41 protein-coding genes (2 of these 41 only partly in view) are annotated in these 57,671 nt (G+C 33.7%); 18 read left to right on the top strand and 23 right to left on the bottom strand.

Annotated elements, in window-relative coordinates:
- Positions 1-422: the start of a formate C-acetyltransferase gene (pflB, locus tag SAMSHR1132_RS00975; RefSeq protein ID WP_000894657.1), read on the bottom strand. The gene continues 1,828 nt to the left of window position 1, outside the view; the window shows 422 of its 2,250 coding nt (coding positions 1-422); its start codon is at positions 420-422; its stop codon lies off the left edge, out of view.
- A gap of 589 nt (positions 423-1,011) precedes the next feature.
- Here pflB and SAMSHR1132_RS00970 point away from each other — a divergent pair.
- Genes SAMSHR1132_RS00970 through SAMSHR1132_RS00960 form a run of 3 tightly spaced genes read left to right on the top strand, consistent with a single transcriptional unit; the run spans position 1,012 to position 4,284 of the window.
- Positions 1,012-1,980, top strand: coding sequence for an extracellular solute-binding protein (locus SAMSHR1132_RS00970; protein ID WP_000768411.1), 969 nt, complete (start codon positions 1,012-1,014; stop codon positions 1,978-1,980).
- Positions 1,977-3,533 carry a sensor histidine kinase gene (locus SAMSHR1132_RS00965; RefSeq protein WP_000127974.1) on the top strand — a complete coding sequence of 519 codons (1,557 nt, stop codon included), beginning with the start codon at positions 1,977-1,979 and terminating at the stop codon, positions 3,531-3,533. Before SAMSHR1132_RS00970 ends, SAMSHR1132_RS00965 begins: the two co-directional genes overlap by 4 nt.
- Positions 3,526-4,284 carry a response regulator transcription factor gene (locus SAMSHR1132_RS00960; protein WP_000477529.1) on the top strand — a complete coding sequence of 253 codons (759 nt, stop codon included), beginning with the start codon at positions 3,526-3,528 and terminating at the stop codon, positions 4,282-4,284. The genes SAMSHR1132_RS00965 and SAMSHR1132_RS00960 overlap by 8 nt, the downstream gene beginning before the upstream one ends.
- A gap of 266 nt (positions 4,285-4,550) precedes the next feature.
- Here SAMSHR1132_RS00960 and uhpT read toward each other — a convergent pair whose 3' ends face one another.
- Positions 4,551-5,930, bottom strand: a complete 1,380-nt coding sequence (uhpT, locus tag SAMSHR1132_RS00955) for a hexose-6-phosphate:phosphate antiporter (RefSeq protein WP_001008728.1) — start codon at positions 5,928-5,930, stop codon at positions 4,551-4,553.
- A gap of 233 nt (positions 5,931-6,163) precedes the next feature.
- Between uhpT and SAMSHR1132_RS00950 the strand changes: the two genes are divergently transcribed.
- Entirely contained in the window at positions 6,164-6,658 is a 495-nt protein-coding gene (locus SAMSHR1132_RS00950) for an isoprenylcysteine carboxyl methyltransferase family protein (protein ID WP_000603752.1), read from the top strand.
- Between the two features lie 310 nt (positions 6,659-6,968).
- Here the strand turns inward: SAMSHR1132_RS00950 and SAMSHR1132_RS00945 are convergent, their stop codons facing one another.
- The 8 genes from SAMSHR1132_RS00945 to SAMSHR1132_RS00910 all read right to left on the bottom strand — a co-directional run bounded on the left by SAMSHR1132_RS00945 (position 6,969) and on the right by SAMSHR1132_RS00910 (position 15,649).
- Positions 6,969-7,937 (bottom strand): sugar phosphate isomerase/epimerase family protein, encoded by a 969-nt coding sequence (locus SAMSHR1132_RS00945; protein ID WP_000690423.1) that lies wholly within the window; start codon positions 7,935-7,937, stop codon positions 6,969-6,971.
- Positions 7,938-7,991: 54 nt separating this feature from the next.
- Entirely contained in the window at positions 7,992-9,032 is a 1,041-nt protein-coding gene (locus SAMSHR1132_RS00940; protein WP_000163955.1) for a Gfo/Idh/MocA family protein, read from the bottom strand.
- A 24-nt stretch (positions 9,033-9,056) separates the two neighbouring features.
- Positions 9,057-10,133 carry a Gfo/Idh/MocA family protein gene (locus tag SAMSHR1132_RS00935; RefSeq protein WP_000153456.1) on the bottom strand — a complete coding sequence of 359 codons (1,077 nt, stop codon included), beginning with the start codon at positions 10,131-10,133 and terminating at the stop codon, positions 9,057-9,059.
- A 73-nt stretch (positions 10,134-10,206) separates the two neighbouring features.
- A complete protein-coding gene (locus tag SAMSHR1132_RS00930) occupies positions 10,207-11,046 on the bottom strand; it encodes a sugar ABC transporter permease (RefSeq protein WP_001085165.1) in 840 nt (279 codons plus the stop codon).
- Between the two features lies 1 nt (position 11,047).
- Positions 11,048-12,316, bottom strand: coding sequence for a sugar ABC transporter permease (locus tag SAMSHR1132_RS00925; protein WP_000166900.1), 1,269 nt, complete (start codon positions 12,314-12,316; stop codon positions 11,048-11,050).
- Positions 12,317-12,318: 2 nt separating this feature from the next.
- Positions 12,319-13,590 (bottom strand): maltodextrin ABC transporter substrate-binding protein, encoded by a 1,272-nt coding sequence (locus tag SAMSHR1132_RS00920; protein WP_000033027.1) that lies wholly within the window; start codon positions 13,588-13,590, stop codon positions 12,319-12,321.
- A 12-nt stretch (positions 13,591-13,602) separates the two neighbouring features.
- Positions 13,603-14,700 carry an ABC transporter ATP-binding protein gene (locus SAMSHR1132_RS00915; RefSeq protein WP_000818918.1) on the bottom strand — a complete coding sequence of 366 codons (1,098 nt, stop codon included), beginning with the start codon at positions 14,698-14,700 and terminating at the stop codon, positions 13,603-13,605.
- 370 nt (positions 14,701-15,070) lie between these two features.
- Positions 15,071-15,649: a M23 family metallopeptidase gene (locus tag SAMSHR1132_RS00910; RefSeq protein ID WP_000166924.1), complete on the bottom strand. Its 579-nt coding sequence runs from the start codon at positions 15,647-15,649 to the stop codon at positions 15,071-15,073.
- 205 nt (positions 15,650-15,854) lie between these two features.
- Between SAMSHR1132_RS00910 and SAMSHR1132_RS00905 the strand changes: the two genes are divergently transcribed.
- Together SAMSHR1132_RS00905 and SAMSHR1132_RS00900 are read left to right on the top strand one after the other, a co-directional pair.
- A complete protein-coding gene (locus tag SAMSHR1132_RS00905; RefSeq protein ID WP_000048981.1) occupies positions 15,855-16,481 on the top strand; it encodes an FMN-dependent NADH-azoreductase in 627 nt (208 codons plus the stop codon).
- A 188-nt stretch (positions 16,482-16,669) separates the two neighbouring features.
- The gene (locus SAMSHR1132_RS00900) at positions 16,670-17,443 is read left to right on the top strand and encodes a tandem-type lipoprotein (RefSeq protein WP_000848131.1); all 774 of its coding nucleotides are present in this window, start codon (positions 16,670-16,672) and stop codon (positions 17,441-17,443) included.
- A gap of 317 nt (positions 17,444-17,760) precedes the next feature.
- On the opposite strand, the gene ggt is transcribed toward SAMSHR1132_RS00900, so the two are convergent.
- Genes ggt through SAMSHR1132_RS00880 form a run of 4 tightly spaced genes read right to left on the bottom strand, consistent with a single transcriptional unit; the run spans position 17,761 to position 24,243 of the window.
- A complete protein-coding gene (ggt, locus tag SAMSHR1132_RS00895; protein ID WP_000236396.1) occupies positions 17,761-19,767 on the bottom strand; it encodes a gamma-glutamyltransferase in 2,007 nt (668 codons plus the stop codon).
- Positions 19,768-19,803: 36 nt separating this feature from the next.
- Positions 19,804-21,579 carry an ABC transporter substrate-binding protein gene (locus tag SAMSHR1132_RS00890; protein ID WP_014373759.1) on the bottom strand — a complete coding sequence of 592 codons (1,776 nt, stop codon included), beginning with the start codon at positions 21,577-21,579 and terminating at the stop codon, positions 19,804-19,806.
- Between the two features lie 16 nt (positions 21,580-21,595).
- Entirely contained in the window at positions 21,596-22,759 is a 1,164-nt protein-coding gene (locus SAMSHR1132_RS00885) for an ABC transporter permease (RefSeq protein ID WP_000241590.1), read from the bottom strand.
- Positions 22,760-22,764: 5 nt separating this feature from the next.
- The gene (locus tag SAMSHR1132_RS00880) at positions 22,765-24,243 is read right to left on the bottom strand and encodes an ABC transporter permease (protein ID WP_096001297.1); all 1,479 of its coding nucleotides are present in this window, start codon (positions 24,241-24,243) and stop codon (positions 22,765-22,767) included.
- Here SAMSHR1132_RS00880 and SAMSHR1132_RS00875 point away from each other — a divergent pair.
- Positions 24,200-25,774, top strand: coding sequence for an ABC transporter ATP-binding protein (locus SAMSHR1132_RS00875; RefSeq protein ID WP_000067464.1), 1,575 nt, complete (start codon positions 24,200-24,202; stop codon positions 25,772-25,774). The two genes, SAMSHR1132_RS00880 and SAMSHR1132_RS00875, sit on opposite strands and share 44 nt — an antisense overlap.
- 228 nt (positions 25,775-26,002) lie before the next feature.
- Here SAMSHR1132_RS00875 and SAMSHR1132_RS00870 read toward each other — a convergent pair whose 3' ends face one another.
- On the bottom strand, positions 26,003-28,792 hold the full coding sequence (locus SAMSHR1132_RS00870; protein ID WP_000951140.1) for a type I restriction endonuclease subunit R: 2,790 nt from the start codon (positions 28,790-28,792) through the stop codon (positions 26,003-26,005).
- A 215-nt stretch (positions 28,793-29,007) separates the two neighbouring features.
- Between SAMSHR1132_RS00870 and SAMSHR1132_RS00865 the strand changes: the two genes are divergently transcribed.
- On the top strand, positions 29,008-29,289 hold the full coding sequence (locus tag SAMSHR1132_RS00865; RefSeq protein ID WP_000242463.1) for a hypothetical protein: 282 nt from the start codon (positions 29,008-29,010) through the stop codon (positions 29,287-29,289).
- A gap of 343 nt (positions 29,290-29,632) precedes the next feature.
- Here the strand turns inward: SAMSHR1132_RS00865 and rpiRb are convergent, their stop codons facing one another.
- From rpiRb to mupG, 4 genes are read right to left on the bottom strand one after another with little or no spacing between them, the layout of a single operon-like run.
- Complete coding sequence (gene rpiRb / locus SAMSHR1132_RS00860) at positions 29,633-30,508, bottom strand: pentose phosphate pathway transcriptional regulator RpiRB (protein WP_000181835.1); 876 nt, start codon at positions 30,506-30,508, stop codon at positions 29,633-29,635.
- 2 nt (positions 30,509-30,510) lie between these two features.
- The gene (locus tag SAMSHR1132_RS00855) at positions 30,511-31,965 is read right to left on the bottom strand and encodes a PTS transporter subunit EIIC (protein ID WP_000159748.1); all 1,455 of its coding nucleotides are present in this window, start codon (positions 31,963-31,965) and stop codon (positions 30,511-30,513) included.
- Between the two features lie 11 nt (positions 31,966-31,976).
- The gene (murQ, locus tag SAMSHR1132_RS00850) at positions 31,977-32,873 is read right to left on the bottom strand and encodes an N-acetylmuramic acid 6-phosphate etherase (RefSeq protein ID WP_000432005.1); all 897 of its coding nucleotides are present in this window, start codon (positions 32,871-32,873) and stop codon (positions 31,977-31,979) included.
- Complete coding sequence (gene mupG / locus SAMSHR1132_RS00845; RefSeq protein ID WP_000145579.1) at positions 32,863-33,927, bottom strand: 6-phospho-N-acetylmuramidase; 1,065 nt, start codon at positions 33,925-33,927, stop codon at positions 32,863-32,865. Before mupG ends, murQ begins: the two co-directional genes overlap by 11 nt.
- A 565-nt stretch (positions 33,928-34,492) precedes the next feature.
- On the opposite strand from mupG, the gene ptsG reads away from it, so the two are divergent.
- The 4 genes from ptsG to brnQ1 all read left to right on the top strand — a co-directional run bounded on the left by ptsG (position 34,493) and on the right by brnQ1 (position 40,737).
- A complete protein-coding gene (gene ptsG / locus SAMSHR1132_RS00840) occupies positions 34,493-36,538 on the top strand; it encodes a glucose-specific PTS transporter subunit IIBC (RefSeq protein WP_001227550.1) in 2,046 nt (681 codons plus the stop codon).
- Positions 36,539-36,817: 279 nt separating this feature from the next.
- Entirely contained in the window at positions 36,818-38,458 is a 1,641-nt protein-coding gene (locus SAMSHR1132_RS00835; RefSeq protein WP_000813556.1) for an alpha-keto acid decarboxylase family protein, read from the top strand.
- Positions 38,459-38,526: 68 nt separating this feature from the next.
- Entirely contained in the window at positions 38,527-39,084 is a 558-nt protein-coding gene (locus SAMSHR1132_RS00830) for an isochorismatase family protein (RefSeq protein ID WP_000606892.1), read from the top strand.
- Positions 39,085-39,381: 297 nt separating this feature from the next.
- On the top strand, positions 39,382-40,737 hold the full coding sequence (brnQ1, locus tag SAMSHR1132_RS00825) for a branched-chain amino acid transport system II carrier protein BrnQ1 (RefSeq protein WP_000728166.1): 1,356 nt from the start codon (positions 39,382-39,384) through the stop codon (positions 40,735-40,737).
- Positions 40,738-40,845: 108 nt separating this feature from the next.
- Here the strand turns inward: brnQ1 and SAMSHR1132_RS00820 are convergent, their stop codons facing one another.
- Positions 40,846-41,460: a TetR/AcrR family transcriptional regulator gene (locus SAMSHR1132_RS00820; RefSeq protein WP_000182493.1), complete on the bottom strand. Its 615-nt coding sequence runs from the start codon at positions 41,458-41,460 to the stop codon at positions 40,846-40,848.
- Between the two features lie 182 nt (positions 41,461-41,642).
- On the opposite strand from SAMSHR1132_RS00820, the gene SAMSHR1132_RS00815 reads away from it, so the two are divergent.
- The 6 genes from SAMSHR1132_RS00815 to SAMSHR1132_RS00790 all read left to right on the top strand — a co-directional run bounded on the left by SAMSHR1132_RS00815 (position 41,643) and on the right by SAMSHR1132_RS00790 (position 48,015).
- Positions 41,643-42,620, top strand: a complete 978-nt coding sequence (locus SAMSHR1132_RS00815; protein ID WP_000182696.1) for an amidohydrolase family protein — start codon at positions 41,643-41,645, stop codon at positions 42,618-42,620.
- A 344-nt stretch (positions 42,621-42,964) separates the two neighbouring features.
- Entirely contained in the window at positions 42,965-44,149 is a 1,185-nt protein-coding gene (gene rocD, locus SAMSHR1132_RS00810; RefSeq protein ID WP_001084426.1) for an ornithine--oxo-acid transaminase, read from the top strand.
- Positions 44,150-44,184: 35 nt separating this feature from the next.
- Positions 44,185-45,216 (top strand): N-acetyl-gamma-glutamyl-phosphate reductase, encoded by a 1,032-nt coding sequence (gene argC / locus SAMSHR1132_RS00805; RefSeq protein WP_000598502.1) that lies wholly within the window; start codon positions 44,185-44,187, stop codon positions 45,214-45,216.
- 11 nt (positions 45,217-45,227) lie between these two features.
- On the top strand, positions 45,228-46,469 hold the full coding sequence (gene argJ, locus SAMSHR1132_RS00800; protein ID WP_000813125.1) for a bifunctional glutamate N-acetyltransferase/amino-acid acetyltransferase ArgJ: 1,242 nt from the start codon (positions 45,228-45,230) through the stop codon (positions 46,467-46,469).
- A 17-nt stretch (positions 46,470-46,486) separates the two neighbouring features.
- The gene (gene argB, locus SAMSHR1132_RS00795; protein WP_042355849.1) at positions 46,487-47,245 is read left to right on the top strand and encodes an acetylglutamate kinase; all 759 of its coding nucleotides are present in this window, start codon (positions 46,487-46,489) and stop codon (positions 47,243-47,245) included.
- Between the two features lie 290 nt (positions 47,246-47,535).
- Positions 47,536-48,015, top strand: a complete 480-nt coding sequence (locus SAMSHR1132_RS00790) for a YagU family protein (protein WP_096001335.1) — start codon at positions 47,536-47,538, stop codon at positions 48,013-48,015.
- Between the two features lie 263 nt (positions 48,016-48,278).
- On the opposite strand, the gene ausB is transcribed toward SAMSHR1132_RS00790, so the two are convergent.
- The 3 genes from ausB to SAMSHR1132_RS00775 form a co-directional block, all read right to left on the bottom strand.
- The gene (gene ausB, locus SAMSHR1132_RS00785; RefSeq protein ID WP_000215717.1) at positions 48,279-48,923 is read right to left on the bottom strand and encodes an aureusimine biosynthesis 4'-phosphopantetheinyl transferase AusB; all 645 of its coding nucleotides are present in this window, start codon (positions 48,921-48,923) and stop codon (positions 48,279-48,281) included.
- A 12-nt stretch (positions 48,924-48,935) separates the two neighbouring features.
- Positions 48,936-56,297, bottom strand: coding sequence for an aureusimine non-ribosomal peptide synthetase AusA (ausA, locus tag SAMSHR1132_RS00780; RefSeq protein WP_000605287.1), 7,362 nt, complete (start codon positions 56,295-56,297; stop codon positions 48,936-48,938).
- 450 nt (positions 56,298-56,747) lie between these two features.
- On the bottom strand, positions 56,748-57,671 hold the 3' portion of the coding sequence (locus SAMSHR1132_RS00775; protein WP_000826864.1) for an MDR family MFS transporter. 327 nt of this gene lie beyond the right edge of the window; 924 of the gene's 1,251 nt are visible here — the last part of the coding sequence; the start codon falls outside the window, past its right edge; it ends in the stop codon at positions 56,748-56,750.

Here is a 57,671-nt window from a genome sequence, read left to right as displayed (position 1 = left end):
TAATCTGTAAAGATTTTTTCAGTTTCTTCGTCTAATTCGTAACCGTAAGCTTCACAAGCTGCTTTCGCCATACGAATACCACCGAATGGTTGCATTGAACGTTTGAATGGTTTTTCAGTTTGTACACCTACAATTGTTTCTAAATCTTTGTCTAAATAACCAGCATCATGAGATGTAATTGTTGAAGCTACTTTTGTATCCATATCCCACATGCCGCCACGTTCACGTTCTTCTTTCGATAACTGCATTACTTGATCCCAAAGTTTAGAAGTTGCTTCTGTTGGTCCTGCTAAAAATGAATCATTACCTTCATAAAGTGTGTAGTTTAATTGAATAAACTCTCTTACATCTACGTGTCTGTTCCATCTTCCATTTTTAAATCCTTGCCAAGCTGTTGCATGATTTTTATTTGTTTCTAACATACTAAACGCCTCCATCTGTATAATGTTGTGAATTTGAAATGCTATGTTAACGTTTTCATAGTCATTGTAGCATGTTTGTTGTGATTTTTTTCACATAAATTATGTACAAATTTCATCAAATGTATGTCAAAACATAGAAACTGTACTATTTTGTGTAACAGTATCATGCTATTTCCATTCTGTTACACAACAGTTATAATGTTCACGATTTTCATTGATTTAAAAGTTTATATTAGCGTATATTTTTGTTGTTAAAAAATGATTGTTAAAAAGCGTTAAATCAATACTTAGAAAGGTTTACTTTTATATATGAAGGGACAGAATTAAATATCTTTTTCTACTTAAAAATCTCGCTCAGTATCATCAAATATCTCGTCATTTTTTATATAACAGCTTCAAATAAAATATAACAGTTTAGTTTTACAGCCTCGACAAGTCGCCTTGACAAACTAAAATCATCTGCTATTCACAACATTTGCAACGAATTAACAAGTCATATTTAAAAATTTTCTAAATATTTAACATTACTTATGCATCATTTATTGCTAAAATTATTGTATTAAAATATACATAGAATTGATGGGATATCATGAAATTAAAAATTTATACCTTACTATTATTTCTCATTTTTTTAGCAGCATGTTCAAATACACATCATTCAGAAACAGAAAAGAACGTATTAACCGTATACTCCCCGTATCCAGCAAATTTAATTCGTCCGATTTTAAATGATTTTGAAAAACAAGAACGCGTCAAAATAGAAATTAAACGAGGATCTACACAAGTATTACTTTCGAATTTACATAAAGAGAAACTTTCTGAACGTGGTGATGTCTTTATGGGGGGTGTATTATCAGAAACGATTGATCATCCAGAGGATTTTGTACCCTATCAAGATCGTTCTGTCACACAACAACTAGATGATTATCGATCAAACAATAAATATGTAACCAGTTTTCTGTTAATGCCTACAGTTATTGTGGTGAACAAAGACTTACAAGGTGATATTGCCATTCGAGGTTATAAAGATTTGTTGCAATCTGTGCTTAAAGGACGTATCGCATATTCTAATCCAAATACAACAACGACGGGTTATCAACATATGCGTGCCATTTATAGTATGAATCATCAAGTGAGTGATGTGCATCAATTTCAAAATCATGCGATGCAACTCTCACAGACTTCTAAAGTTATTGAGGAGGTAGCAAAAGGTAAATATTATGCAGGGCTTAGCTATGAACAGGATGCACGCACATGGAAAAACAAAGGCTATCCAATATCTATCATTTATCCAACTGAAGGTACGATGTTAAATGTAGACGGCATTGCATTAGTTAAGAACGCACATCCTCACCCTAAACGTAAGAAGTTAGTACAATATTTGACCAGTCGATCTGTACAACAACGTTTAGTCGCTGAGTTTGATGCTAAATCAATTCGAAAAGATGTCACTGAACAAAATGACCGATCTATTGCTAGTCTGAAGAATATACCTTTAATACCGAAGTCTAAATTACCGAACATTCCGCACCATAAGTTTTTGGAGATGATTGAATGACAGCATATAAACCATACAGGCACCAATTAAGAAGATCGCTATTTGCGTCTACCATTTTCCCAGTATTTTTAGTAATTATTATTGGATTGGTAAGCTTCTACGCAATATATATTTGGATCGAACATCGAACAATTCATCAACATACTGATGAAAGCCAAGCAGAATTACAACGTACCGAGAGGCATATACGGACGTTCATTAAACAACACCACCAATCGTTTAATAACCTTGATTTAACAAATAATCATGATGTTACTGTTGCAAAACGCGAATTATTAAAATTAATACATGAACAGCCTGCTACACTTTATTATGAATTATCTGGACCGAAGCAATTTATAACTAACAATTATGAACATTTAAATACAAAACAAATGTATTTATTTTCAGAAAACCAGCTTAAGTTCAAAAATGCTCCATATACACTCAAGCTATATATGGCAAATACGCCACGATTAAGTGAAATTAAAAAAGATAGCCGGCAATTTGCACTAATTGTTGATCAATATGACAACATTCTATACGCCAATGATGATCGTTTTACTATTGGTGAAAAATACAAGTCATCACAGTTCGGCTTTATGAATGAGTCTGTAAAATTAAATACTGCAGATCATCGACTCATTATTTACAAAGATATACATGAAACAATTGAAGATGGTATTACGTTATTAATTGTCATGATTATCGTTCTTTTTTTACTTGTCATTTTCGGATTTGTGAGTGCAGATAATATGGCTAAACGACAAACGAAAGATATTGAAACCATTATTCAAAAGATTTACTACGCTAAAAATCGACATTTAGGTGCTTATACACCATTAAATAATAATAGCGAACTAGAAGAAATCAATAATTATATTTATGATTTATTTGAATCCAACGAACAATTGATTCACTCAATAGAACATACCGAACGTCGATTAAGGGATATACAATTAAAAGAGATTGAACGTCAATTTCAACCTCATTTTTTATTCAACACGATGCAAACAATACAATATTTAATTACATTGTCGCCTAAACTAGCACAATCGGTCGTACAACAATTATCGCAAATGTTGCGTTATTCACTACGTACAAACTCACATACCGTCAAATTAGACGAAGAATTAAAATACATTGAACAGTATGTCGCAATACAAAATATTCGTTTCGATGACATGATAAAACTTCATATTGAAAGTTCTGAAGATGCACGACACCAAACAATTGGGAAAATGATGATTCAACCTCTCGTAGAAAATGCGATTAAACATGGCAGAGATACAGAAACATTAAATATCATGATTAGACTTTCATTAAGACCTCATGCTTTGTATATTTTAGTTTGTGATAATGGTATCGGTATGACACCGTCTCGATTAAAACATGTGCGTCAATCACTAAATGATGATGTATTTGATACTGAACATCTAGGTTTAAATCATTTACATAATAAGGCGATGATTCAATATGGGGCAATTGCTCGGCTTCATATTTTTTCAAAACCAAATCAAGGCACATTAATTTGTTATAAAATACCAATTTTAAGGGGGAATGTAGATGTTTAAAGTTGTAATTTGTGATGATGAACGTATTATACGAGAAGGTTTAAAACAAATGATTCCTTGGGGAAACTATCATTTCAATACAATATACACTGCTAAAGATGGTATAGAGGCACTGTCACTCATTCGTCAACATCAACCTGAATTAGTTATCACTGATATTCGTATGCCTCGAAAAAATGGCGTCGATTTACTCAATGATATTGCACATTTAAATTGCAATATTATCATATTATCGAGTTATGATGATTTCGAATATATGAAAGCTGGTATTCAACACCATGTTTTAGATTATTTATTGAAGCCCGTAGATCACGCTCAATTAGAAGGTATTTTAGAGAAGCTTGTTCGAACTTTATTAGAGCAACAGTCACATTATGGACGTAGCTTAGCTCCTTGCCACGACGCTTTCCAACCATTATTAAAAGTGGAATATGATGATTATTATGTTAATCAGATTATCGATCGAATTAAACAATCTTATCAAACGAAAGTATCTGTGTCAGATTTAATTCAACATATTGACGTTAGTGAATCGTATGCAATGCGAACATTTAAAGATCATGTCGGAATTACTATTGTCGATTATTTAAATCGCTATCGTATTTTACAATCACTACAACTCCTAGATCGTCATTATAAACATTATGAAATTGCAGATAAAGTTGGCTTTTCAGAATATAAAATGTTCAGCTATCATTTTAAAAAATATCTACAAATGTCGCCGAGTGATTACAGTAAACAAACAAAATAGCAATACCATAATTATTTGTAAAACAAATACTCCCTACTATATCGACACCGCTATATGTCTATATTGTAGGGAGTAAATTCATTGAGTCACCCTAAGTCGGGCAAATAAGGATACTTCATAACAGGGAATTATGATCTGCCCCGAGACATAGAGATGATATATTTGCAAGGGTAGAAGCATATCTTTCATCTCTTCACGCACATGTCTTCGGGGCAGGTATTGCCAAAATGATAGTGATCAATTGGCAAACCTTTGAATTATTTAAATTAAATTTTTAAACTTCTAATTTTCTTTTCTTCATAATATGCAACGACACCTAATAAAATCATACCTAGGAATAACGCTACATAGAAAACGATAAACACATCTGTCCAACCACTTAGCGTATAGCCAAATACATTCAAACCGTTACGTGTTGGGTCAGCAATAGCAGCTAATCCAACTTTAGCCATTGAGTCACCGAATAAATAAGCGAATGAACCTGTCATACCGTTAGCCACACTAATGGCATTTTTAGGAACAAAACCAGTCAATGATACACCGATTAATAATTGTGGACCGAATATTAAAGCACCTAATGCAAACAATGAAATATTTACCATTGTTACACTTGTCGCATTTGTATAGAACAAGACAACGAATGTAATCATGAACATACATCCAATAGCTACAATTGCGCGTCGTCCTTTTAACAAGTCGGATACATAACCCCATAATAAACTAGCAACTAAAGCACCGATTTCAAAGTAGAAAATTGTGTTAACTGCGTCACCTTTATTAAAGTGTAAATGCTCTGACACATACAATGGCGCCCAGTTATCAATACCGATACGTACGATATATACAAAGACGTTCGAGATACATAAAATCCATATAACTGGATTTCCCAGGATATATTTTTTAAAGATTTCCCATTTCGTCATACCTTGAGAATCAATATTTTCCTTATCTACCGGTTCTTCCCAAATTTCTTCAGCACGATTCCAACCTAATTCTTCTGGATCGTCTTTTCCGATAAATAACGTTGCGATACCAATAAGTAATGCAATCACTGATGGGAAAATGAACATACCTATCACATTCCCATGGAAGAATACGTTAGCACCCCAAAGTGCGACACCACCTGCAATGGCACCACCAATGTTGTGTGATGTATTCCAGAACCCTAAATAACGGCCACGTTTCGTTCGAGGTGCCCATCTTGAAATCGTTGAATAACTTGCAGGTCCACCAACCGATTGAAATACACCATTAAGTCCCCAAAGAACAATTAATAATCCCATAACTGAACCAAAGTAACTTAATACAAATCCCATAATTAAAACTGTAATAGCAGATAAAATAAGTAAGAAAGAAATAATACGTTTTGTGTTACGTCCATCGACAAAATAACCAAGCAACGTTTTCCCTAAACCGTACGTGATACTAAATGCTAATCCGATATAACCAAGTTCCAATGTAGATAATCCGATTTCTTCTTTTAAAAACGGTTGTGCCGCTTTAAAGTTGTTTCGAATTAAGTACATAGCCATATACACAAAGAATACAACGAAGAAAGCTTGCATAAAGTTTCTAAGCCATAATTTACGTTGCACTGATAATGGAATGCCTTTATTTGGAACCTTATGGATATCAAAAAAGTTCATCTCTGTCACCTCTATCAATTTCGTTATGCCAAATATAGCACGATGTTGTAAGCGCTTAATATCCTTAAAATTATTAAATCATCCCAAAAACTGAACATAAACTAGTATTGAAGAACATATTTATGTACTAAAATTAATAAATAGTTAATAGTATTTGACAAACTTTATCTATAAAATACTTTATGTTGTCAAAACCAACGCTTATACATATAAACATAATGACGGAGGACATCATGATCTTATCTATATTACTTATCTTTTTCTGTATCCGATTGATCAGCTTAAAGATTTCAATTAATCATTCAAAACAATTAAAAGCAGATGGCGCTGTTGAATACGGCGTTAAAAACTCAAAGCTATTAGCCATTACACACGTATTAATTTATGTTTGTGCAGGTATAGAAGTTCTTATTAATAAAGATACTTTTAGCTTAGCAAACGGCATCGGATTAGTTATTTTAATCTTTGCTTACATCATGTTATTTATGGTAATTAAAACACTTGGTGGAATCTGGACATTAAAATTATTCATTTTACCAAATCACCCTATTATTAAATCAGGATTATACAAAATTACGAAACACCCAAATTATTTCTTAAACATAATCCCTGAATTAATCGGTGTTTTATTATTAACACACGCAACATACACTACAATCTTATTAGTTCCTTATGCATATTTCTTATATGTTCGCATTAAACAAGAAGAGAAATTAATGAATTTATAAAAATAAAGCCTGTCATCACGTTAATCAAAATAGATATACATCTTCAAAGTATGTTCTGATGCATCCAGAAATCTTCAAAGCATACTATATCTACAACGAACGTGACAACAGGCTTTTACTATGAAAACCAACCGCTTGTTATCATTCTTACCGACTTAAACTGTCGGACATATTTAAATAGTTAGCGAGTGGTATTCTCTATAGTTATAATCAACACCAATTAGCAATTATCATAATACAATAAGGTATCAATTTTGACACCTACATCAGTCTAACTTCAGACAACCCTCACACTTACCAAACTTTTAGATTAGGCCCACCACATATCAGCTGGCTTATCATAAATATTTACTGACTTCAATGTTTGACAAGCTTTTTGGAAACCTTCCTCGACTGACATAATAGGATCTTCATGTTCAATACTTAATACATAATCATATCCATTAATAATAAGTTGGCTAATAATATCCGCCCATACATATGGACTGTGTCCATAACCAACTGTTCGGAATGTCCAAGCTCTTGTTGCGACATTGCCATACGGCTGCATATCAGTTAATCCATACATATTTACATTTTCTTGATTAATGTACGTATCTTTTGCATGGAAGTGGTGTATTGCATTTGCTTGCCCTAAAATTCGAATCGCAGCAATCGGATCAATTCCTTGCCACCACAAATGACTTGGATCTAAATTAGCACCAATATATTCATTCGTAGCTTCACGTAATTTCAACATTGTATATGGCGTATGCACTAAAAATCCTGCATGCAACTCTATTGCAATTTTAACGTCTTGTTCTTTTGCAAATTCAGCTAAGTCTTTCCAATATGGTATCAACTTTTCGTTCCACTGATAATCATATATTTCAGAGTATGCTGTTGGCCAAGGTGTTACAGGCCAATTAGGTTTTTTAGCTGTATCATCTGAACCAGCAATACCTGAAAATGTATTTACAACTGGCACATCTAGTAGATTTGCTAAACGAATTGTTTTACGTAAAGTTTCATCCGCTTCTTTTGCTTCTTCAGGGTCTGGCGAAATGGGATTGTTATGGCAACTGAAGCCACTTATTTGCAATCCTCTGTCTGTAATTGACTTCATAAATGCTTGTCTCTTGTCTTCGTCTTGTAATAATTCATCTAATTTACAAAACTTATCTCCTGGATTACCACCTGTTCCAACTTCAATCATATCTAATCCAGATTCTGCAACATAATCCAACATTTCCTCAAAGTTTTTATCGTAAAATAACACTGAAAATACACCAATTTTCATTGAAAAGCACTCCTTCATTTATATATTGAGAATTTTTATTATTTATATCAATCATTAAAGTTGTATGCTCTTATTATCTAAATCACTACGATAAATCGCTTCTATAAGGGCGTTTACATTGCGTGCCTCTTCCGCCTTCACAACGATTTCTTCTAATCCTAAACACGCATTAACAAAGTTTCGAGCCTGTCTATCTCCAGCAATGTCCTCGTTATGTTCAACATCAGCACTACTTTCAACAATAGTTCCAAAACGTGGTTCATAAATTTCAAAAGGAAATAAATTTATACCGCCATTTTCACCCGATAAACTTACGTGCATCTTGTCTTCTTTAATATTTGCAGACCAAGAACACTCAAACTGCATACTCGCTCTATTTGAAAACGTTATATAACTCGTGACATGATCATCTACATCAAATGTTTTATGATCAAATGTTCCCCAATCATTGAGTTGATTCGGTTGTTTGCTCAATTGATTATATGTTTTGCCTAAAACATTTTGTGGCAACATATCTTTGCCTAATAACCACATGGATAAATCTAATAAATGACATCCATAGTCGATTAAGCTACCGCCGCCTTGCAATGCTTTATTTGTAAACACACCCCAACCAGGTACTTTACGCCTGCGCATCGCTTGTACACGTGCAACTAAAGGCTTGCCAACAACACCTGATTTTATTGCTTTTTTAGCAGTAATAGCGACATCAGTATGTCGATAATGATAAGCAACAGTCAATAATTTTTGGTTTCTGTTAGCTGCTTCAATCATACGATCGCACTCTTCCGTCGTCATTGCCATTGGTTTTTCACACATTACATGGACACCATGATTCAATGCTTCTATTGAAAGATCAGCATGGAATTTGTTAGGCGTACATATGACGACCGCATCAACGAGTTCAAACAATTCTCTTGGTGTTTCAACTGCATGTGGAATATTAAAACGTTTGGCAACATCAATCATTTGTACTGTGTTAATATCTTGCACTGCTGCTAGTGAAACTTTATCTTTGAGTTTCAGTAATGCTGGAATATGACGGTCTTGTGCAATGCCACCAACACCAATCACACCAACGTTTAGTTTAGTCATGATGTTCCTCCTTAATAAAAGATATTAATCAAAGTAAACTGCTTTGCCTGATTTTGCAGATTGATAAATTGCTTCAAGTATTTTAGTTACTATCATTGCTTGTTCTGGTTTTACAACTGGTTCTGTATCATTAACAACTGCATTTATCCAAGCTTTCGCTTCTTCTTCAGCTTCGTCCACTTCATTACCTTCATAAAAATCGACACCTTTGTTCTCTAATTCAACATGTTTAGTGTATAGTGTGCCCATATCATCGCCATGAATACGTAAACCGTCTTTCATATCAGCTCCCGCTTTTGTTCCGGATAACGAACATTTCGCCTCATCAACTTCTAAAGAATTAATCGCCCATGCAGATTCTAAAATAATAGTTGCACCGTTTTTCATTTTAATGAATCCAAATGCAGAATCTTCAACTGTAAATTCATCTGGATCCCATGATCCCCAAGCGTTTGCAGCATCATGTTGTTTATTTAATTTATGAAATGTTGAACCCATCACCGATTCCGGTTCATAATTATTCATCATCCATAGTGTTAAATCTAATGCATGCGTCCCGATATCAATTAAAGGTCCACCACCTTGTGCTTCCTCATTTAAGAAAACACCCCATGTTGGCACAGCACGTCGACGAATGGCATGTGCTTTTCCAAAGTAAATGTCACCTAAATCACCACGTTGCGTTGATTGATATAAAAACTGACTATCTGCTCTGAAGCGATTTTGATAGCCTATTGTTAATTTTTTACCTGTTTCTTTAGCTGCATCTATCATTTTTTGTGCTTCCGCTGTCGTCTTAGCCATCGGTTTTTCACACATCACATGTTTGCCGGCGTATAGTCCCGCTACAGTAATATCACAATGTGAATCATTCGGTGTACATACGTGGATAACATCAATCGCTTTATTTTTTAACAACTCTTGATAATCATCATAAACTTGTGCATCTTTCGTGCCGTATGCTTCTGCTGCACACTCCGCTTTCGAAATATCTACATCACAAAATGCGACCATTTCAACATCTTCAACTTTTTGTAAACTCGGCATATGTTTGCCATTTGCAATACCACCACATCCAATAATTCCAACCTTAATCGTCATCATCTCGTCCTCCTTTAAATCATTATCATCATTAGTGGTTCTTTATCACTTCTGTCATACTCCTTTTTTCAAACTAACCTTTTGTCGCACCAGTCGTTAAACCTGATACTAAATAGCGTTGTAAGAACAAGAATACTATAGCTATAGGGACTGCAATCATAATGGCTCCTGCCGCAAACACTGTGAAATTGTTTGCATATTTATCGTTAATAAAGTTGAAAAGTCCGACTGCTAAAGTGAATTTTTCAGGGCTTCTCAATAAAATTTTAGGTAATATAAAGTCCATAAACGGTCCCATAAAATTGAATAAAGCAACAACTGCTAGAATCGGTTTAGCTAATGGCAACATGATTTGTAAGAAAATGCGCATATGTCCCGCTCCATCAATTTTTGCAGATTCATCAAGTTCTTTAGGAATCGTATCAAAGTAACCTTTCACTAAAAATGCATTCATCGGTATCGAACCACCAATATATACAAGTGTTAATCCAAATAATGAATCTAATAATCCGATTGTATTTAATAAAATATAGATTGCGACCATTGCCATCAATACTGGAAACATTTGTAAAATCAAAAATGTAATTAATCCATATTTACGTCCTACAAAGCGATATCTCGAAAAGGCATATGCTGTTAATGTAACAAATATCACACTAAACAATGCATTTGCTGATGCTACGATGAGCGTATTTTTATACCAAGTCAAATATTGACTACTTTCATCAAATAATAAAAAGGCGTAATTTTTAAATGTCGCATTATCCGGTATCATCTTAGCTCCATATAAATTCGTACCTGGATTAAGGGAAATACCGAACGTCCATAATAATGGATATAATATGATGACAAACATTATCGCTATAAAACTATAAATACCGATTGCTTTTAAAGCACGCTTCTTCTTTGCCATCTTATAAACCTCCCTCATCTTTAAAAGTACTAGTACGTCTGAATTGAATAAATGCAACAATAGCCACAATAAAACCAATAATTAATGACACAACTGCCCCCATATTAAAGTTATTAAACTCAAATGTCAGATTGTATACCCAAGATATTAAGATGTCCGTACTACCCGCATTTTGACCTGAAACTGGTGGGCCACCTTTATTAAATAAATAGATAAGATTGAAATTATTAAAATTACCTGCATATTGCATGATTAACAACGGTGCAGTGGCATAAATAACATGTGGAAACGTGATATTTCTAAATTTTTGCCAGCTTGATGCGCCATCCATGTCTGCTGCTTCATACCAATCAGATGAAATACTTTGTAATACACCTGTGAAAAGTGCAAAGACAAATGGAAAACCTAGCCATACTTGGATACCAATTAAAGCAATTTTTGTCCAAAATGGATCACTTAACCACGCTGGTGCCACACCTAATAATGGTTGCAAAATGCTATTATTTATAGCACCAAATTCATCATTAAATAATGCTACAAAAATTAATATTGTTACAAATGATGGTACAGCCCAAGGTAAAATTAGCACCGTACGAATAAATTTCTTTCCTTTAACAACAGGATGATTGACAATGATTGCCAAAAATAGACCTAATGCAATTTGCAGTGTTGTTGCAACAAGTGTCCAAACTAATGTCCAAGTAATAACACTAAAAAATGTTTTGCGCCAAACACCGATTGTGAATAATGTTTTGAAATTATCTAATCCAACCCACTCTAATGTGTGCCTAGGAGGCGCATTGTATAAATTGTAGTTCGTAAATGCCACACCAAACATAAATATCAGTGGAAACACAACTACAAATATCAATAAAAATGTACCTGGTGAGATTAGTAAGTATGGGAAAGTCTTGTCCCAAGTTGCAACCATACGTGCTTTCGGATCTTTTATTTCTTCATTACGATTAAATCGTTGGGCATTGCGGTATGCATCTAATATGTTGATGACGTATAACATTATTGCGAAAGCAACAAGCAATAAAGAAATGATACCTTGAGCTAGTAATACCCGAGAATCATCTAATTTAGGTACAGTTCCTAATGTGAATAATCCCCAAAATCCAATATTTAAAAAGCTATAAAATACAGAAATAAAACTGATGAAAAAGATAAAGAATATCGTGCCTTTAATGGGCCTTTTGTTATAAAACTGACCCAAACCAGGTATGACAGATAATAATGCAGCTAATTTAGGGTTACGTTTCGTCATAACTAATCTCCTTTCTTATCGTTTTGTGATGGATGAAGAATCTTAATATTTTGCGTAATATCATTCGTCGCTTCGTCTAAAGCTTCTTTTGGATTCTTACCATTCGAGATAAATGTACTGGCATTGCCCATCGGTTCCCAAACTTGTCTCATTTCTGGAATATTAGGCATCGGTTCAGCATGACGTGCTTGTTTTTCAAACACTTTCAAATTCGGATTAGATGATTTAACATCAACGCGTCCAGTAATTTCGCTCATTTCATCTGTATATTTTTGTAATGTATCTTTACTAGTGATATACAACATTAAGTCTTTAGCCCAATACTTATGCTTACTGTATTCAGATAAATACCAACCACGCACACCAAGAAACGGCTTCATCTGTTTACCACCATCTGTAGGTAATGTTGTCACACCAAGATCTTTACCAAATGTCTCTTGATACTCATTAATGTTCCATGGTCCCGTTACAAATTGTCCTACTTTACCTTCTTTAAAAAGACCAATCATCACATCATGAGTAGCAGCTTTTGGCAGGTACCCTTTGTCATACCATTTTTGTAAACGTTCAGCATTCTTTACCACATTTTTAGAATTTAGCCCTAATTGATGGATATCATATTCACTGCCATTTTTCTTAAAAATATAATCATCATTGCCAAATAAAAATGGATAATTAAAATAGAAGTTTTTGGCATCAAATAGCATACCGTATTGTTTCTTTTTACTATTTGTTAATTTAGCAGCATTAGCTTCAACTTCTTCTAACGTTTGCGGCGCATTTTTCACTAACTTTTTATTATAGAAAAGTGCAGTTGTTTCAACGATAGCAGGCAATGCTAGTTGTTTATTGTCATAATTCATCGCTTTAAGTGCTTGTTTATTGAAACCTTTCAACTCATCTTTTGATAATTTAATTTCAGCAGCTAAACCTTGTAGATAGGCACTTCCAGTATTATCATGTGCTAAGAAAAAGACATCTGGTCCTTTCCCAGCTGGTGCATCTAATGAAATATTTTCTAATTGATCATTTTGAGCAACATTTACAAGTTTTACTTTAATACCGGTCTTTTTAGTGTATTGCTCAGTGATTTTTTTATAAAACGCCATTTGTTTATCGCCATCCACCCACATCGTAAGTTGATTTGGCTTTTCTTTAGAATTATCTTTATTTAATGCTTTATCAATATCTTCTTTCGAACGATTAGGGCCACATCCAGTTACGATTAATAACATTGCAATGACTAACGCTATGCACTTTAAAAATTTAGACATGAATACTCCCCCTTAGACGATTCGATTTCCTGTATTTTCATCAAAAAAGTGACACTTATTCATATCAAATGCTAATGTAATCTTGTCATTCGCCATCACTTGCGTTCTCGAATCTAATTTAGAAATTAATTCCATGCCTTGGAATGTACTATGTACCATAATTTCTGAACCTAACAATTCGGATACAACTACCTCAGATTCAAATTGTGTCTCTGGAGAAGTTTGAATAAATATCGGCTCTTCGTGAATGTCTTCAGCTCGAATACCTAAAATGATTTCCTTATCTAAATAGCCAGCATCTTTTAACTTTTCAAATTTTTTATTATGTAATTTAAAGTGATGGTCACCAATTTTCAAACCATCCATTCCAACTGTAGCTTTCAACATATTCATCGCTGGTGAACCGATAAATTGTGCCACAAATATGCAATTTGGCGAGTCGTATATCTCTCTTGGCGTGCCGACTTGCATAATGTCGCCATCTTTTAATACGACAATTCGACTTGCCATCGTCAACGCTTCAGTCTGGTCATGTGTGACATAAATCGTTGTAGTATTAAGTCGCTTATGTAATTTCAAAATTTCTGTACGCATCTGTACACGTAGCTTCGCATCCAGATTTGATAATGGTTCATCCATTAGAAAGACTTTCGCATCTCTTACAATAGCTCTACCTAAAGCAACACGTTGTCGTTGCCCACCTGATAATGCTTTTGGTTTGCGTCCAAGATACTCAGTTAACCCTAATATTTCTGCTGCTTCATTAACTTTTTGTTCAATCTCTTTTTTGTTAACATTACGCAGCTTTAGCCCAAATGCCATATTTTCAAAAACAGTCATATGTGGATATAACGCATAATTTTGAAATACCATCGCAATATCTCTGTTCTTCGGTTCAACATCGTTCATGCGTTCCCCATCAATATAGAAATCTCCTGATGTGATAGACTCTAGACCCGCAACCATACGTAATGTTGTAGATTTACCGCATCCTGATGGTCCAACAAATACAATGAATTCTTTGTCAGTAATATGTAGATTAAAATCTTTCACTACAGTATTGTTGTTATCATACGTCTTTTTAATATGCTCTAACTTTAATTCTGCCATGTTATGCCTCCCATACTTTGTTTAAAGTTTTATTATGCAATACATTACGTGAAAACGTTTGCACAAATACTTACATAAATCATATATTCAGTCATTATTAATGTCAATCATAAATTGTAAACGTTTACATTACTGTCAGAAATAAACTTTTATAAAGAAAATTGTTATTGTATACAACTGTTTCACGTATGTTGATAATGCGATTTTACGCACGATATTTTTCAGTGTCATTATTAACAAACATCATTTGCACGATACATATTGGCTAATCAAAAATATATTTTTTCATTCAAAAAATAACAATCATCATGTAAGCATTCTACTCACATAATGATTGTTAAAATTTAAGACTGCGGGCACACTTCTACGACTATAAATCATAGAGACTACGTTCTCCATCTGGCAACCGATCAATGAACGGTTGAGGATCTTCTGCAAATGCATTACCTACGCCACCCTTCATTCTTTGAAAATGCAAATGAGCACCAGTCGTTTGTTTGCCTGTATTACCAGAATACGCAATGATGTCACCAGCTTTAACACGATCTCCTACTTTGACATTATATTTGTCTAAGTGTAAATACCATTGATGATACTCTCCATTATCTTCAGCAATCTGTAATACCTTGCCGCCTAATTCATTATTAAAAATACGTGTTACTTTGCCATTCGTTGGCGCTTTAATTGGTGTACCTTTTGGCAATGCAAAATCAATACCATAGTGTTTACCATCAAAAGGGGAATGTTTATATTTACCAAAAGTCTCCGTAACTCGACTTCCTTTAAAAAAGTCTTCCCATTTTGAGTGCCCTTGTCCTTTATGATTTTGTGTCAATTTATCGGTATATTGATTAAACCATTTTTGAATGTCACCTGTATAAACAACAGCTAATAATAATGATAAAAAAAGTACAATTGTTGCCAAAATACGTTTAGGTCGCTTTGTCATTGGGGCATCCATCCTTCATATATTTTGGATATTAAGTATATATTCTAAATCAAATATTTCATAATTAAATGCCCTCATACTTTGGTACTACGACCTAAACGGTTAAATAAAATGGTTATTAGATGCGTATTCTTATTGCTATTAAATTTTATATTCGATATAATAATTATACTAAAATATGAAAGATACAGAGGAGAATATTTATATGTCGAAAGTATTATATATTACAGCACATCCATTTAATGAATTAGTATCAAATTCTATGGCGGCTGGTAAAGCATTTATTGATGCTTACCAACAACAACATCCTGAGGACGAAGTGAAACATATCGATTTATTCGAAACTTATATTCCAGTCATCGACAAAGATGTATTAACTGGTTGGGGAAAAATTAATAATGGTGAAACATTAACTGATGATGAACAAATAAAAGTTTCAAGACTAAGTGAAATTTTAGAAGATTTTTTAAGTGCCGATAAATATGTATTTGTGACGCCGATGTGGAACCTTTCTTTCCCTCCTGTAGTCAAAGCATATATTGATGCTATTTCAATTGCAGGTAAAACTTTTAAATACTCTGCTGAAGGACCACAAGGTTTACTAACTGACAAAAAAGTATTACACATTCAATCACGTGGTGGATATTATACAGAAGGCCCTGCTGCTAATTTTGAAATGGGCGACCGTTATTTGAGAACAATCATGACATTCTTAGGTGTGCCATCATATGAAACGATTATTATTGAAGGGCACAATGCCGAACCTCATAAAACTGAAGAAATTAAAGCAACAAGTATTAATAATGCTGAAAAATTAGCAACAACATTTTAAGTTTTTAATTACACTGTGTGACGCCTCAACGTCATGCAGTTTTTTATTGTATACCTTTTCGACTTTTTTATAAAAATCTATTATTTTCACAAATTTAAAGTTTGGTATTCACTTTAATACTGATGTAAATATTTTTAAAATATATTATTATAGTGTTAATTAAGTATTTTGAGAAAAGGTGTGGATGTATGAAAACGCATAAAAATTTCTGGTTAAACTTAGCAGCAATTATTATTATTTCAATTGTAATCTGTGGCGGTATGTTTTTGGCAACTCGTTTAGAACAAATTCATTTGAAAGGTGATTTTAAAAAAATACTAAGTACATATCCTATTAAAAACTTAGAGACGCTTTATAAAATTAATGGTCACGATAATCCCCAATACGAAAATAATGGTCATGACACATGGTATATAGAATCATCTTATTCAGTTGTTGGATCAGATACGGTTTTAAAAGAAGACCGTATGTTGTTAGAGGTAGATAAAAACAAACATAAAATAACTGGTGATTATGACACAACAATAAACGATAGAAAAAATGTTACTCACTCGACAGACAAAAGTTATCCAGTAAAAGTAGTTAATAATAAAATCGTCTGCACAAAAGACGTAAAAGATCCCGAACTGAAACAAAAAATCGAAAGCCATCAATTTTTGATTCAAAATGGCGATTTATCAAGCATTTTAAACAGCAATGATTTGAAAATCACACATGATCCTACTACTAATTATTATAATTTATCTGGTAAGTTGTCGAATGATAATCCATGCGTCAAACAATTAAAACATAGATATCATATTCCAAAAAATGCATCAACAAAAGTGGAATTAAAGGGAATAAGTGATTTAAAAGGCAATAATCATCAAGATCAGAAACTTTATTTTTATTTTTCAAGTCCTGGAAAAGACCAAATTATATACAAAGAAAGCCTTACTTATAATAAAATAAGTGAACATTAACACTTATGATGTAATTATAGAAATAACCAAATCATTCATTATCGTTTAACATACTAAAATCACACATTATAAAAACGCCTCACATCATTCATTTAATTGTACCGAATCACATAAAGTTAGATTTTAGACTAACTGTTGTGGTGTATATCAAAAACGAATTTGTGAGGCGTTTTAAAATTCAATAAGGTGCATAGCATTTCCTATAGCATTTTCTATGCTACGATACTCAAGCGTCACTCTAAAGTTCAAAATCAGATCTTTTGGTTCAAGGAAAAACTAATACACTTCAAAATTCACATCAATCGCATAAACATAATTTACCTTGTAATGCTATCTCGATCATATCGATAATACGCATTTGTATTTCTTTTTACTGAATGATACGATTCATCACTTAAATATAAACTGTCATCCTTTAAGGTAACTTGATAACCTTTCTTCCGTGCCAACCAGGCAATATCTATATAATTTTCTCCGGCGATTTCATAGCTTCTCAAATCTTCAACATGTGCACTAACTCCAGACAAAATGATTCTAACGACACTTTCCTCAATCCAACATTTGTCATGCATCCATCGTACTTGATCTGCTAATAATGGTAACTGCACATTATTGAAATATACATGATAGGCGTCATTATCATACATTTTTGAAATAGGTAATGGTTGTTTTCTAATCGTTAACACATCGCCACCCATCACAGTACCCTCTCTCGTGTCATCAGCCCCTCCCGAAGCTTCACGTGTATTCGAATCAACCTGTAATCCATGCACATCTCCAATATAGGCATCTGGTTTACTTTCCATCGCATGTCCACGTGCAATCAATGCTAATATTGTAGATTGTGAAAATTGAGGCTCCCATTCGATACGATTAGGATGACTACTATAAATTCTAGGTTCATCAATAGCTTGTTGAATGTCCATCCCAAACACTAAGACATTGATCAATGTTTGTGCGACGCTAGCAATAATACTTATGGCACCAAGTGCACCTACCGTTAATATCGGTTTACCGTGATGTGTCACAATCGTTGGAGCCATATTACTTAGAGGTCGTTTATATGATGCAATTTCGTTGATTCCACCTGCTACTACATCAAAACCATCCATTGTCGTATTTAATAACACGCCATATCCTGGAATAGTGATACCTGAACCGTAAATCATACCGATTGACGTCGTAAATGAAGCAATATTACCTTCTTTATCAATTACACAAAAATGTGTTGTTTCGGTATGATTTTCATCAACATCTGTATGAATTATGCAATCTGAAATAGCGCCATGTTCTATATCGATATTTGCTTTATCACTATCAATGAGCTTACTGCGTGTATTTAAATAGTCGTCATCAATTAATGACTCTACAGGTACATCATGAAAGTTATCATCTGCCAAAAACTGTGCACGATCACTATATGCTAAATGCATAGCTTGTATTAAATAGTGCAAATAATCGACAGATCTTGCTCCCATTGAAGGTAGATCGACATGCTCTAATAACTTCAATATTTGAATAACTGTGATACCGCCGGAACTAGATGGCCCCATTGAATAAATATCATAATCTTTAAACGTCGCACTAATTGGTGTTTTAATCTGAATGTCATAATTTGCTAAGTCCTCTAAAGTGATTGTGCCACCATATTTTTTAACAACCTTTACTAACTTTTCCGCAATGTCACCTTTATAAAATGCATTAAATCCATGCTCTTTTAATATTTGAAATGTCTTGCCTATTTCGGGTTGTATAATCCAGTCATCTTCACGCCAATAGCGATTTTTATTCGTAAATACTTGCGCCGTTTCGTGATACTTTGTCAACCTTGCATGTTGCTGGCGCGAATATTTTTCAGTAGCCCAATTAGCAGAATGACCTTCCATAGCTAACTCAATTGCAGGATTGATTAATTCCTCTAATGAAAACTTAGCATAATGCTTATGAATATAATCGAACAGCTTCGGAATTGCCGGTACTGCCACAGTTTTACCATGTGTAGTCATATCAAAAAACGATTTATATTCGCCTGAATCATTTAAATAAAATTCCTGATCAATATGTGCAGGTGCAGCTTCACGCGCATCAAACGCAGTTATACTGCCAGTACTTTGCTCATAATAGAGTAAGTACCCGCCTCCACCTATACCTGATGCAAATGGTTCTACCACATTCAATGCCAGTTGAATCGCAATTACTGCATCCATAGCATTGCCGCCTTTGTCTAATACACCCTTACCAATTTTAGCAGCAAGAGGATGCGACACGGAAATTAACCCTTCTTTAGATGTTGTTTTCTGTTTATCATTTAAGTTAATGACCATATGTTATCCTCCTACTTTCTTGAAATCATTAAAATATTATTGATTAATGGCTTTCTCTGCTTTTTCTAAGTCTTGATGTTGAACATTGCCTGTGTCAACAAGTGGTGTAATCGGTGATGCAATTTTAAATTTGTCACCACGATAAAACTTAATAAATTGATCCTGATCGATCGCGTTTACAACAGCTTGTCTTAAGTTTGGATGTGTCTTAAATATACCTTTTTTAATATTAAGCATTAAAAAGACTGACTTACGTCCATTTTTACGTATAATACTTAAATTTTTATCTGACTTAATTAAATCAAAATGTTTTTGATTCACATCTGCCAACATATCAATTGAATGGTTTCGAAGTTCTGACAATGCATTATTAGGATCACCATTAAATTTCAATGTGATATTTTTAATTTTTGCTGGACCATAGCTATCTTGTTCTGTTTCGTTGAATCCAGGATTACGTTGAAACTCTGCTTGATAGGTATTTTTCTGTGTCATAATGTATGCACCACTCGCATATAGTCCATTTTTACCATCTGAAGTAGCAGGAAATGTACTGCTATCACCATAGCCCTTTGGATATTGATGATTTACTTCAGTAACAAATTTTTTAGATAAAATACCTGCCGAAGAATGTGTTAAATAATTCACTTCTCGAGGCATCGATTGATCAGTTGTAATTTTAACTATTTGATAAATCCCATCTTTATTATTTACTTTTTGACCATCTGTTGTTAACGATTTGACATTATAAGCTTTTATCAACTTGTCATAGATAGATTTATCGTCTTTATCTTTTTCTTTGCGCAACTGATTAATGTCATCATCAGTTAATATCTTGATGTCATTAATATGTTTATGCATATTGTACGTATTATTGTTAGGCACTGACTTTTTATCACGAGCTCTATCTAAAGAAAATTTAACATCTTCAGCCGACACACGTTCACCAGTATTGCGCGCTTCTGCATTAACTACTTTCGCAAAATAATCGTCATCTCTAAGTAAGAAATAAAATGCTTTATTGTCCTTATTAACAGCATAGTCACGACTTAACGAACCTTTTGTTGTTAAGTGGTCATTTTCATCTAATAATAATAACCTTGTGTACATATTCATATTAATTGAATATACTGATGGTGCAATTGAACGTATTGGATCCAATGTTGGAATTTCGCCATCTTGTTGTGTCATCACAAGTGGCCGCGTATCTCGTTCTTTACTATTGTTGTAATCAAATTGTTGCCATATTAGCGCACGTGAATTTGGCAATCCAACGCTATTTTTATCCAATACTTTATTGTCATATACTAAATTCTTTTTTGATCCGTATAAAGGCGCCATATATCCTTTATCAAATACAACTTCATCTTCAATTTGTTTATATGTTTGTTTAACGTCTACTTCATTTTGAGTAGAAGCTTTATTTAATAACTCATCCACATGCTTATCTTTTAATAAACTATTTGATCCTGTAGAACTAAATAATGCCGTCATAGCATAGTTCGGGTCACCAAATACCGTCATCCAGTCATCAATTTGAATATCATAATTGCCTGCTTGACGTTGCGTGCGATAACTACCATAATCTGGTTGAATATTCATCTTGACGTTAAATCCTGCATTTTCCAACTGATCTTTAACGATATTCATATCGTTCTCATAACTTGCTTGTCCTAGGAAATGTATCGTTGGTCGCTCACCTTTTACTTCTACTTTCGATGATGTTTGAGCCACTTCTGATTTCGTAGGGACACCACAACCACTTAATACCAACGCTAACACTATAATTGCGATACTAATGATTCTTTTCACATCTATCCCTACCTTTTTAATGAATTTTTGGATCAAGTGCATCTCGCACTGCATCACCTATAAAATTAAATGCTAAAACGACGAACATAATACAAATACCAGGTACTATAGCTAAGTTACTGTGTGTTTCTAAATAGTTACTACCGGTACGCAAAATGTTACCCCATTCCGCTACGTCAGGCGCAACGCCAAGTCCTAAGAAACTTAAACTGCTTGTTGTTAATACAACAACACCTATGTTTAAAGAAAAGCGTACAATCATTGGTGCAATTGCATTCGGTAAAATATAATGCCATATAATACGCCAAGTATTTTCTCCTGTAACACGTGCTGCATCTACATATTCCATACGTTTAATCTCTAAAACACTTGCACGCATTGTTCGCGCAAATGATGGTATATTTCCAATACTTAGCGCAATAATTAAATTTGGAATACTTGTGCCAAAAGAAGCAATAATTGCCACCGCTAACAATAATGATGGAATTGCAAACACAATATCTAAAATACGCATCACTAAATTATCAATATGATTAAAATAACCGGCAATTGTGCCTAGTAGCACACCAAAAATAACTGCGATAATCACAGAGATGATTGATATTGAAAATGTCAGTTTCGTCCCTACAACAACACGTGTAAATAAATCTCTACCGAAATCATCAGTACCAAACGGATAGGCTAGACTTGGTGCATGTAATAGTGCATTAAACTGATTTTTAGTAGCCAATGACGTATCAAACGTAAATTGAGACACGATTGATAATGACAGCATGTAAACTAAAACAAATAATCCAATAATAGCAATACGATGTTTAACAATTTTTCGTATAAATGCTTCCCAACCGTTATAACTATGTATTTGCGATGTACGTTGATAACGTCTAACACTTACAAACATTAATAAAGTGAATACATTCCCTGTTAAAGCCATCAACAGTAACAACACTTCAATGAAACGACGCCATGTGACATGCCTTTTCCAATTTGATTCAGTTACTACGATAATAATTAACGCAATGGTTAAGATGATTAACAACGTTTCAGCAATATAAAACGTATCTGCCACATATCCTTTAAAAATATTTAAAGCACTTGTTAAAATGACTAAAATATATGTTGCTATGGCATAACTTGCGAATAATTTTAAGGAAGCTATCTTTGTTGTAACTTTTACCATATGCCTCACTTCCTTTCGTTAATTTCACTACGTAATTTTGGATCGATAAGCGTATAGAAAATATCAATGATTAAATTTGATAATGAAATAACTATTGATATATATACGACCCCACCCATGACCGCTGGGATATCAGGTATAAGTTGTTTTTGAACAATATAGCGACCGATACCATTAATATTAAATACTTGTTCCGTCACAGCTGAGCCACCCAGTAACTCCGCCACTAATAGACCGACTAGCGTCACAATTGGAACGATTGCATTTTTTAAAATGTGCTTAATAACTACTTGCGTCGTCGATAGCCCTTTTGCATAAGCCGTTAATACATAATCACTACGCATAACTTCAAGAACTGAAGACCTTGTCATACGCGTTATAGAAGCAGCAATACTTGTTCCAATGACAAGTACAGTTAAAATCAACGATATTGGATGTTCTGGAATATAAGACGGTGGTAAAATATCCAATTTCAATGAGAACGCCAAAATAAACAATAGCCCTTGCCAGAAACTTGGAATGGATAAACCAATTAAAGCTATCGTCATCAATGTGATATCAAGCCAACTATTTCTCTTCATCGCACTAATAATCCCTACTGGTATCGCAATAATTAGTGCCACAATCAACGCTAATACTGTTATAAGAATTGTAATTGGAATTCTCTCGCCAACCGCTTTTGTCACTACCTCATTTCCTTTGTATGTTGTACCTAAATCAAACGTAAAAACGCCTTTGATAGTATCCCACAATTGAATAAAATAAGGTTCGTTAAGGTGATGTAATACATTAAATTGATGTATTTGTGCCTTTGTAGCATTTTGCCCCAATATGCTATATGCCGCATCAAGTGGTGAAAAATATAAAATTGTAAAGACACTAATGATTACGCCAATAATAACAATTACAGCCATAATGATGCGTTCGAAAATATACCTAACTAATGGCTGTAAATAAAATGTCAGCATAACGAACAGTGGTAAAGCCAATACCACTTTGATAATGATGAACTTGTGGAACAATACATTTTCAAAGTATGATGAAAAATGCGCTTGTTCAATGCTATTAAAGTTGGTATTAGACCTTTGCGTCTTGAATATTTTGATTGCTTCTCTATGTATTTGTGTAGTCGACTTTAGCTGAGACAAATATTTATATTTTTCTTGTAACGCTTGTTCGATTTCTGAAATTTCAGAATTATTAGCGTAAAATTTTTTTCTCTTAGTTGAAAAAGCAAAACCAATCACTGCATATAAAAATATTGGTAAGCTCAATACCGAAAGTATAACCCTATAAAATGCCTTATGATACAACAACTTAAATGACTTTGAATAAGTAATTATGATAATCACTCCTTGTAAAATAATCTTGAGTAGATTACTATGATATACAAAAGTATAGAATAAATTTACACATTTGTGAATAGGGAGGCACAACATCATGTCAAATTTATTAAAAGTCAACAGTCTGAATGTACAATTCAATTATGATGAAACTACAGTTCAAGCGGTAAAAAATGTCTCTTTCGAATTACGAAAAAAACATATTTTAGGTATAGTTGGTGAATCTGGATCAGGTAAAAGTATTACGGCAAAATCAATTTTAGGTCTATTACCAGATTATCCAGATCATACTTTAACTGGAGAAATTATTTTTGACGGTAAAGTACTAACAGAATTAACCTCTGCATCATTAAGACAAATTCGAGGAAAAGATATCTCGATGATTTTTCAAGATCCACTTTCCTCTTTAAATCCAAGATTAACGATTGGCAAGCAAATTACAGAAGTTCTATTTCAACATAAACGTGTATCAAAGTCAGAAGCAAAGTCGATGGCCATCGATATTTTAGATAAAGTTGGAATTAAAGATGCGACACGTCAATTTAATGCTTATCCACATGAACTTTCTGGTGGTATGCGTCAACGTGTCATGATAACAATTGCCTTAATTTTAAAACCACAAATTTTAATCGCAGATGAACCAACAACAGCATTAGATGCAAGTACACAAAATCAATTACTGCAGTTAATGAAGTCCCTTTATGAGTACACAGAAACATCTATTATTTTTATCACACACGATTTAGGCGCTGTGTATCAATTTTGCGACGATGTGATTGTAATGAAAGATGGAAGTGTCGTTGAAAGTGGTACGGTTGAAAGTATCTTTAAATCACCGCAACATACATATACGAAACGCTTGATTGATGCGATTCCTAATATTCATCAAACTCGTCCGCCAAGACAATTAAGTAATGATATTTTATTAAAATTCGATCACGTGAGCGTAGATTATACATCACCGAATGGCAGCATATTCCGAGCAGTTAGAGATATAAACTTAGCTATTAGGAAAGGTGAAACATTAGGTATCGTTGGGGAGTCAGGTTCAGGAAAATCAACTTTAGGTAAGACGGTCGTCGGTCTAAAGGATGTGTCAGAAGGCTTTATTTGGTATAACAATGTACCTGCTAAGGAATTGAAACCTTTACGCCAAGACATTCAAATGATTTTCCAAGATCCATTCGCATCTATCAATCCAAGATTTAAAGTCATTGATGTAATTAAACGAGCTCTTATTATTCATGGGAAAATAAAAGATGATGATATGATTAAAACTGTCGTATCCTTGTTAGAAAAAGTTGGCCTAGATCAAAGCTTCTTATATCGTTATCCACATGAGTTATCTGGTGGACAACGCCAACGTGTAAGTATCGCGAGAGCACTCGCTGTAGAACCTAAACTAATTGTTTGCGACGAGGCAGTGTCAGCTTTAGACGTTTCAATCCAAAAAGATATCATCGATTTATTAAAACAATTACAGTTAGATTTTGGCATCACTTATTTATTCATCACACACGACATGGGCGTCATCAATGAAATATGTGATCGCGTTGCAGTGATGAAAAATGGTGAGATCGTTGAACTTAATAACACAGAAGATATTATCAAACATCCGCAATCAGACTATGCAAAACAACTTATTTCAGCAGTGCCTGTCATTACAAAATAAAAGTTATGAGCAATTCGGTTCAGTGACTGCGCAACTTGGAATAAACTGCGCAACTTTCTATGAGTTATGTTCGATGACTTTGTCATACTATATTGTGCTATGTTAAGGTTCGAGCACCATTTCAAGCTTTAGGTGCTTTGCCATGACTTAAAATCTCACCCATACTTTAGGTGTTTTGACACCAAAATCAAATCCCCCTACACTAAGCGAGGGGGATATTTTCAGTCATTACACATCGTATTTTTCAGTTGTCTCTGCAACAAAAGATTCAATGGCTTTTCTTGCTTTACGTTTTTCTTTCAATGGCAACTCACCAATCATTTGTTTAAGTTGGTGAGGGTTTACGACACCACTATACTGATAGTCATTTGAAATTGTTTTTAGGGCTTGTTCATCGATAGATCTCTCTCCTGCAAATCCTTTGAACTCCGCTTCTTTTTTAATACTTTCGAAATTAACATATGCTTCATCAATATTGTCATCTTTATTTAATGAAGGTACAACATTGTCGATAAATTCTTTAATTAAATCACGTTTCAATCGTAAAGTCGGATCATCTGCATGGTCTAAAATACGTCTAATTTGTTCTCGATTACGTCGTTGTTCTGCTTTATCTTCTAAATCAATTTGCCTCAATATATTCATAATGTAATTCACATTAATCGTATCGTTACGCATCATTTCTATTTCAAAATCAATATCATTTAATATGGATACTTTATTTTTCTCAGCCGTCGATCTTTTCACTTGATCATACACGGCTAAATATTTACTTTTATAATCTTCGTTTTCTTGTGCATCCATACCAATTTCATCAACGGTAAACTCAAACTCATCAAATGCTTTTAAACGTAATAAAATTTTAGCTAATAAACGGTATGCTTCTACAAAGCGTTTCAGTTCTTCTTCATCTTGAATATCATCAACCATGTGTGGTGTCGGAACAATTATTTTAAGCTCATGATATGCTTCCATAAATTCTTTTTTATACTCTTCATAACTGCGCATTAAAATAGTATCCGCATCATTGGTTTGTGAAAATACTCTCAGTGCATCGTCCGTCTCTTTTTTCAAATCGCGATAGTTTACAATTTTACCGAACGGCTTCGATTCTTTTTCAACCCTATTTGTACGTGAATATGCTTGAATTAAATCATGATACATTAAATTCCTATCAACATATAAAGTGTTCAGTACTTTACTATCAAAACCAGTTAAGAACATATTAACAACGATTAAGATGTCAATCTTACTATCTTTTACGCCTTTTTTAACGTTTTTTGAAATATGATTAAAATACTCATTATGCGTGTCTGTTGAAAAATTCGTCTCAAACTTTTTATTATAATCACTAATCATTTTCTCTAATTTTTCACGTGAATGATATGGTACTTCACCGTCACGATCATCTTCATTAGGTTTAAACGTAAATATACCAGCTACCGTTAATGGTTGTTCTAACTTTTTATTAAGTCGCTTAAATGTCTCATAATATTTAATAAGCGCGTGGATGCTTTGTACTGTAAATATACTTGAATATTGACGATTACGTGTGTATTTATCATGATTATTAATGATATGTCGTGCTACTAATTCCACACGTTTATCAGCTAACCATACCTCTTCTGTATCAATTGCTTCCACCATGCTGTTATCTTCTGCTTTTAAAGCTTTATTTTTAAAAGTATTAATATAGTCAACTGAGAAACCGAGTACATTACCATCGTGAATGGCATCTCTAATTAAATATGTGTGCAAACATCTACCAAAAATATCTGCAGTCGTACGACCATCTTGACTACTATTTTCTGGGAAACGTGGTGTACCAGTGAATCCAAAATATTGGGCATTTTTGAAATGTTGTTTAACTAAACGGTGCATATCACCAAATTGACTGCGATGACATTCATCAATAATAAATACTACTTTATTCGTCTTATACTGCTCTAATAAATGGGCATTCCCTTGAATTGCTTTTGCCATCTTTTGAATTGTCGTAACAATAAGCGGTAAACTTTTATCATTTAATTGGCGTACGAGTTGCGAAGTATTAAATGTCTTATCGACAGCGCCCTTTGCAAATTTATTAAATTCTTCTTCTGTTTGACTATCTAAGTCTTTACGGTCAACCAAGAAAATAACTTTCTTAATACTTTCTTGTTGTGACAAAATCTGACTCGCTTTAAAAGATGTCAACGTCTTACCGCTTCCTGTAGTATGCCAAATATATCCATTATTGCCTGTTTCAGTTGCTTGTTGTACTAGTGCTTCAGCTGCATACACTTGATATGGACGCATTGCCATTAGAATTCTATCTGTTTCATTAATAATCATATAGCGTGATATCATCTTGGCTAATTGACAAGGTCTCATAAATGTCTCAGTAAAAGATTGCAATATATTTATACGCTTATTTTGTTTATCACTCCAATAAAACATATGACTTTTTAATAATTCACTGTCATTATTGGAAAAATATCTTGTCTCAACACCATTACTAATAACAAACATTTGTATATAACGGAATAAACCTGTGTAATTTTGTTTACGGTATCGTTTTACTTGATTAAATGCTTCATTAATATCAATGCCACGACGCTTCAATTCTACTTGAACAAGGGGTAATCCATTGATTAAAATTGTAACGTCATAACGTGCTTTATAGGCATCTTCAACTGCTATCTGATTTGTCACTTGAAACTTATTTTTACACCAACTTTTAGTATCTAAAAACGACAAATAAACCTCAGACTCATCATCACGTCGAAGTGGTAATTTGTCACGTAAAATACGTGCACTCTCGAAAATACTTTTCCCATCAATCATCGTTAGAAGACGTTGAAATTCTTTATCAGTGAGTGGTTTCCCATCTAATTTATCCGCATGACGTTCATTTAAAATGGCTCTGAAATTATCAAGCAATTGCTCATTATTTCGTATCGTTACCCTTTCATAGCCTAGTTGTTCAAGTTGGTTCATCATTTCATTTTCTAATGCATATTCACTTTGATGTGCCATCCATATCCCCTTCCGTACACTTTCTATTGTCCTAAATATATCATAAATATTAATGAAAAATGTTTATTTTTTATCTTTAAACGTAAATATATTCTATTTTTATCGGCCTTTAATTTAATGCTTATATTTTATATAAAGTGTATACTAATATTTGAAAGCACTACATCAAGTAATTTCTCACTACTTCGACTAAAAAGTAATGGAGGTTGGCATGTGTGGTCTTATTTATCTATGAAATCATTTTATTTTTAATCATCACTCTTAGTTATTATTTAACTTTAAGTCATTTTATGTCAGTAACTATTGGTAACTTCACTTCAATATTTGGTATGTTCGCTGCCATTCTATTTATGTACTATTACCTACTCTATAAAAGCCCAGAATACAAACAACGTAAACGCTTTAAACGTGTTATTCATATTGCAAATTGGATTATGATAATCTTAATAATCTTCATATTAGTTCACTTAGCATTAAAATTATTCTTGAATTTTTAATCACGAAAAAGCAAAGCTCCCTATAAGTATTCCACTTTTTAAGCGTCTACTTTATAGGGAGTCTTTTATTTGAACTTTGCTTTAAGTTATTCGTATATGCCTTCTAAATCGTAGTTTGGTATCAACACAACAAATTCCCCTCAAATACCCGTGCTACATATTAAAATGGTTTCTATCAAAAATGTTCGCACAATAATTTGTTTACGCTGCATTACCCAATACAATGAAATGCCGACGCTTCCAACTTTTTTAAAACATTTTCATCAAATAATTTAGTCACATCGAAAACTTAAACTACTTATATTTATATTGCAAATCCATTTATATTAGAAAGCGTAATTACCTAATGTTTAAATTCAATCGTCGCAAGATGTTTCCTATAATTATCAAGTGCCATTTTTGACTGGGTTATACAATCAAGTATCGCATGATAATTTAAAGCTACGAAGCGATAGTACAATATATCTACCGTGAATAACTGTGCAAATAAAGATGTTGTTGCTGCCATACGCATTTCATTTTCATCAGTTCTGCCATAGATTAATGCATAATCTGCAATTTGTGCCACTGGATTATTAGCTGTACTAGATATAGTTATGATGGGAATACTGTAATGTGTGGCAACTTGTGCTATAGATTGCAATTCACTGTGACTACCTTGGTTCGTAACAAAAACCATGCAATCTCTTTTATCATGCGTCGCAAACGTTGAAACAAGTAAATGCGTTTCATGTAATAACCTCACGTTTAACCCTATACGAGATAACTTTTGAAAAAGATCACCGATTGTTAAACTCGACGCACCAAATCCGAATAAAAATATTGTTCTAGCATTTTTTAATACTTCGCATATAGCATCAATTTGTGCATCCATTATATTTGTAGCTACAAATCTCATTGTGTTTGTCGTTCTTGCGATCATTTTATTTTTTAAAGTTTCTACAGATTCATTTTCAATCAATTCTAAATGCGGATTAGTCGCAATATCTTCAGGTAAATATCTAGATATCGCAATCTTTAACTCTTGAAAACCTTGATGTGTCATCTTCCGACTAAATCGAACGATAGATGCCGTACTTACTTTTGCAACATCTGCCAAATCGTTTACTGTCATATCAATGATTTTATGTGGATTCTTTAAAATGTAATTGGCGATTTTCTTTTCTGTCTTAGTAAAATCACTCAATTGTTTGTCAATCCTATACAAAATATTTGTCATCATTAATCACCCAACAAATCTGTTTGTCGCATTGCCTTTGTCGTTCCAAATAAATAAGTACAAATGAATCCACCTGCATACGCAGAAAGTAGGCCTGCAATATACCCTAAATACATATTATCTGAAATTAATGGCAATAATGACACACCACTTGGTCCAATTGCTTTTGCACCGATATGTCCAATGCCACCAATCACAGCACCGCCTATGCCACCACCTATACAAGCAGTCAAGAAAGGTCGTCCTAATGGTAAAGTCACCCCATAAATCAAAGGTTCTCCAATGCCTAGGAAACCAACCGGCAATGCACCTTTCAGTGTATTGCGTAATGTCGTATTGCGTTTACATCTTACCCAAAGTGCCAATGCTGCACCGACTTGTCCAGCTCCAGCCATTGCCGCAATTGGTAGTAAGTAAGTGGCACCTGATTGATTTATCATTTCTATATGAATTGGTGTAAAAATATGATGCAGTCCTAGCATAACTAACGGTAGGAAGCTAGCACCGATTATAAAACCACTAAATACACCACCAATATTAATAATACCGTTAACAACTGAAACTAAACTATCTGAAACAAATCCTGCTAATGGCATAAAGATAAAGATAGTTAATAGCCCTACTATCAATAATGCAATTGTCGGTGTTACGATAATATCAATAGCATTTGGTACAATTTTATGTAGTCTTTTTTCAACAATACTTAAAATCCAAACTGCAAAAATAACGCCTATAATTCCACCTTGTCCAGGTTGTAATGGTTCCCCAGTAAAAACATTCATTAAAATATTTTTACCAGCGATACCAGTTAATAAAGTTGTACCACCAATGACACCACCCAATCCTGGTGTCGCACCAAATTCTTTAGCAGCATTAATACCAGTGAAAATAGCTAAATATGCTAGCATACCATCTTTAATTACATTAAAAACGGTAATCAATTGCGTAATCCAAGCACCTGAAATATACCCAGCGACCATTAAATTGCTAAGTACAGCAGCAATTCCACCGATTAATCCTGCTCCAATAAATGCTGGAATCAACGGTATAAATATATTGGCAATTGATTTTAGTACTTTATTCAACTTACCATTCTTTTGTTTCGCTTTGTGTGCGTCTTTATTTGCTTTCGCTTTATCAGCCGCAAATGATTTATAGTCCATTTTTTGAGAATCTTTGTGATGATGTGGTATTTGATCTCCTAGTTTTACACCACTCAATTCCGCCATATGGTTGGCCACCTTATTTACTGTACCAGGACCAACTACAACTTGAATACGTTCATCATGTATAACTCCCATGACACCATCAATTTGTTTTAGTCCTTGTTCGTCTACTTTATTGTCATCTAATACTTTAATACGAACACGCGTCATACAATTCATAACGCTATCTATATTATCCATGCCACCTACTGCAGCGATAATTCGTTCTGCAAGCTGTTGCTCTTTGGTCATTTAAATCCCTCCTAAGGTTGTTTATCTCTGATTGCTCGTTTAACAATATTGTCATTGTTTAATAACCGTCTTGTTGCCTCTTCCTTAGAAATGCCACACATACCCATGACTGTCGCAACTTTTACATCATGCTCAGACACTTGATATAAATGCATTGCTTCATCATATGTGATAGCACATATATCTTGAATAATACGCACTGAACGGTCGATAAGTTTTTGGTTTGTTGCTTTCACATCAATCATGAGGTTGTCGTATACCTTGCCGACACCCACCATGGTAATTGTTGATATCATATTTAAAATTAATTTTTGTGCTGTGCCTGACTTTAATCGTGTAGATCCAGTTAATACTTCAGGACCAACTTTTACTTCTACAGGATATTTGGCAATTTCACTTATAATTGCATGTTCATTACATGAAATTGACACCGTTGTCGCACCGATTGTGTTTGCAAATGTTAAACCACCAATAACATATGGTGTTTTGCCACTCGCAGCAATACCAATTACGATATCTTTTTCTGTTAAATTTATCTTTGCTAAATCATTTTCTGCAAGTTTTTTATGATCTTCTGCACCCTCTACTGCCATCGTCATCGCGCGCTGACCACCTGCAATGATACCGATAATTTCATAAGGTTCTGTATTAAATGTAGGCACACACTCTGCCGCATCTAAGACGCCCAATCGTCCACTCGTTCCTGCACCGATATAAATTAAACGCCCACCTTTTTTGTACTGTGAAATTGTTTTATTTACGACTTTTGTAAGTTGTGGGATCACTTGCTTGACCGCTAATGGTACTTGTTGATCCTCTTCATTCATCGTAATTAGCGCCTCTTCCACAGTCATTTCATCGAGATGCATCGTCGCTTCATTGCGTGCTTCAGTCGTACTATTTTCCATTACTTTTGACACTCCCTAATTTTTGAAAATTAAATGTATCATTCGGTGCAATACAATTTAACAACGGTAAGTCTTCTTTGATAATTTGTGCAACAACGTTAACATTGTCATGCGCGCTAAGAGGGTGTCTTACAATTTGGAGTTCACCTTGATAGCGTCCATTTTTCAAATTATCCACGGTCACTGAACCAATATGTCGCTGTACCGTATGATGTGGTTGAATAGTTTGCGAATTTATTTCTCTTGATGTTTCTGATCGAATAACTTTTTCTGGGTTATCAGGACGCACTTTATGTTGTATGTCGAAAAGAAATGCTACTTGCTCATCGAAATCTTCATTAATAGCTAGTGAGAAATGTCGACAATTACAAAAGTCTATAAGTTGTATAGCTAGTCTTTTTTCAATTTTTGGATCCCCAACTAACACATCCGTAATACCAACATCTTGTAATACATCGGCTGCAACGACTGGATGGTCATATCGTGTTAATTCGACAGTTGGCAAACCTTTATGCAAAGGTCCTCTTAAATCTGTACCTACTATGAAGCCATATATTTGTGCCTTTTTATTAAATTGATAAATATATTCATTTTTCTTTTTAACCCAGTCAGCAGATAATCCCGTATCTGGTCTTGGATAATAATTATGACAAAATGAAAGTAAAGTAAAATCATTCAAATGTTGATGTAAATTTGTTAACAATTCCCGGGAAATAATACTTGCATTCAAACAGCACTTAAAACCTTGTGCCATAATCGCTTCGATTGTCTCAATAGATGTACTATGATCGATACGAATCATAAATTGTGCATCATATTGTCGAAGATGCTCATAAAAAGATGGTGTTAAGATAGATGGATTTGCATCTATGAGGTATGTCACTTGTTCATGTTGTAATAAGTTGAGTAGTTGTGTGAAATAATGATATTTTGTCTCGTCATCTTCTTCTGGTATTTGTATAGATGTGAAAATCGTTTGATAACCTAAATTAATCATGCGCTTAATATACGCTTCGTCTAAAGGTTGTCCTAAATACACTGAAAAGCCTGTCAAAATAGCCCTCCTTAATGTTATAAATATTAGGAAAATATAGTTGAGTTGTGTAATCGCTTACATTTTACTATAAGAGAAACCACATTACAATATTAATAAGCTCAAGTGTATTCATTGTAATAATGTTACAAATTTCTGTCACAACTTCTTCTTTTCAATCTCCTTCCATGAGTTTTCATTTAATTCTTTAAAATCATTGCTATTGTCGCATCCAGCATTCACTTTTACGCACTTTATTATTGATTATCTTATATTAACTTTTCATATTAATCTTAAAATAATTTAGCTATTTGGAATTGAATTTAATAATTGTATTGAAAACGCATACTTTACCATGCTAAAATAGGAGTCGCAAACAAATAAGATTCAATAAGATGTGATGGTAAGCTCGACAAACTAACCTTAGTCAATTGCTTCTTTTGCATTAATTACATACACCAACGTGTTACTAAGTAAGATTAGGCATGAGTTAAATTATACTGTGATGGTTACCAACACAGTCTATTTGCTTGTGTCTTTTTTTATTGAATCTTAAATATCAAATACAACTTTGGAGGTTGGACAAGTGAGAAAGAAAATATTCGGTCAATTGCAACGTATCGGTAAAGCTTTAATGTTACCTGTTGCAATTTTACCAGCAGCCGGTCTTTTATTAGCTATTGGTACAGCTATGCAAGGCGAATCATTACAACACTACTTGCCTTTTATACAAAATGGTGGCGTACAAACTGTCGCTAAATTAATGACAGGTGCTGGTGGTATCATTTTTGATAACTTGCCTATGATTTTCGCATTAGGTGTCGCAATTGGATTAGCTGGCGGTGATGGTGTAGCAGCTATCGCAGCATTTGTCGGTTACATAATCATGAACAAAACAATGGGAGACTTTTTACAAGTAACACCTAAAAACATAGGTGATCCAGCGAGTGGTTACGCTAGCATTTTAGGTATCCCAACATTACAAACAGGTGTATTCGGCGGTATTATTATCGGGGCCCTGGCAGCTTGGTGTTATAACAAGTTCTATAACATTAACTTACCATCTTATTTAGGTTTCTTCGCTGGTAAGCGTTTCGTGCCTATTATGATGGCTACAACATCATTTATATTAGCATTCCCAATGGCATTAATTTGGCCAACGATTCAATCAGGCTTAAATGCATTCAGTACAGGATTATTAGATTCAAATACTGGCGTTGCCGTCTTCTTATTCGGTTTCATTAAGCGTTTATTAATTCCATTCGGACTGCACCATATTTTCCACGCACCGTTCTGGTTCGAGTTTGGTTCATGGAAAAATGCAGCTGGTGACATTATTCACGGTGACCAACGTATCTTTATCGAACAAATTCGTGAAGGTGCACATTTAACGGCTGGTAAATTCATGCAAGGTGAATTCCCTGTTATGATGTTCGGTTTACCTGCAGCAGCTTTAGCAATTTATCACACAGCTAAACCTGAAAATAAAAAAGTAGTAGCAGGTTTAATGGGTTCTGCAGCTTTAACATCATTCTTAACTGGTATTACAGAACCTTTAGAATTCTCATTCTTATTCGTAGCACCATTATTATTCTTTATTCACGCAGTACTTGATGGTTTATCATTCTTAACATTGTACTTATTAGATGTTCACTTAGGTTATACATTCTCAGGTGGTTTCATCGATTACTTCTTACTCGGCGTGCTACCAAATAAGACGCAATGGTGGTTAGTCATTCCTGTAGGTCTTGTATACGCAGTTATTTACTACTTCGTATTCCGATTCCTAATTGTAAAATTAAAATATAAAACACCAGGTCGTGAAGATAAACAATCACAAGCAGCTACTGCTTCAGCAACTGAATTACCATATGCAGTATTAGAAGCTATGGGTGGAAAAGCAAACATTAAGCATTTAGACGCTTGTATCACACGCCTACGTGTTGAAGTTAACGACAAATCTAAAGTTGATGTTCCTGGTCTAAAAGACTTAGGTGCTTCTGGTGTTTTAGAAGTTGGTAATAATATGCAAGCTATTTTTGGTCCTAAATCTGACCAAATCAAGCACGAAATGCAACAAATTATGAATGGTCAAGTAGTAGAAAACCCTACTACTATGGAAGACGATAAAGACGAAACTGTTGTTGTTGCAGAAGATAAATCTGCAACAAGCGAATTGAGCCATATCGTTCATGCACCATTAACTGGTGAAGTAACACCATTATCAGAAGTGCCTGATCAAGTGTTCAGCGAAAAAATGATGGGTGACGGTATCGCTATTAAACCTTCACAAGGTGAAGTTCGTGCACCATTCAACGGTAAAGTACAAATGATTTTCCCAACAAAACATGCAATTGGTCTTGTATCAGATAGTGGTTTAGAACTATTAATCCACATCGGTTTAGACACTGTTAAATTAAACGGAGAAGGCTTTACTTTACATGTTGAGGAAGGTCAAGAAGTTAAACAAGGTGATTTATTAATCAACTTTGATTTAGACTATATTCGTAATAATGCGAAGAGCGACATTACACCAATCATTGTTACTCAAGGCAATATTACAAATCTTGATTTCAAACAAGGTGAACACGGCAACATTGCATTTGGAGATCAATTGTTTGAAGCTAAATAATTAATATAACGACAGGAGTGTATACCTTTTTATGGATACGCTCCTGTTTATTTTCGCTTTAATAACTTTAAATTTTGTCATTATCTCATGCAACACATTCACTTCTCTATACTTTTTAATATTAGTATCCCCTCTTTGAATTGCTCAATATAAACCCTTTTAAAAACATTAATTGTTCGCTATTGTTAGCGTTTTCACAATAAAGTCAACTTTCTTGACCTTATACCACATTCAAGGCTATCATTTGAAGTGTAAATATAAAGAAAAGGTGGTTTTTTTATGAAACAACGCATTGGAGCTTACTTAATTGACGCTATTCATCGAGCAGGCGTCGATAAAATTTTTGGTGTTCCTGGTGATTTTAATCTCGCTTTTCTAGACGATATTATCAGCAATCCCAATGTAGATTGGGTTGGAAATACAAACGAATTAAATGCAAGTTACGCAGCGGACGGTTATGCCCGTCTTAATGGACTCGCTGCTTTAGTTACTACATTTGGTGTTGGTGAACTCAGCGCCGTCAATGGTATCGCAGGTTCTTATGCCGAACGTTTACCTGTCATTGCGATTACAGGTGCACCAACTCGTGCCGTAGAACAAGCTGGCAAATATGTACATCATTCACTTGGTGAAGGAACATTTGATGACTATCGTAAAATGTTTGCTCATATTACAGTTGCACAAGGTTACATTACACCTGAAAACGCAACAACTGAAATACCACGATTGATTAATATTGCTATTGCCGAAAGACGCCCAGTGCATTTGCATTTACCGATTGATGTTGCAATCTCTGAAATTGACATACCGACACCATTCGAAGTGACACCAGCACAACACACTGATGCATCAACATATATAGAGTTGTTAACTTCTAAGTTGCAGCAAGCGAAGCAACCTGTCATCATTACTGGGCATGAAATCAATAGTTTCAATCTCCATCAAGAATTAGAAGGTTTTGTAAATCAAACACAGATACCTGTGGCACAGCTTTCATTAGGAAAAGGTGCTTTTAATGAGGAAAATCCGTACTATATGGGAATTTACGATGGAAAAATTGCCGAAGAAAACATTCGAGATTATGTGGACAATAGCGATTTAATTTTAAATATTGGCGCCAAATTAACAGATTCTGCAACAGCTGGATTTTCATACCAATTTAATATCGATGATGTCGTTATGTTAAATCATCACAATATCAAAATTGATGATGTTACAAATGATGCAGTATCTCTACTATCATTGTTAAAACAATTATCCAATATTTCATATACAAACAATGCATCATTCCCTGCTTATCAACGTCCAACATCAACAGATTGTACCGTTGGCACAGAACCATTAACACAACAAACATATTTCAAAATGATGCAAAATTTCTTAAACCCAAATGATGTTATTATTGCTGATCAAGGTACATCATTCTTTGGAGCTTACGATTTAGCTTTATACAAAAATAATACCTTTATCGGACAACCATTATGGGGTTCTATCGGCTACACGTTACCAGCAACATTAGGTTCTCAATTAGCAGATACAAATCGTCGTAACTTACTATTAATTGGTGATGGTTCTTTACAACTAACTGTTCAAGCCATTTCGACTATGATTAGACAACATATTAAACCGGTACTATTTGTGATTAATAATGATGGCTATACGGTTGAACGACTCATTCATGGAATGTATGAGCCTTATAATGACATTCATATGTGGGATTATAAAGCCCTACCTGCTGTATTTGGTGGTAAAAATGTAGCAGTTCATGATGTTGAATCAGCAAAAGACTTGCAAGATACATTTAACGCAATTAACAACAATACAGATGTAATGCATTTTGTCGAAGTCAAAATGTCTGTTGAAGATGCACCGAAAAAACTAATCGATATTGCTAAAGCATTTTCACAACAAAATAAATAAATTCATCGTTCTTAGGGTATAAATATAATTATAAATGCTTAATTATATGAAAAGGACTCTGATAAAAAATGATTAATTTCAATAAAACTGCATTAGTCTTAATTGACTTGCAACAAGGCATCCTTAAAATGGACTACGCACCTAACACTGCTGAAAATGTAATTCAAAATGCTAACAAATTAATAGAAGTGTTTAGAAAAAATAATGGCTTTATCGCTTTTGTCCGCGTTAAACTTTACGATGGTAACGATGCATTGAAACCGAATGCAATGATATCATTACCACCTAAAGAAGGCGATGACTATAGTAAGTTCCATCACTTATTAGATAAGAGAGATGGCGATTTTGTCATAGACAAACGGCAATTCAGTGCATTTGTAGGTACAGATTTAGACTTACAATTACGACGCCGAGGCATTGATACTATTGTTCTTGGTGGTGTCGCAACACATGTTGGTGTAGATACGACAGCACGAGATGCCTATCAGTTAAACTACAATCAGTTCTTTGTTACGGATATGATGAGCGCACAAAATGAAACGTTACATCAATTTCCTATTGAAAATATATTTCCTATAATGGGACAAACAATAACTACAAATGAATTACTGAACACATTAAAATAAGCGTGTACTTAGATATCCCCCTTCATTTTTGATGAAGGGGCGTTTTTATTGCATACGATACACATCACAAATTATTAAAACGCCGGGTTGTCTAACCTCTATAATTTAAATACACACATTTATTGTTAAATGATTCTATTTGTATCCCTCTTACTTATTTAAATGCTACCTTCATTCCGGAATTTTCAAAAAATTTAGTATTTATTACAAAATTATGTATCATTTTATGTTTAGTTTTTGATATTATCTTAATTAAGTAGATTTTTATAAGTTCTATAAAGGAGAACAAATACATATATGAAAAAGAAACTAACATTTAAAGAAAACATGTTTATAGGTTCTATGTTATTCGGTTTATTCTTTGGTGCTGGTAACCTTATATTCCCGATTCATTTGGGACAAGCTGCTGGTTCTAACGTTTTTATCGCTAACTTAGGATTCTTAATTACAGCAATCGGATTACCGTTTTTAGGTATCATTGCCATCGGTATTTCAAAGACAGCTGGCTTATTTGAAATCGCCTCTCGTGTTAATAAAACCTATGCTTATATTTTCACGATTGCATTGTATCTGGTAATTGGCCCATTTTTTGCCCTACCTAGATTAGCTACAACATCGTTTGAAATAGCATTCTCGCCATTTTTATCACCAAAGCAGATTACTTTATATTTATTTATTTTTAGCTTTATTTTCTTTGTGATTGCATGGTTTTTTGCGAGAAAACCTTCACGAATTTTAGAATATATCGGTAAATTTTTAAATCCTGTATTCTTAGTATTATTAGCAATCATTTTATTATTTGCCTTTATCCATCCATTAGGTGGCATTTCAGATGCACCTATTAGTAAGCAATATCAATCTAACGCTTTATTTAATGGCTTTTTAGATGGATACAACACATTAGATGCATTAGCATCGTTAGCATTTGGTATTATTATTGTTGCTACGATTAAAAAGTTAGGCATCGAAAATCCAACCGATATCGCTAAAGAAACAATAAAGTCTGGTACTATCAGTATCGTTATGATGGGTATCATTTATACTCTATTAGCAATTATGGGTACATTAAGTATCGGTCACTTTAAAGTAAGTGAAAATGGTGGTATCGCATTAGCACAAATTACACAATATTACTTAGGTAACTATGGCATTGTCTTATTGTCTCTAATCGTTATGGTCGCGTGCTTAAAAACAGCCATCGGTTTAATTACAGCATTTTCAGAAACATTTGAGCATTTATTCCCGAAGCTGAATTATTTAGCGATTGCAACAGTTGTAAGCTTTATCTCATTCTTGTTCGCAAACGTCGGATTAACTAAAATTATTATGTATTCAGTTCCAGTATTAATGTTCTTATATCCATTGGCAATTGCTTTGATCATATTAACTTTATTTAGTAGTAAGTTCCATCATTCAAAGATTGTGTATCAATGGACGATTCTCTTTACAGCAATTGCTGCATTACTTGATGGATTAAAAGCTAGCCCAGAATTCATTTCAAGCACTTCATTTGCTCAAGCTTTGATTAACTTCGGTCAAAAATATTTGCCATTATCAGATATCGGCATGGGCTGGGTTGTTCTTAGTGTAATTGGATTCATTATCGGCTTTATAATCTATAAAATTAAACATCGTAATTTACCGCAAACATAATATAACGCCATAAGCATACTTAAATATGTGCTTGTGGCATTTTTCATTCTTGCCTATATAGAGTGTTGTTACACCTTATCCTCTTACTTCATTCTTCACAACTATTGCTTAAAATTCACTTTGTACTACTGAAAAAACACCTTCTAAAGTTAGTTTATATAGAAGTTCAGCCATATATTTCGGACTATAATTCATATCGTCATTTAACCAAGTACAAATAACACCAATATGAGCAGACGTTATATAGTTTAAAAAATAATGTTGTGGAAACTTACTTGCTTTTTCGCCATCTATTTTAACAAGTGCGTGAAACAATGGTATATAAATTTCTTTTTGCACTTCAGTTTCTAATTTTGGTCTAAATTGTGATAAACCTTTATCACTTAACATAACGCCGAAAACTGTATGATTCATATAAATATATTCAAATAATCGCGTAAATGCATTTTTAATATCTGATTCACTTTTTAAGCCAGATGCTACCAAATGTCCATCTTTTACGTAATCTATCAAATCATCTATAACATTTGTGACAATTCGATTGAAAAAATCTTGCTTATCTCGATAATGCAGATAAAACGTTGCTCGAGTCAGATCTGCTGAATCTGTGATATTTTGTATAGATATTTTATTGATATCTTTTTCATTGAGTAGTTTTACAATTGCATTAATTAAATATTGATTTGTTCTTTTTACCCGTGGATCAATTTTTTTATTTGTCATTTTCAGCACCTCTATCTATCATTTTCTACTTTATTTACACATTTAATCAATTTGTATTTTAGTGTACAAATAAACATTTTTTGTGAATTGCAATTAATTGTATTAAGCGTACAATGAATTATATACAAGTTGTCTATAAATAGTCAATTTGTTCATTTTGAAATTTTAGGAGGATTTATATTATGACAAATAAAACAGGTTATATTGATATTCATCATCACATCATTCCTGAATTTTACCTAGACGCATTAAAAGAAGCTGGTATTGACAAAGCTGGTGGTCTAAAAATCAACAATTGGCAACCTGAAGACAGTATAAAAATGATGGATAGATTAGGTATTGACGTAGGGATTACTTCCATTTCTGATCCAGTCGTTGAACCACTTGAACCAAGTAAAAGAAAAGCAATTGCACGAGAAATTAATTTACTTCAAACACAAATTATCAAAGAGTATCCAAATCGTTTTGGTGCTTTCGCAACATTGCCACTACCTGATGTGGATAGTGCAATTGAAGAAGTTAAATATGCTTTGGATAATTTACAATTAGATGGTGTAGGTTTATTATCTAACTACAATGAAGCATTTTTAGGCGACCCACAATTTGAACCATTAATGAAAGTTCTTGATGAAAGATCAGCAGTTGTGTTTATACATCCAAGTACACCACCTGATTATGTACCTAGACCAAAATATATGCCTGTAGATTTCATGGCTGAGTTTACTTTTAATACAACGCGTGCTGCAGCAAACTTAATTTTAAGTGGCACAATGGATCGCTATCCAAATATTAAATTTATTTTGGCACATGCCGGTGGTACATTACCATATTTAACATGGAGAATTAACGAATGTTATAAATTAATCAAACAAACTGCGGACGAAAGTCAATTTGTTGTTCTAGCCAAAGACCCTGAAGCTTATGTTAGTGATTTTTATTATGACACTGCTTTATCAACACAAGCTGCAACATTTAGAGCATTAGAAGAAACTACTCCTGAAGACCATATTTTATTCGGTAGCGATGCTCACTATGCACCTGAAAATTTAGATCAATCAATGATTAATACAATCGAGCATCAACTAGATTTAAACAATGAAACAATTGAAAATATTAAATATAATAGTGCACTTAAATTATTCCCAAGATTCCAAAAATAATTTATGCATATAAATATCGGCTGATATAAGTATAGTGCTGATGAATGTATTCATTCATCATGCACTATTTTTTTATACAACAATTTCATAAACCAAATCGATTGTTACTATTGTTCATCACCTTTATCAGACCACAATGCTTAAAAATAACTATCTTGATTACATTTAAATATTTTCCATAACCACAAAACACCAAAATAAATCGCAGCATCTCTACTCTATTTTAAAATCAAAGAAATATTATGCATTTATTATTAAATTTATATTTGACACTTATATTGAACAACTGTAATATATTAATATTAATTCTTTAAAATGTATAAATATAAAGGAGGGGGAGACCCATGAATTCTATCATTGAATTAACTGATCGATATAGCTCTAATAATTACGCACCTCTTAAACTTGTTATTACTAAAGGAAAAGGCACTAAAGTTTGGGATACTGATGGTCAACAATATATAGACTGTATCTCCGGATTTTCAGTGGCAAACCAAGGACATTGCCACCCAGAAATTGTTAAAGCTATGACTGAACAAGCTTCAAAGTTGTCTATTATTTCACGTGTGCTTTATAGTGACAATCTCGGTAAATGGGAAGAAAAAATTTGTCATCTTGCTAAGAAAGACAAAGTACTCCCCCTTAATTCTGGCACTGAAGCTGTTGAGGCGGCTATTAAAATCGCTAGAAAATGGGGGTCTGATGTTAAAAATATTCCTGACGGTCAAGTTGAAATTATAGCTATGAACAATAATTTCCACGGTCGTACATTGGGATCATTATCGCTATCAAACCATGACTCATACAAAATAGGATTTCACCCCCTACTTCAAGGTACAACCACAGTAGAATTCGGAAACATTGAACAAATAGAGCAAGCTATTTCACCAAATACTGCAGCAATTATTTTAGAGCCCATTCAGGGTGAAGGTGGCGTAAACATTCCACCTGAAGGTTACATTAAAGCTGTACGACAATTATGTGATACACATCAAATATTACTCATTGCAGATGAGATTCAGGTCGGTCTCGGTAGAACGGGTAAATGGTTTGCCATGGAATGGGAACAAGTTGTTCCAGATATTTATATTTTAGGAAAAGCACTGGGTGGCGGACTATATCCTGTATCTGCAGTTCTCGCAAATAATGATGTGATGCGCGTATTAACACCTGGCACACATGGTTCAACATTTGGAGGCAATCCGTTAGCTATTGCAGTATCAACTGCAGCACTTGATGTTCTTAAAAATGAAGAACTAATTGAACGCTCAGAACACTTAGGATCGTTACTATTAACTCAACTCCAACAACTTGATAACCCAAACATCAAAGAAATTAGAGGCCGTGGTTTATTTATAGGTATCGAACTTAACACAGATGCCACACCATTTGTTGAACAATTAATAGCTCGTGGTGTTTTATGTAAGGACACGCATCGTACTATCATCCGTTTATCACCACCTTTAGTAATAAGCGAAGAAGAAATTAATGACATCGTTTCTGTTTTTCAAGAGGTTTTTAAAAATTAAAAATAAGAATATATATCATTTAGGAGGGATTCATGATGATTAAAGTAGGTATTGTTGGCGGTAGCGGTTATGGAGCAATTGAATTAATTCGATTATTGCAGACACACCCCCAAGTAAACATTGCACATATCTATTCACATTCAAAAGTAGATGAACCGTTGAAATTAACGTTCCCACATTTACAACATATCATGCAGCACTTCGAAGCACTTACAGTTGAAAACAATGATTGTGATGTGATTTTCTTTGCTACACCCGCACCTGTGAGTAAAACATGTATCCCCCCTTTAGTTGAAAAAGGTATTCATGTTATCGATTTATCCGGTGCGTTTAGAATTAAAAATCGTGAAGTATATGAGTCATATTACAAAGAATCAGCTGCATCTCAAGACGACTTAAATCATGCTATCTATAGCATTTCAGAATGGCAATCATTTGATAACAAAGAAACAAAACTGATTTCCAATCCAGGTTGCTTCCCTACAGCAACCTTACTAGCATTACACCCGCTAATTAGTGAAAAAATTGTGGATTTATCATCTATCATTATTGATGCTAAAACCGGTGTATCAGGGGCTGGCCGTTCTTTATCTCAACGTGTTCATTTTTCAGAAATGAATGAAAACCTAAGTGCTTATGCAATTGGTAACCATAAGCACAAACCAGAAATTGAACAATATTTATCAACAATTGCCGGGCAAGACGTCTCAGTTATATTTACGCCACACCTTGTACCTATGACTCGTGGCATTTTATCAACGATTTATGTCAAATTAACCTCTAAAAATACGACTAAATCATTACATAAATTAATGACTTCTTATTATGCTGATCAACCGTTTGTCAGAATAAGAGATATCGGTAGTTTTCCAACAACTAAAGAGGTACTCGGCAGTAATTACTGTGATATCGGTATTTATGTAGACGAATCGACACAAACAGCAATATTAATATCAGTGATTGATAATCTTGTTAAAGGTGCAAGTGGACAGGCCATTCAAAACTTAAATCAATTGTATGGTCTCGATATCACTACTGGTCTAAGACAATCACCAGTTTATCCATAAGGGGTGTTACGATGAAACAACAAGAAACGACATTACAAGAACATAATTTTTCAATAATTAAGCATGGGGATATCAGTACACCTCAAGGATTCACTGCTGGTGGTATGCATATTGGTTTACGTGCTAATAAAAAAGATTTCGGTTGGATTTATTCCACTTCATTGGCTAGTGCAGCTGCTGTTTATACTTTAAATCAATTCAAAGCTGCGCCACTTGTTATTACCGAAGCAACACTTCAAAAATCCAATGGCAAATTACAAGCCCTTATTGTTAACTCAGCTAATGCAAATTCTTGTACAGGGAAACAAGGCATAGATGATGCAAGACAAACGCAAAAATGGGCTGCACAACAACTTCACATACCGCCTGAGTATGTTGCTGTTGCTTCAACAGGTGTTATTGGTGAATATTTACCTATGGATAAAATTAAATATGGGACAGAACATATTCAAGATACCGGCTATGCTATGTCTGAAGCTTTTAATGAGGCAATTTTAACTACGGATACATGTACAAAGCACATCGCTGTGTCACTTAAAATTGATGATCAAACGATAACGATTGGTGGAACCGCTAAAGGTTCTGGCATGATTCATCCAAACATGGCTACCATGCTCGCATTTATTACAACTGATGCCACGATTGAAACAGATACACTTCATCAATTATTAAAATCAACGACTGATCATTCATTTAATATGATTACAGTAGATGGTGATACTAGTACAAATGATATGGTGTTAGTTATGGCAAATCACCAAGTGAAACATCAAACATTAAATTCTAATCATCCACAATGGCAAACTTTTGTTGATGCATTCCATTTTGTCTGCACATTTTTAGCTAAAGCTATTGCTAGAGATGGCGAAGGCGCAACAAAGTTAATAACAGTGAATGTTTCAGGCGCAAAATCTATATCAGAAGCTAGAAGAATTGGTAAAACAATCGTAAGCTCCAGCCTTGTCAAATCAGCTATCTTTGGGGAAGATGCTAATTTCGGACGAATCATTACAGCTATTGGTTATAGCGGATGTAATATTGAACCACATCAAACATACGTCCAACTTAATCATATTCCAGTAGTTGATAAAGGTATGGCTGTATCATTTGATGAACAAGTCATGTCAAAATCATTAACTAAAGAAAATGTCATCATAGATGTCCAGCTCGGTTTAGGTGATGCATCAGCTACAGCTTACGGATGTGACTTATCCTATGATTATGTACGCATCAATGCGTCATATCGTACGTAAGGTGGTGTAAGCATATGATGAACTTTATTGTCATTAAAATTGGTGGCAGTACACTTAGTGACATGCATCCATCAATTATTAACAATATTAAGCATTTAAAATCGCAAAATATTCACCCAATTATCGTACATGGTGGCGGTCCATTTATTAATGAAGCATTATCAAGTCATAATATTGAGCCACATTTTATTGATGGTTTAAGAGTAACCGATAAATTAACAATAGATATTACAAAGCGAACTTTAATTGCAGAAGTTAACACCGCATTAGTTGCAACATTTAACCGACATGGTTGTTCGGCAATTGGTTTAAGTGGTCTCGATGCACAGTTATTTGAGATTACACCATATAACCAGCAATATGGATATGTGGGCATTCCTACTACTTTAAATAAAAAAGCCATAAATTATTTAAGTACTCAATATGTCCCTGTCATTAACTCAATTGGCTATAGTTATCATAATAATGCATTTTATAATATCAATGCAGATACTCTTGCCTATTTCATCGCATCGTCATTAGAAGTACCGATTTATGTCCTCAGTAACATTGCAGGCGTAATTATTCAAGATTCTGTACTTTCTAAATTGCCAATTAGTAACATTGAGCAATTTATTCATTGCGGTGATATATACGGTGGCATGATTCCCAAAGTACTTGATGCTAAAAATGCTATTGAAAATGGATGTCCTAAAGTTATAATTGCATCTGGTAGCAAACCAAATATTATTGAAAAAATTTATCATGACAATTTTGTTGGTACAACTATATGTTAAATTTTCATCTTCAATCACTTAATCGATGTCATATTTTTCATTGATTAAGTGATTTTCTTTTTGGTCAATATACCAACAACATTAGAGGTTTACATCATTGATTTCTATGAGCATTATTATGTTTATAATACTTCTTTACAAAATTAAATTTGCTACTCTATTTGTCATTTTCTAAATAGTTGATAGAAATATTTTAAATTTTAAAAAACTTTTTATTGTGAGTTTTTTCACATATTACTATAATGAACATAGATAAAAAGAGAGGGGTCCTTAAGTTGACGAAACGACAAATTGGCTTGTTCATTTATGCCGGAATTATTGGTGGTTTGTTATCTGGAATTGTAAAGTTAGGCTGGGAGGTCATGTTTCCACCTCGTACACCAGAACGAAATGCAACGAATCCACCTCAAGAGTTATTGCAACAATTAGGATTTAGCAGCGACTTTACTCATCAAACATATACATTTTCAAATATGGAGTTACCTTGGGTAAGCTTTATTGTTCATTTTAGTTTTTCTATCGTTATAGCGATTATTTATTGTATTTTAGTTAAAAAATATGCTTACTTAGCAATGGGACAAGGTGCTGTCTTTGGTATTGCAATATGGATTCTTTTCCATATCATTATTATGCCAATTATGCATACTGTACCAGCGCCATGGGATCAACCCTTCCAAGAACATGCCTCTGAATTATTTGGCCATGTTGTTTGGATGATGACCATTGAACTAGTACGACAACATTTTGTTTATCGCTATAAATTGAATTAATATGTAAATAATAAGATGCTGGGACGAACATAAATCCCTTTTTAAAAAAACAGCAGTAAGATAGTTTCTAATTGAAAATTATCTTACTGCTGTTCTCTATTTATACAATTATTCATATTGAATGACTGCGCTATGCCTGTTTCCTCTTCAATTCCGTAGTTTTAATATTAATTTTTCAAAATATAACTAAAAACGTCTAACAGCAAACCATTCAGCGTATTAAGCTTTAAGCTTATTGCTAAGAGATACTGTTAGACGTATTTCTAACTACTCAATAATTGAAAAATAGATAATTTTTTATAACCCCAAGGTGCTTGTCCGATAAAGCATACTTGTACCATAAAACGATCAAACATAAATTGCTTAAATTTCACTTCACGTGCTTGATAAAAATGTGACTGGGTCATATCATAAACATCCAATCCTTTAATTAAACCTTCTCCAATTAACTTAGTGAAACTTTCTTTTTGTGTCCAAATTTGGTAAAAATCATTTAAACTACATATTTGGTGTGCTTCATTTGTAGAAAAGCACGTTACTAATGTACGCCAGTCTAAGCGATCTGAAATTTTTTCGATATCAATTCCAACCGGTTGTGTATCTACGACGCACACAATATAAGGATAACTATATGACAAGCTCACATGAATTGATGGACCATCGCTATGATGTTGAACAATTTCTGCCTTCCCTGATGAAGAAATGTGATAATGCCATTCATGCGGTAATAAACCTGTATCATGTTGAATTCCGTATTGCAGTAAAATATCTCCCAATCTGTGCATGAGTTTATCTTGATTGTATCTATAGTTGACTGTTCGCGGTTTTTTATATGACCAACGACTTTGTGATATTAATTCTTCAATACTTTTCAAGTTACTCTGTAATTGCATTACAAATACTGTCATAACTTTCCCTACTTACTTATTGAATATTGTTTGGATATATTGTGCCCAATGATAAAGCCAATCGCTAGTCATTGTTGGCCACTGTTCACCGATGTCTTTCATTATGCTTAATGTCTTTTCAGCATCAATCGTCGCAAGTTGTTGTCCGTAATCAACACTCGTTAGACCGATTGTTTCGTACATTTGTTGTTTGTGTAACATTTGATCAAAATACCTGTCACTGATGATATTTATCTCTTTACACTTAACATTTTCTAGCAGAGATTTCATCGTCATTTTATATGGTGATAAAACATGATAAATAATTGGTGGCGTGTTTAATTTTGCTAATGCAACAATTTGTCTTGCCGTCGTATCCACATATGATAAATCAACAGGTGTTTTAGCTAAACTATCACCTATACAATCCAGTTGTAACAAGTCATTCATTACAATTGAAAAACGATTTGTTTTTATATTTCTCATGTGCCATCGCCCCTTATAAGGAATCGTCAAATTACCAACACGTATAATCCTTCCATCGAGACCATCTTTTACAGCTTCTAATACTTTCAACTCACTGTAAAATTTACTTCGTGTATAAGGCGATGTCAGTAATTGCCCTCTATACACATCCGCTTCCGAAAATGTTGTTTCTTCTGTATCCATATCAAAATAAGTTCCCACACTTATCGTTGATATATAAATTAACCTTGCTTGATGTTGCCGAGCCATATGAATGACATCAATAGTACCTTGAACATTAACTTTTTCAAATTCTGCATCATCACCAAAGTGATCTGTACGGGCGCCTGCATGAATAATGGTATCTATTTTTCTCGTCAATGCTACCTCGTTCATATGTTCGAGGTCACCTACAATAACTTCTATATTCGATAACCATTTTTCAACTGTTTCTTGTGAAAAATAATAGTTCAAATTCGTCAGTAATTTATCCCACGCATCATCATTATTATCCGCACGTATAAAACAATAAATACGATTATTATATCCTTGAAGCGCTTCAATTAGATAAGCACCTAAAAATCCTGTAGCACCTGTCAATAGCACATTTCCAAGTGTACCTCGTTCTAAAGAATGCTCAAAAACATCCATACGGTAATGAGATTCAACCATTTGTTGTAATTCCGGATAATCCTTTGGCAACATTACTTCTAATTGTTGACATTGATGCATATATTTAACGATACGTTTTACTGTTTTATACTGATACAAAGTTTGCATTGATATATGATGTCCGAATACTTTCAAACGAGAAACAACGAGCATCGCTTCCAATGAATTACCACCTAGTTCAAAAAAGTCATCATCTACACCAATATGATTCTGCTTTAATACTGTTTCAAAGACATTTATAAACGTCTGTTCAATTTCATTAGTAGCTTCACTATCCATCTTGCCATTCTGTTGTAATATGGATGGTTCAGGCAATTGCGACTTATCTACTTTATCATTCGCTGTTAAAGGCATTTGATTCATATGAGTGACAGTTTTCGGAACCATATACTTAGGTAAATGTTCCAATAAATGATGCTTCACGTGTTGCTCAATGTGTGGTTGCCCCACATAATATGCATTTAATATATCATGCGTATCAAAGTGGTTTACTGTTACAACACAATCAGATACACCATGAATAGCTCGCATCGCATTTTCAATTTCATCTAATTCAATACGATAACCATTCACTTTCACTTGTTTATCTATTCTTCCTAAAAATTCAATCTGTCCGTCTGGTGTATACCTTGCTAAATCACCACTATGATATAGCTTTCCTTTACCAAATGGATTATCTTGCCATTTATCAGCAGTTAACTCTGGGCGATTAATATACCCTAGCGTCAAACTGTCTCCTGCGATACACAATTCACCAGGCATACCAACACCACATAATAATCCATCATCCATAATATATACTTGAATATTTGATAATGGTTTACCAATAGGAATGGTTTCAGGAACTTTATCAGCACATTGATGTGACCAATACGACGTAATGACTGTTGATTCCGATGGTCCGTATGCATTGTAATAAGTGCCACAATGATGCTCAATATAGTTTACAAATGATGGCGTACTCGTTGCACCACCAGTAATTAATTTTTCAATATAAAAATCACCCATCATACTGCACATTTGTAAAGGAATCGATGCAACCGTAATGTGATTCTTAGATATAAGTTGCTGTAATTGTACTGGATCAACACGTTGTTCTTTATTTGGAATCACAAGTGTATGACCATTTAACAGACAACAGTATATTTCCATTACCGATGCATCAAAAACTATATTTGCATGCTGCATAAATACTTCAGTATCTTCTAATTGTAGTTCTTTTGTCCAAGCATATACTAAATTCAATAAATTACGTTGATTTACAGCAACGCCTTTAGGAACACCCGTCGTTCCAGAGGTATAGATTACGTACATCTCGTTATCCAACATCATTTCTCCACAACTATGGTTATCTACTGTTTCACATTCTTGAACGTCAGACACTGCTTCACATTGATTATCTCGCACTCCATCAGACTCATGACTATATTGATTATGAAGTGCTTTGTCATAGGTACAATCATATGAATTGACCCATTCTACACAGCCTTGGTTGTCGTCTCCTTCAGTACATGTTTCATCATCTTGATTACAATTCACTCTATCACCATAACCATTTTTGCTCGGTTTATGATGACATTTAACATTTTCTAAATCAATAACTGGTAATGTCGACTCAATATCCACACCATAGGTCATGATCGCTACAATTTGAGCGTCCTCTAAAATTATTTCACGTCGCTTTTTCGGACAATCAGTATCAATCGGTACATATACCGCACCCAACTTCACTGCTGCTAGCATAGCTGCAATCATTTCAAAGCTACGTTCAACTAACAATGCTATACGTTGTCCTCTACCAATACCTTTTGAAGTAAGTATTCGTGCAATTTTATTAACATAGTGTTGCAAAGTTTCATATGACATCGTCAAATCATTCATTACTAGTGCCACATGATTGCTACGTTGTGCTGCAACTTCATCAAAATATTCTATTATAGATTTATTTCCTGGGACATCAAGTGTTCTATTGTTAACATGCGTATTAACCCAATCCAATAAATCTGTATTATCATTTGGTATATCTTTAATTTGTAATGGCGCATTATGCGCTAAAATAAATTCAATCATAGCGATAAACTGTTGACCCATATACTGTATCGTTTGCGAACGATATAAATCGCTGTTGTACTCAATATTGATAGTATAGTTATTACAATCTTCTTCAATAATAAAGGCTAAATCAAATTTCGAAGTCACTGATTTTGGCGGTATATGCGTTAACTTGCTATGCCCAAAATGGGAATGATTCGTTTCATTATTTTGTAAAACTAACATCACATCAAATAATGGATTTCGAGAAGCATCATGTGCTTGATCTAAATCGGCAACAAGACAGTCAAATGGGTATTCTTGATGTTCATACGCTGCCAAACTATGCACTTTAATTTCTTGCAAAAACTGTGTCCACATTTTCTCTTTCACTGGTTGTCCTCGATACACTAAAGTGTTAGCAAACATGCCTAACATACGCTCTGTATCACTATGCATACGTGCACTCATTACGCTACCTACTGTAATATCTTCTTTTCGTGCATATTTACCTAACAGTACCATTACTACACTCATAAAGAACATAAAATCAGTAACTTGGTGCTTCTCTACATATTGTTGCAACTGACGTCTTGTAGTATTACTCAATGAAAATGATGTCATCGCACCGTTTGTTGTTTTAACATTAGGTCTTACAAAATCAGTCGGCATACTTAAAATAGGTACAGCATCTTCAAATTGCGATATCCAATATTGTCTATGTCGCCCCATATCACGTTGAGCCATCCATTCACTATAGTCTTTATACTGTAATGTAAGTGGTGACAACTTTTTATTCTGGTAAAGCGCATTAAGATCTTTTACTAGCTGAATATTACTCATACCATCATTAATAATGTGATGTGTATCAATAAATAAATATGCATGCAATGGACTTCGAATATATCTAAATCGAATTTGACTTGGCTTTTCTAAATTAAAAGGCTCTATATACTGACGCATGATTTGTTGCTCATCTTTAAAATGGGTATTAACTTCTTCAAAGTCAACTTCAACATCTGTTTTGATACGCTGTCTAACTTCATCATCTACAACTATATATTGCGTTCGTAAAATCTCATGTCGTGCTATCAATTGATGAATTGCACGTTGTAATTGGGACACATTAAGATCCGATGACAAACGCCATAAAAACGGTACGTTATATACAGTATCTTTTGGATTTGCTTGCCATAATAAATACATGCGTTGCTGCGTAGAACTCAACACGTAATCCTCTTTATTCACCGCTATAGGAATCGATTCATATCTTTGTTCTTGAATTGTCGAAATAGCTTGTGCTAATTCAAATACAGTTGGTTTTTGTAACAAATCACTAATTTTTAACCGTTTACTAGTATATTCCTCTATATGATTTACTACTAATGTTGCTTTTAATGAATGTCCACCTAATTCAAAAAAGTTATCATGTATGCCGACTTGTTGCACATTTAAAATATCTTCAAAAATTTGGCACAGTATATGTTCCATATCAGTACTAGGAGGTACATAAGTACCCATATCAACGAAATCCATCTTAGGTAAAGATTTTTTATCTATCTTTCCATTCATCGTAATTGGAATTTGTTTAATACGCAGGAAATTCACAGGTATCATATACTCTGGCAACGTTCTACGTAACTGTGCCTTAATCTTATTATTAGATAATATATGCATGCCTTCATAATAGGCCACAATATAGTCTTCTTGGTCATATGTTTGAACAATAACCACCGCTTTATTTATACCTTGTATATGCTCGAGTGCGCGTTCGATTTCAGATAACTCAATTCTAAATCCACGAATCTTAACTTGCTTATCCATCCGATATAAATAATCAATATTCCCATCAGGTAATAAACGTACAATGTCGCCGCTTTTATACATCAATTCATGGTTCTTGGCATTCATGATAAATTTATCTGCTGTCATTTTCGGCTGATTTAAATACCCTGTTGCTAACCCAAGACCTCCTATACATAGCTCTCCAGGAACACCTATCCCGCAACACCGATGACCTTGCATAACGTAGACATGTGTACCGAGAATAGGCTTGCCAATTGGAATACGTCTTGGAACTTCACACGGTATAGCATAAGTTGTCGTAAATGTCGTATTTTCTGTAGGACCATACCCATTAATAATTTGGGGATGTTTCAACCTTTGATTTAATAAAGTTATCCACTTAGCATTTAAAACTTCACCACCGATTAATAAGTAACTTAACGGTTCTAAAATTTCTATATGCTCACTAGCAATCTGGTTATATAACGAAGAAGTTAACCACATTGTATTAACATCATTTTCTTTAATCAGCCGTCCTAAAACCGATGGATTCAACAATTGCTCTTTAGAAGTAATGATGATGGTACCACCATTTAATAATGCACCATATATTTCAAAGGTTGCAGCATCAAAAGCAATCGTACCTGACAGTAGCATCGTCGTTTCTTCATTTAATGGTACATAATGATTTCGATGAACTAAGCGAACAATCCCGCGATGCGGAATCAATGTCCCCTTAGGCTTACCTGTTGTGCCAGAAGTATAAATGACGTAAGCATGGTTCTCAATCGTATTACATCTCGGAAGATTATCAGCATCTTGCCAATCGACCTGTTCTAAGTCTAAATGAGCAATGTCTTTATTATCATTTTCATGAGCTACTTGATACGTTATAACAACTTTTGGAATTGCATCATTTAAAATATACGTTCGGCGTTCATCTGGATAATCAGGATCTATAGGCACATATGCACCGCCCGCCTTTAACACTCCTAACATTGCGACAATCATTTCAATGCTCCGATCAGCAATAATAGCTATTCTATCATTAGGTTTAACATTAAAATGCAATCTTAAACGTCTCGCTAAATCATTGGCACGTGCGTTTAAAATTTGATAAGTAATTGCTTCCCCTTCAAATTTAACAGCAATATGATCCGGTGTTGCTTCAACTTGACGTTCAAATAAATCTACAACGGTTTGATTATTGTCTATAGCTGGTATGTTTAAATTAATTGAATCATATACTTTCATATCATTCTCAGTTATCAAATTGAGTTCACCAATTACCATTTTCTTATTTTTATTTATTTGAACATAAATATTTTGAACTAATTTACTTAGTGTTTCTATTGATAACAAATCATAAGCCTCACTGTTATAAATAATTTTATAACCATGCTCATTGGGGAAGATTTCAATATCAGATAAACTTGTATGTGTGTCGTGTATTTGATGAATATCCATAACGACATCATTACGATACGTCACTGTTTGATGGTAACAGTGAAAAATAGTTTCTAACGAAAGTGATGTCTTTGCGGATTGTAATGTGTTGGCATTTTTAAAAACAATATTACTAAATTCAGATAAAAGATGATAGCATGATTCTTGATTATCAATTTTTAAAGTTAAGGGTACTACACTACCATGTAACGTTAATACATCTTCGCTAGGAATCCTCGGAGGTATGTGCATACCTAAGGTCACATCATGTTGCTGGCTTATAATATGATTTGCTAAATATACACTCACAGCCAATGATTTAAGATCCACTGATGACATATCATCAATCAAATATTGCTTATACATTGGTTGCTCATAGGTGAACTTGATTGGAAAATAACTATCTTTATATACATTGCTATCATTCTCTAGCCGAAAGCAGTCTGATTGTATTTGAAATTTATCTTGATTGTGTGTGTAATTGTCTTTTTGCTTTTCAATTAAAGATGATATATGTTTCGTATCGTTTAAAGTATTGATGTTGCAATATACATTACTTATATGATTCAGAAAAATATCAAGCTGACTATCATCAAAGATTGTCACATGAAAATCTAATAATATAAAAGTAGCATCGGTGAACTGAAACAATTTAAATTTAAATAACGGCATGCCATTATAATGGAATCTATTTAATTTTTGCTTAAAATAAGAATCTAAATCATAATTTGTAGAAGAAAATGGAACTTGTTGCATTTCAATAAAAGGTAGAAATTCATGAAGCGTCATTGTATAGTCATTATTGACATTTGCATTAATACATTGTCTTAAAGATGGATGTTGTTGCACAACTTTCGATAGTGCATGCATCATTTGCTGAGTATCAACATTTGTTGCGAGTTTAACCCAATACGTATTACGGTGTGTCGTTGATTCTGTATGATTGCTGTATATTCTAAAATATTCTTGTTGAAATTTCATGTTACCCATAATCATATAAAGTCCTTCTTTCATATCATAATACCCAATTCTTACTGAAATTGAACGATGATATGTCAATGAATGGCAGTACTACTTATCTGGTTAGAAGATGATTATTACAAAACATCATTTGCGACATCAGATCAATAGCGATATATCTCTACCCATAAAATACACCACTCGTATCAATCACCAAACGTTTTAAATGTAAATTACATACATTGCGATAAATAACACTTTATTTTTTACTCAATAACTATCATTTATTCATATCATTCATTAACTACAGTACGGTTGTTACAAAATATCCATGAAGCAAGTTTATATTAAACAAACAACTCGCATAAAACAATTGTTATCACTAAATTTTAACAAATTCTTAATAAATTTATCTCTATTTTAATCACGACCTAATTAATAGGTTTTCAATATAAACAAATGTATAAAATAAATATATAAGTGAATTCAATCTGTATTTGATTGCTTTTGTCCCCCAAATACACCAGCAACAAGCATGCTCGCACCAATTGTTAACACTACAAACATATACATCCCCATTTGTAATGATGTTAAGAAAGCACCCAACACAATCCCTAATCTAGCTAGTGTTTCTGAAATATGAATACCTAATGCATTAACCGCACTATATGTTCCCCTTTTGGCTTTAGGAATAATTTTAAAACGTTGTTCTGAAACTATAGGCGAATAAATAATTTCACCTACAGTTGCAACTATCATAAAAATGATTAATAAGCCAAACTGATTAAGATACGTTAGACCACTATAGCCGACAATATAAATTAGCAAACCAGTTATTAAAGCTATTTTAAAATCTACTTTCAATACAACTTTCGAGATAAAATACGTAAGTAAAATGACGCCAACTGTATTGATCATTAGCAAAATTGCTAACATCTTAGCACCTGTAATATCATATGAACCTATGCTTATTGTTTCAAATTGATCCTTTAGTCTAATAGCAATGTATGAAGAAATTGAAAATTCACCCATCATAATAATACTGAACCCCGAAATCAATAACATGTAATTACGGTCTTTTAAAACTAATTTATAACTACGAAATATATTCATAATTTGTAATTTTTGATAACTACTTGCATGTCTATTATCATCAATTTGCCTTACTTGATTGTCGTCTTGAGGTAACCAAATATATAAAATAATCAGTACAATTAAAAATATACAAGCTGCTATTAAGAAAAGTAGTAACATACTATAGCCATACATCAAACCACCTAACAATGCCCCAATAGCTACCGATAAATTCGTAATCCAATAGCTGATCTTGTAAATATAATGTTCCACGTCTTCGGTAATTGCATCCATTATTAATGTGTCCATAACTGGAAATTGTAATCCCCAAACGAT

This window comes from Staphylococcus argenteus, assembly GCF_000236925.1.
Classification (GTDB): Bacteria; Bacillota; Bacilli; order Staphylococcales; family Staphylococcaceae; genus Staphylococcus; species Staphylococcus argenteus.
This window is presented reverse-complemented; position numbering and strand designations above follow the sequence as displayed.

What these genes read in the sequence shown, in the direction of transcription:
- SAMSHR1132_RS00970 (WP_000768411.1), top strand. Translation starts at nt 1,012, where the DNA reads ATGAAATTAAAAATTTATACCTTACTATTATTTCTCATTTTTTTAGCA.
- SAMSHR1132_RS00965 (WP_000127974.1), top strand. Translation starts at nt 1,977, where the DNA reads ATGACAGCATATAAACCATACAGGCACCAATTAAGAAGATCGCTATTT.
- SAMSHR1132_RS00960 (WP_000477529.1), top strand. Translation starts at nt 3,526, where the DNA reads ATGTTTAAAGTTGTAATTTGTGATGATGAACGTATTATACGAGAAGGT.
- uhpT (WP_001008728.1), bottom strand. Translation starts at nt 5,930, where the DNA reads ATGAACTTTTTTGATATCCATAAGGTTCCAAATAAAGGCATTCCATTA.
- SAMSHR1132_RS00950 (WP_000603752.1), top strand. Translation starts at nt 6,164, where the DNA reads ATGATCTTATCTATATTACTTATCTTTTTCTGTATCCGATTGATCAGC.
- SAMSHR1132_RS00945 (WP_000690423.1), bottom strand. Translation starts at nt 7,937, where the DNA reads ATGAAAATTGGTGTATTTTCAGTGTTATTTTACGATAAAAACTTTGAG.
- SAMSHR1132_RS00940 (WP_000163955.1), bottom strand. Translation starts at nt 9,032, where the DNA reads ATGACTAAACTAAACGTTGGTGTGATTGGTGTTGGTGGCATTGCACAA.
- SAMSHR1132_RS00935 (WP_000153456.1), bottom strand. Translation starts at nt 10,133, where the DNA reads ATGACGATTAAGGTTGGAATTATTGGATGTGGTGGTATTGCAAATGGC.
- SAMSHR1132_RS00930 (WP_001085165.1), bottom strand. Translation starts at nt 11,046, where the DNA reads ATGGCAAAGAAGAAGCGTGCTTTAAAAGCAATCGGTATTTATAGTTTT.
- SAMSHR1132_RS00925 (WP_000166900.1), bottom strand. Translation starts at nt 12,316, where the DNA reads ATGACGAAACGTAACCCTAAATTAGCTGCATTATTATCTGTCATACCT.
- SAMSHR1132_RS00920 (WP_000033027.1), bottom strand. Translation starts at nt 13,590, where the DNA reads ATGTCTAAATTTTTAAAGTGCATAGCGTTAGTCATTGCAATGTTATTA.
- SAMSHR1132_RS00915 (WP_000818918.1), bottom strand. Translation starts at nt 14,700, where the DNA reads ATGGCAGAATTAAAGTTAGAGCATATTAAAAAGACGTATGATAACAAC.
- SAMSHR1132_RS00910 (WP_000166924.1), bottom strand. Translation starts at nt 15,649, where the DNA reads ATGACAAAGCGACCTAAACGTATTTTGGCAACAATTGTACTTTTTTTA.
- SAMSHR1132_RS00905 (WP_000048981.1), top strand. Translation starts at nt 15,855, where the DNA reads ATGTCGAAAGTATTATATATTACAGCACATCCATTTAATGAATTAGTA.
- SAMSHR1132_RS00900 (WP_000848131.1), top strand. Translation starts at nt 16,670, where the DNA reads ATGAAAACGCATAAAAATTTCTGGTTAAACTTAGCAGCAATTATTATT.
- ggt (WP_000236396.1), bottom strand. Translation starts at nt 19,767, where the DNA reads ATGGTCATTAACTTAAATGATAAACAGAAAACAACATCTAAAGAAGGG.
- SAMSHR1132_RS00885 (WP_000241590.1), bottom strand. Translation starts at nt 22,759, where the DNA reads ATGGTAAAAGTTACAACAAAGATAGCTTCCTTAAAATTATTCGCAAGT.
- SAMSHR1132_RS00875 (WP_000067464.1), top strand. Translation starts at nt 24,200, where the DNA reads ATGTCAAATTTATTAAAAGTCAACAGTCTGAATGTACAATTCAATTAT.
- SAMSHR1132_RS00870 (WP_000951140.1), bottom strand. Translation starts at nt 28,792, where the DNA reads ATGGCACATCAAAGTGAATATGCATTAGAAAATGAAATGATGAACCAA.
- rpiRb (WP_000181835.1), bottom strand. Translation starts at nt 30,508, where the DNA reads ATGACAAATATTTTGTATAGGATTGACAAACAATTGAGTGATTTTACT.
- SAMSHR1132_RS00855 (WP_000159748.1), bottom strand. Translation starts at nt 31,965, where the DNA reads ATGACCAAAGAGCAACAGCTTGCAGAACGAATTATCGCTGCAGTAGGT.
- murQ (WP_000432005.1), bottom strand. Translation starts at nt 32,873, where the DNA reads ATGGAAAATAGTACGACTGAAGCACGCAATGAAGCGACGATGCATCTC.
- SAMSHR1132_RS00835 (WP_000813556.1), top strand. Translation starts at nt 36,818, where the DNA reads ATGAAACAACGCATTGGAGCTTACTTAATTGACGCTATTCATCGAGCA.
- SAMSHR1132_RS00830 (WP_000606892.1), top strand. Translation starts at nt 38,527, where the DNA reads ATGATTAATTTCAATAAAACTGCATTAGTCTTAATTGACTTGCAACAA.
- brnQ1 (WP_000728166.1), top strand. Translation starts at nt 39,382, where the DNA reads ATGAAAAAGAAACTAACATTTAAAGAAAACATGTTTATAGGTTCTATG.
- SAMSHR1132_RS00820 (WP_000182493.1), bottom strand. Translation starts at nt 41,460, where the DNA reads ATGACAAATAAAAAAATTGATCCACGGGTAAAAAGAACAAATCAATAT.
- SAMSHR1132_RS00815 (WP_000182696.1), top strand. Translation starts at nt 41,643, where the DNA reads ATGACAAATAAAACAGGTTATATTGATATTCATCATCACATCATTCCT.
- rocD (WP_001084426.1), top strand. Translation starts at nt 42,965, where the DNA reads ATGAATTCTATCATTGAATTAACTGATCGATATAGCTCTAATAATTAC.
- argC (WP_000598502.1), top strand. Translation starts at nt 44,185, where the DNA reads ATGATTAAAGTAGGTATTGTTGGCGGTAGCGGTTATGGAGCAATTGAA.
- argJ (WP_000813125.1), top strand. Translation starts at nt 45,228, where the DNA reads ATGAAACAACAAGAAACGACATTACAAGAACATAATTTTTCAATAATT.
- argB (WP_042355849.1), top strand. Translation starts at nt 46,487, where the DNA reads ATGAACTTTATTGTCATTAAAATTGGTGGCAGTACACTTAGTGACATG.
- ausB (WP_000215717.1), bottom strand. Translation starts at nt 48,923, where the DNA reads ATGACAGTATTTGTAATGCAATTACAGAGTAACTTGAAAAGTATTGAA.
- ausA (WP_000605287.1), bottom strand. Translation starts at nt 56,297, where the DNA reads ATGATTATGGGTAACATGAAATTTCAACAAGAATATTTTAGAATATAC.